This is a genomic window from Rhizorhabdus phycosphaerae, from assembly GCF_011044255.1.
Lineage (GTDB): Bacteria > Pseudomonadota > Alphaproteobacteria > Sphingomonadales > Sphingomonadaceae > Rhizorhabdus > Rhizorhabdus phycosphaerae.
This window is the reverse complement of the sequence record NZ_CP049107.1, coordinates 2,619,361-2,671,516: the sequence shown is the minus strand read 5'-3', so window position 1 is coordinate 2,671,516 and position 52,156 is coordinate 2,619,361. Positions and strand designations below refer to the sequence as shown.

Here is a 52,156-nt window from a genome sequence, read left to right as displayed (position 1 = left end):
GGCCGGCATTTCCTTGCCGCGTTGCGAAATATCGACGCGGCCCACGGATTCGGCGGGTACGCCGCCTTGCGGGGCGTCCTTGGGTTTACTATCGCAGGCGGCCAGCGCCAGAGCGAGGAGACAGGCAATCAACGGCCGCACGAACAACTCCAACAAGATGTGGGGAGGGCGCTTCGCAGAGGGGCCCGCCGCAGTCATGCGTGAGATTAACGCCTCGATCCCGTTCGACAAGCGGCTTTGGCAGCAGGACATCGCCGGCTCCAAGGCGCATGTTGCGATGTTGGCCGCGCAGAAGATCGTGACCGAGGCCGATGCCGCCGAGATCACGCGCGGGCTGGACGCGGTCGCCGCCGAATATGCCGAGAAGGGTGTGCCGGTCGACCTCGCCCTCGAAGACATCCACATGGCGACCGAGGGCCGGCTGGCCGAGCTGATCGGCGCGCCCGCCGGACGGCTGCACACCGCCCGCTCCCGCAACGACCAGGTCGCGACCGACTTCAAGCTGTGGGTCCGCGACGCGATCGATGCGGTCGATGCCGGCCTGCACGCATTGCAGGTCGCGCTGGTCACACGCGCCGACGAACATGCCGCCAGCGTGATGCCCGGCTTCACCCATCTGCAGGTCGCCCAGCCGGTGACGCTCGGCCACCATCTGATGGCCTATTATGAGATGATCGGCCGCGACCGCAGCCGCTTCGCCGATGCGCGCAAGCGGCTGAACCGCTGCCCGCTGGGTGCGGCCGCGCTAGCGGGTACCGGCTTCCCGATCGACCGGCACAGGACCGCCGAGGCGCTGGGCTTCGACGCGCCGACCGACAACAGCCTCGATTCCGTCAGCGACCGCGATTTCGCGCTCGACTATCTGATGGCCGCCACTCAGTTGAGCCTGCATCTGTCGCGGCTGGCCGAGGAGTTCATCATCTGGGCCAGCCAGCCCTATGCCTTCGTCAAGCTGCCCGACAGCTATTCGACCGGCTCGTCGATCATGCCGCAGAAGCGCAATCCCGACGCGGCCGAGCTGGTACGCGGCCATTCGGGGCGCATCGCCGGCTGCATGACCGCGCTGGTGATGACGATGAAGGGCCTGCCGCTCGCCTATTCGAAGGACATGCAGGACGACAAGCCGCCGGTTTTCGAGGCGCACGACCTGCTCGCTCTGTCGATCGCGGCGATGACCGGGATGATCGAGACCGCGACCTTCGTCGCACCGCGCCTGCGCCAGGCCGCCGAGCAGGGCTTCTCTACCGCGACCGACCTGGCCGACTGGCTGGTCCGCGTCGCCGACATCCCCTTCCGCGAGGCGCACCACATCACGGGGACCGCCGTGAAGCTCGCCGAGCGCGAGGGGCTGGCGCTCGACAAGCTGCCGATCGAGGCGCTCAAGTCGATCGACGAGCGGATCGACGAGCGCGTCTATCAGGCGCTGTCGGTCGACGCGTCGGTCGAAAGCCGCGCCAGCCATGGCGGCACCGCGCCGTCGCAGGTTCGCCAGCGCATCGCAGAGGCCAAAAACCGCCTGGGGATCGAAGCATGAACGCCCGCCGCTATGCCGTCGGTGCAGCGGTCGCCGCCCTTCTGCTGCTAGGCGGTTGCGGCAAGCGTGACGCGCTGCGCCCGCCCGAGGGCAAGGCCTTGCCGGCCAAGCCCGCAACCGCGGCGACCCAGCCGACGGTGCAGGATCTGCTGACGCCGCCGGTCGAATCGCGGCCCGTGCGCAGCGACGACGTGCTGCGCCGCTCCGAGGAGCGGCCCGACGACCGCTTCAACCTGCCGCCGCCGGGCTGATAGCAACTCCGGCAGACAATATCCAAACAGCCCGCGCCGGCCGATCGGGGCGTGCGGCACATTGCGGGCTCGGCCTGCCCGCGTGACCATGGGGACGAGATGGACCATTTCGAGCTGAAGAACGGCGTCATGCATGCCGAGGGCGTGCCGCTGCCGGAGATTGCGCAAGCCGTGGGCACGCCGGTCTATGTCTATTCCTCCGCAACGATCGCCCGCCATGTCGAGGTGTTCCGCGAGGCGCTTGCCCAGGTCGAATCGGGTCCCGAGGGGCCCCTGATCGCCTTTGCTGTGAAGGCCAACCCGAACAAGGCCGTGCTGGCGACGCTCGCGGGGCTGGGCCTGGGGGCGGATGTCGTGTCGGGCGGCGAGCTGCTGCGCGCCCGGGCCGCCGGGATCCCCGCCGACAAGATTGTCTTTTCCGGTGTCGGCAAGACCGCCGACGAGATGCGCCTCGCTCTGTCGGAAGGCATCTTCCAGTTTAACGTCGAGTCCGAGCCCGAGGCGGAAATGCTGTCGGAGGTCGCCTCCGCCATGGGCGTCGAGGCGCCGATCGCCTTTCGCATCAACCCGAACGTCATTGCCGGCACCCATGCGAAGATTTCGACCGGCGGGTCCGAGGACAAATTCGGCGTCGCCTATGACCGCGCGCTGGCGGCCTATGCGCGGGCGGCCGAACTGCCCGGCCTTTCGATCCGCGGCGTTGCGGTCCACATCGGCAGCCAGCTGACCGATCTTGCGCCATCGCGCGCCGCCTTCGAGAAGATCGGGGTCCTGATCGCGGAGCTGCGCGCCGCCGGCCATGCGATCGTGACCGCCGATCTCGGCGGCGGCCTGGGCGTGCCCTACGACCCCGCCAAGCCCGTCCCCCCGCTGCCCGCCGCCTACGGCGCGATGGTCCGCGAAGTGACCACAGGCTGGGACGTGCGCCTGCTGTTCGAGCCGGGCCGCGTGATCGTCGGCAATGCCGGCGTGCTGGTCACCCGCGTTATCCGGGTGAAGCAAGGCGTGACGGACCCCTTCGTGATCGTCGACGCCGCGATGAACGACCTGATGCGGCCCAGCCTCTACGACGCCTGGCACGACATCCGCAGTGTCACGCCCAATGGTGCAGACATGACGGCGAACATCGTCGGCCCTATCTGTGAAAGCGGCGACACATTCGCCAAGAAGCGTGCCATGGATGCGGTCGAGCCGGGCGATCTGGTGAGCTTCATGACGGCGGGTGCCTATGGCGCCACGATGGGCAACACCTACAACAGCCGCGCGTTGACCCCGGAGGTTCTGGTCCGGGGCGACGACTGGGCGGTGGTGCGCGAGCGCCAGCCGATCGAGGCGCTGATCGCAGCAGACCAGCTTCCGCCGTGGATGTAAGGGAGAGACGATGAAACCCGTTCGCAAGGCGATCTTCCCGGTCGCGGGCTTCGGCACCCGCTTCCTTCCGGCCACCAAGGCCGTGCCGAAGGAGATGCTGCCGGTGGTCGACCGGCCGCTGATCCAATATGCGGTCGACGAAGCGCGCGCCGCCGGGATCGAGCAGATGATCTTCGTCACCGGCCGCAACAAATATGCGATCGAGGACTATTTCGATTCCGCTTATGAGATCGAAAGCGATCTTGCCGCCAAGAACAAGACCGAGTTTCTCGACCGCCTCGAAGCGACCCGTCTGGCGCCCGGCAACGCCGCCTTCATCCGCCAGCAGCAGATGCTGGGCCTCGGCCATGCCGTCGCCTGCGCACGCGACCTAGTGGGCGACGAACCTTTCGCGGTGCTGCTGCCCGACGAACTGCTCTGGAATCCGGCGTCGCCCTGCCTGCAGCAGATGGTCCAGACCTACGAGGCCAAGGGCGGCAATGTCGTTGCCGTGCTCGAAGTGCCCGAGGAGCATACCCATCGCTATGGCATCGTCGATCCCGGTGCGACCGAGGGCGCGGTGACCGAGGTCAGGCGCATGGTCGAAAAGCCCGCCGCCGGGACTGCTCCGTCGCGCCTGGCGATCGTCGGGCGCTACATCCTCCAGCCCGAAATCTTCGCGCTGCTCGACAAGGGTGAGCGCGGCGCGGGTGGCGAAATCCAGCTGACCGATGCCATGGCGAAGCTGATCGGCAGCCAGGCCTTCCACGCGCTGACCTTCGATGGCGAGCGGCATGATTGCGGCGACAATGCCGGCTTCATCCAGGCGAATATCGCGCTGGCGCTCGAACGGCCTGAACTGCGCGATTCGATCAAGGCCTTCCTCAAGACGCTCGCCTGACGGCAGCGCCCGGCAGAGGCCGCCTCAGGCGAACTCTTCAGTGGTGACCGTGGCCTGCATCGCGGGGCCATAGCGGCTGCCCGCCACAGTCCGTTCGTTGATCAGTGCGTCGAGCTGGGCCATCCGCCCGGCGTCGAGTTGCACGTCGGCAGTGCCCATATTCTCTTCGAGATGGGCGACGCTGCTCGTGCCGGGGATCAGCACCAGCGTCGAATCGCGGTGTAGCAGCCACGCCATCGACAGCTGCGCCGGGGTGCAGCCCAGCTGCGTCGCAATCTCCGCCAACTGGCGCAGAAGCTCCAGATTATGGGCGAGATTCGGCTCCTGGAAGCGCGGCATCGTGCCGCGCAGATCACCTTCGGCCGGCTGCCAGCCCGGCGCCATCGCCCCCGCCAGGAACCCGCGCCCGACCGGCGAGAAGGCGACGAAGGTCGTGCCGAGCTCATGGCAGGCGTCGAGCACCGCGATTTCCGGATTGCGCGTCCACAGCGAATATTCGGTCTGCAGCGCAGCGATGGGGTGGATGCCATGCGCTCGGCGCAGCTGGTCGGCCGAACATTCCGACAGGCCGATCGACCCGATCTTGCCCGCCTCGACCGCCTTCGCAAGCGCGCCCACTGATTCCTCGATCGGGGTCTTGGGATCGGGCCGGTGGAGATAATAGAGGTCGATATGATCGAGGCCCAGCCGCTGCAGACTCTTGTCGAGCGTCTCGGCGATCGAGGCCGGCGATCCGTCGATCGCGCGCGGATTGTCGGGCGTGGCGCGGAAGCCGCATTTGGAGGCGAGGACGAACTCGCTGCGGCGCGCCTTCAGCGTCCGTCCGACGAGCGTCTCATTATGGCCGTTGCCATAGATTGCCGCCGTATCGAGGAAGTCGACGCCCAGATCCAGCGCACGGTGCAGCAGGCGCTCGGATTCGGCCTCGTCGGGCTGCGGTCCATAGGAAGCGCTCAGGCTCATGCAGCCCAGGCCCATGGGGTTTACCAAAAAGGGGCCGACTGCGCGCTTCGCCTGCATCATGATCTCCTCTTGTGCTGCCGCCGGTCTGCCACGGCGGAAGCGGCTTGGCAAAAGGGGCCGTGCGGGCGACAAGCGGATCATGCACAGCTTGCCGCTTTTCCTGTCATTGCAAGGACGTCCCGTGATCCTGATCGGCGAGGGCGGGGCCGCCGATGCCAAGCGACGGCTTATCGAGCGTGCCGGGGCGATTCCGGTCGGCGAAGAGGATAGTGCTGCCCGGATTGCCTTCGTCGCCTGCGAAGAGGCTGCGGAGGGCGAGGCCGTCGCAGCCCGGCTCAAGGCGCGCGGCCTGCTCGTCAACGTCGTCGACCGGCCGGCGCTATGCGACTTCACCACGCCCGCCATCGTCGACCGCGATCCGGTGATCGTCGCGATCGGCACCGGTGGCCGCTCGGCCGGGTTGGGCAAGGTGCTGCGCCAGCGGCTCGAAACGCTGTTGCCCGCCGGGGTGGGGCGGCTGGCCGACGCGCTGTACGAAGCCCGAGAGGCGATCCGCCGCCGCTGGCCCGCACCCGACGACCGACGGCGCGCCATCGACGCCGGGTTGGCGGAAGGTGGGCCGATCGATCCCTTTCGCGACGGTGCCGCGGCCTCGGTGCCACATTGGCTGGCAGGCGAAGCCGACGAGGTCGGTGACCAGCTCGTGCGGATCCGGCTCCGTTCCGATCATCCCGACGATCTGACGCTTCGCGAGGCGCGGCTGCTCGGACAGGCCGACCGCATCTTCCACCGCGCCGATATCGCGCCCGCCATTCTGCACCGCGCCCGCGCCGATGCGGAGCGGTTGGCCTGCGATGCACCGCCACCCGCGCCCGGTCCCGGCCTGTCGCTGGATCTGGAGAGGATGCGATGACGCCGGGCTGGTCGATCGGCGGCGGCGACGCGCACTTTCGCTGGATTCATATCGACGGGCGCGAGAGCGAGGCGACAGCGGCGCTCGACGAGGCCGCTCTGGACCTGCCGCCCACCGCGCGCGTCAACCTGGTGGCGATGGAAACGCGGCCGCGCTGCCAGTCGATGGGGGAGGGCGTGCTCATCAACCTGCGCGGCTTGCGGCTCGATCCGGAAGACGAGGGCGACGCGCTGGTTTCGATCCGCATGTGGGCCGAACGCGGGCGGGTTGTATCCGTGTGTTTTCGCCAGATGGCCGGTCTGGACGAGCTCCGCGCGCGGATGGAGCAGGGGGCCTTTTCCGATCCCGGCGACCTGATCGCCGCCCTGGCGCTGCAGATCAGCCACCGGCTCGATCCGGTGGTGGCAGACCTCGGAGATCAGGTCGACGAATGCGAGCTGTCGCTGTCGGGCGACACGCCGCATCTTCGCCGGCACATCGCCCGGGCCCGATCCGCCGCGATCGGTTATCGACGCTTCATCGTGCCCCAGCGGCAGGCGCTGGAGGCGATGGCACAACTGCCGCAGGATTGGCTGGAGGATGAGGACCGCATCCATCTGCGCGAAGCCGCCGACCGTTTCGCCCGGATGAGCGAAGAACTCGAAGCGGTCCGCGAGCGATCGGCACTGCTGCACGAACAGATTACCGACCTGCGCGCGGAGAAGATCGACCGCCGCTCGCTGATCGTCGCGATTGTGGCGCTGATCTTCCTGCCGCTGACCTTCGTGACCGGGCTTTTCGGAATGAACGTCGACGGCATCCCCTATGCCCATCATCCCGCCTCCTTCTGGGTGGTGACGGGGTTCAGCCTGTTCGTCGGGCTGGCTGTCGGCCTGGCCTTCGTCGCGGCGCGCTGGTTCAGGGTGTAGCGGGCGGGCGATGTGCCCCGCCGATCAAAGGCGGGGAAGCGTGCGCAGATACCCCTCTATGGCGTCCGCCGCCCGTCGCGACCCGCTCTCCCCTCGCGCGTCGAAGGTTTCCTCGAACGCCCTGTCCTGTACTGCGCGATAGGCATCGTGCGATTCGAAGGCATGGTCGACGGCGGCCAGCAGGTTGTCCCCCGCACCGGTCACCGGTCCGAATTGCCAATGGGCGTAATTCTCGTCGTCGCGCCAGTCGACGCCGTGCGCATCGAGGAAGAGGCAGGGGCCCCGTTCGCGCAGATACTCGTAGACCTGGCTGCTGACGTCGCCGACATACAGGTCGGCCAGGCTGGTATAGCTCATGTCGATCGACCGATCGCTGCCAGGATCGACATGAATGCGCGGATTGCCACGACAGCTGTCGAGCAGCGGCTGCCACCGCGCCCGCGCGCGCTGGCTATCGAGTAGCCGGACATGGGGAGCCACGATCAGATTATAGCGGTCCTGTCCGGCAAAGGCGGCGATCAGCTTCGCGCCCATCGCCTCCCAGGAGCCGAGCGCCGAGAAATGCGGATTGTAAAGCACGACCGGCCGGCTATCGCCGGGGAAGGGTGTCCAGGCCGGGTCGCGCGCGGCATCGGCGGCCTCGAACTTCGGATAGCCCACCACCGCGTGCGCGCCTTCGCGGATGAGGCCGTCGCGCAGCATCCGTCGCCGATGCTTGGGCCCGGCCATGAGCACAAAGTCGAACAGGCGGATGCGAGGGTCGAAGCCGGCCGCGCGGTCGCCGGCGCCGTGATCGAGATGAATGAAGCGGGGCCGCCGGACACCCATCCGGCGCAATATGATCGAGGTCCGCTCGGGCAGGGCGATCGCGTCGTAGCAGCGGAGCCGCCGGGACAGGACCAGGAGGGTCAGGATCTTCGGGGGAACCGAACCGCCCGTCAGCTGCCTGGCGCGCTCGAGCAGGCGGGATTCGAGGCCCTCATAACGGATGGGCCCGCCGCCGAGCCGGTCCACCAGCCAGCGCGCATAGTCGAGATGGCTCGCCGAAGGGGAGAGAATCGTCACCTCGACGTCGCGCCGATGGGCCAGCAGAGCGGCCGTCGACAGGCCGTGCAGCATCTGGTGGCGTTGCGCGTTGAAGAGAAAGCAGATCCGGTACGGACGGTCCCGCTCTGCAGCCATGCTGGACGGCATCGATGTCCCTGTCTCCAAGCCTGCGCGCCCCATGGCGTGCAACGCTGCGCGATGCAAGCGGCGCGGGCATCGGCATTCCCTGCCCGATGGCCCGTGCATCGCTGCGTCGGAACAGGCTCGACAGAATCGGCGTTTCGGCTAGGAAAGTGCCATGCTCGAACTCTGGAACCATATCGTCGCGGACTTCGCGAACATCACCAGCCCCGCGGCCCTGTCGGCCTTTCTTCAGGTGCTGATGATCGACATCATGCTGGCCGGCGACAATGCGATCGTGGTCGGAGCGCTGGCCGCCGGTCTGCCGCCGGATCAGCGGCGGAAGGTGATTCTCATCGGCATCATCGCCGCGCTCGTGCTGCGCATCATCTTCGCGGTGTCGGTCAGCATGTTGATGAACATCGTCGGCCTCGTCTTCGCGGGCGGTCTGCTTCTGCTGTGGGTCGCCTGGCGGATGTTCCGCGAAATCCGGCATTCCGGCATGACTGCGGGCGAAGATCCCGTGGAGCATGACGGCATTCCCCAGACCAAGAGTTTCCTGGGCGCCGCATGGGCGGTCGCGCTTGCCGATGTATCGATGAGCCTCGACAATGTCCTGGCAGTGGCCGGCGCGGCGCGCGATCATCCGGGCATCCTGGTGATCGGCCTGCTCCTTTCGGTGGCGCTCATGGGTATCGCCGCCAACGTCATCGCCAAATATATCGAGCGCTATCGTTGGATCGCCTATGTCGGGCTGCTCGTCATCCTCTACGTCGCGCTCAAGATGATCTGGGAAGGCGGGCATCAAGTTCTTCCCCTGATCGGCTGAATCGGGCTACGCCGTTTTTTACAGGCCTCCGCGCTCCTGCGCGGAGGCTATTTTTTTGCGTGTCGACGATGTTGCGATATTTTACGTTCGTTTAAGGTGTTTTCCTATTCTGCACTTAAGCGATACTTCGTCTCATCTGAATATGTTCAATGTGTCGGATTTTTTTACAACTCCTTCGCTCCCGCCCGGTACGATGTGCGTGTATTATTACTGGAATATCGAGCATCTTTAGTATAGAGGCCTCACCATGATGTCGGAGGCCGACTCCGACGAGACGCTTTGGAGTATCGTGATGCGTCCCTTTCGAATCCTTCCGATCCTGGTCGCCGGCGCTCTTGCTGCCGTTGCCGCGATCCCGGCGCAGGCGGCACTGGTTGGTCAGTCGATCTCGACCGGTATCGCCGCGATGAAGGAATGGAACGTTGTCTCGTTCAACAATTTCCAGTCGTACAACCATGTCGACGGCCGCGTCTATGTCGGCGGCAGCTTCACCGCCGGCAGCAACTTCACGATCCAGAACAACAATATCCAGGCCAGCCAATATGGTACCCCGGCGCTGACCGTGGGCGGCAGCGCGCAGCTGTCCGGCAGCGTGAACGCCGGCGGCGGCATCGCCGTGGGCGGATCCGTCAGCGGCAATTTCAACAATAACGGCAACAATGTCGTGACCTATGGCGGGTCGAACAGCGCCTTTGCGAACAACACCAGCTTCCAATATGGCGGCGCCAATTTCGCGAACACGATCAACGCCCAGACCAACGACATCAAGGCTTCGCTGACCAGCCTCAGCCAGAATCTTGCGACCCTTGCCAACACGGCGGGCGTGACCGTCGGCGGCGACAGCAACAACCAGACGATCACGGTGGCCAATAGCGGCCTCAACGTTCTCAACTGGTCGGAAGCGATGTTCGAGGGCAATTCGAACCAGCAGCTGCTGATCACCTTGCCGAGCGACGCCACGCTGGTGATCAACGTCGCCGGCACCGACATCGATTTCAACCGCAATTTCAATCGTTTCAGCGGGGACAATCGCGTCCTGTTCAATTTCTACGAGGCGACGACAGTCGATATCGGCCGACAGTTTAGCGGCTCGATCCTCGGGGTCTTCGCCGACATCACCGGCGGCAACAGCGGCAATATCGACGGCACGGTGATCGGCAACAACGTCCGGCAGAATGCCAATGGCGAGATCCACAACAATTATTTCCAGGGCGATCTTTCGAGCCTGTCGAGCAGCAGCAACCCCGTCGTGGCGCCCGAGCCGTCGACTTGGGCGATGCTGATCCTCGGTTTCGGACTGGTCGGCGCCGTCATGCGGACTCGGCGTTCGCGCCCGCAGCTTCCCCAGGCGGCCTGACCTTCGCGGTGACGGAATAAAAAAGGGGTCCGCCGGCATGGCGGGCCCCTTTTTACGTGGTATCCGCATGGTAAACAGGGATTATCCTGAATTGATTTGATCGGACCGCTGTTAGACCAAGCATGAGGGAGGGCTTCCTGTCATGTCTCAGCGGCTTCATGCGTCCGTCATCGCTCTGGTTGAAACCGTCGCCGACAGCGTCGCCGGCTATGAGCATATCGCATCGCACACCCATGGTTTCGGCTGGTACAGCTATTGCGAGATGCATGCGCTGGAACGGCAGCGTCTGGTCGCCACCTTGCGGCGAGCGATCGAAGCCCATGGAAGTTATGCGGACGCGCAGGGCACCCTTCTCGGCTCCGCGCACAGGCTTTTCCTGGATCTGAAATCAGCCTTGCTCGACAGCGAGCAATCCGTGGTGGACGAGCTGTTGCGGGGCGAGCGGTTCCTTGCGGACCAGATCCGCAAGGCCCACAGGGACGCCGGCCCGCTCCCGTCCGACATCGAAGAGATATTGGTGACGCTGCACCGCAATGTGCAGTCCTCGCTCGGAGAGCTCACAGCGCTGCACAAGCGCATAGAAAGGGGCCAACAGCCGTCTCCAAGCCACCTCTGATGCATTCCCCATGCGGGTGGCATGGTCATATGCGATCGGCTGGGCCATCGCGCTCACGCTTCTTGCCGGCTCGGCGGGGAAAGCGATCATCTTCAGCGACAATCAGGATGAACATGCGATCGCCGCCCGGACCGGTCCCCGAGACGCCTTCGACTCCATAGGGCGGATCGAATGCGTCGACCCGGCCCTCCCGGGGATTACGCATATTGCTTCGGCGTGGCTGATCGGAAGCAACCAGACCGCGATCACCGTTGCTCACGCCTTCTTCAAGATGCCGGGACCACCTTTTCGACAGGTGGCAATGCAGTTGCCCATCAAGGAATGCATCTTCGTCCTGTTCAACCGGGATGAAACCGTCCGCGACATCTTCACGATGGACTATGTTCTGTCGCCCTGGGCCGATCCCCGGCACCGGTTCGACAGCAGCTTCGACATTGCCGTGCTCCGCCTCAATCGACCGGCGGAGGGAGCGGTTCTGCCCCAGGTGCGGCTGACGCGGTTCCAGGCGCGCAAAACGGTAAGCTTGCTCGCGTTCCGCGCCGATATACGCGAATCCCAGATCCTCCACGACAGTCATGGTCTCATGGATCGCTTTCCCCGGGCGCAGTTGCGTGTCTCGCTGCTCGATGCGGAAGGGCCCTCGATAAGCGACGACTCGACCTTGTTCGCGACCTCGGCCAATGCCGAGGCGGGATCATCCGGCGGCATGTATTTCGACGAGCGGCTGGGCGCCGCGATAGGGCTCCATCTTGGCTATCTGTGCGATCAGCCCCGACCGATCTCCAGATACCGCCCCGCGGAATGTTTCAACTATGGGCGCTATTTCACGCCCGACGTCATCGCGATGGTCCAGGGCGTGGTCGAGGAACGCCCGGACATCAGCCTGTTGGTGACGCCTCAGCTGCCGCAGCTCCAACAGGGCCGCCATGCCGACGCCGGCCCCGCGCATACAGGCACGGGGCCGATACGGTGAGATCCCCTCTCAGACCGTGAGAATGACCGAACCGGTCGTCGCTCGACCCTCCAGGGCGCGATGCGCTTCGGCGGCTTCGGACAGCGGCAGGCGCAAGCCTATTTCCACGTCGAGCCGGCCGTCCGCGATCATGCCGAACAGCGCCGCAGCCGAAGCTTCGAGCTCGGAACGCTCGACGATATAATCGTACAGACGCGGTCGCACGACGCTGAGCGAGCCGCGCTTCGCCAGTTCGAGCGGGCTGAACGGGGGTACCGGCCCCGACGCATTGCCGAAGCTGACCATCAGGCCGCGGCGTCCGAGCGAGTCGAGCGAGGCTTCCCAGCTGTCGGCGCCGACCCCGTCGAACACGACATCGACTCCCTTACCGTCGGTCGCCGCGCGAACCGCGGCGGCGAGGTCGGCAAAGGGGCAGTGCAGGGCGGTCGAGGCGCCGAGCGCCCCGGCGATCGCCGCCTTTTCCGCCGAGCCGGCATGCGCGATGACGCGAACGCCGATCGCGCTCAGCCACTGGACAAGAAGCCGCCCGACTCCGCCAGCAGCGGCGAGGACGAGCGCGCTCTGGCCTGGCTGAATCCGCGCGCATCCATTGATCAGGATCTCGACCGTGAGCCCCTTGAGCAGCATCGCCGCCGCTTTGTCGTCGGGGATGGAGTCGGGCAGGGCGAGGAGCCGCCCCGCATCGACATCCTGCCAGCTGGCATAGCTGCCCGGCGTGGCGATCGCATAGGCGACCCGATCCCCGGGCCGCCAGCCACTGACGGCATCGCCGACCGCCTCGACCACACCGGACGCTTCCACACCCAGGGGGGCGGGAAGCGGCTGGGGATAGAGCCCCGTGCGGTGATAGGTATCGATGAAGTTGACGCCGATCGCATGATGCCGGACCCGCACCTTGCCGGGCGCGACCGGAGCAGGCTCCAGCGCGACGGCTTCGATGACCTCGGGCCCGCCGAACTGGGGCGCGACGAGTCGGTAATCCTTCACTTGCTCTCCCTTCAGGCGAGATGTTCGGCAAAGAAGGCCTCGGTCCGGCCATCTGCCAGCCGGGCCGCAGCTTCGACGCGCCGTAGCCCCATCGTCGCGGCGAAGCCGTGATCGACGCCTTCATAATCCCACAAAGTGACCTTGGGATGATCGTCGAGCCCGGCATGCATGCGTGCCTGGGCTTCGGGCGGCACGAACCCGTCATTGGCGGCGATATGCTGCGCATGGGGATGGGCGATCGCATGTGCCTCGCCGAGCAGGCCGTCTATCCCGACGCCATAATAGCCGACGCTGGCGTCGATATCGGTCCGCGCAGCGGTCATGAAGGCGAGCCGTCCGCCGAGACAGTAGCCGACCGCGCCGACCTTCTTACCGCCCACCATGCGGCGGGCCTCCCGGATCGTCGCTTCGATGTCCCTGATGCCCGCTTCCTGGTCGAATTTGCCGAACAGGCCGAGGGCTTCCTGCAGTTCGGGTTCGACGTCGGGATCGAGTTCGATGCCCGGGCGGATCCTCCAGAAAAGATCGGGTGCAACGGCGAGATAGCCAAGCTCGGCCCAGGCATCGCATTTGATGCGGATGCCCTCATTGACCCCGAAAATCTCCTGGATCACGATGATCGCACCCTTGGGCTCCGACGTCGGCTGTGACGTATAGGCGAGAAACTCCTCGTCCCCGGTCAGGGTCTTGATCTCGGTATAGCTTTTCACAGCAGTCCTCCTCGTCTCTCATGCTCGAGCAGCCACCTCTTGGTGGCGACTCCATCGCCGGCAGAATAGTGGCCGATCGCACCGCCAGTCCCTAGCACCCGATGGCAGGGAACGACGATTGGAAAAGGGTTGCGGGCACAGGCCTGGCCGACGGCACGAGGGCTCGACGCGGCGAGCCGCGCCACCTCCCCATAGCTTCGGGTTTCGCCGGCCGGGATGCCGACGATCGCGCGACGAAGCGCTTCCCCCCGTACCGTCGCCGCCGGTGCCAGCGGGAGATCGAAGCGATCACGCCTTCCGTCGAAATAGGCCTGAAGCTGCGCCACCGTCTCGGCGGCAAGAGGCGTCCCGGTGCCGGGGTCGGGGATCGCAGCCATACCGGGCGCTGCGATCGAGATGCGATGTATCTGGCGGGCGTCCGACTCGATCAGGATCATCCCGAGCGGAGACGACAGCAGCGTGGAGATCATGGTCATGGACATGGGCCTGCCGAGACTCTAGCCATGGAGGCCGACGTTTCAATGACCCTTGGAGCCGCGCATGAAGATCACCGTCGATGTCGACTGCACGCCCGAGGAAGCGCGTCGCTTCATGGGCCTGCCCGATCTCTCGGTCGTCCACGACGCTTATGTGGATAAGATGAAGACGATGATCGAGGAGGGCATCACCCCCGACGTGCTCGACCAGATGGTGCGAAACTGGATGCCGATGGGCGAGGCCGGGATGAACATGTGGCGCTCCATGTTCGATCAGATCGGTCGTACGGGCAGTGGCGGTAAATAACCCGCTACCGCCTACCCACGCCTCGACCATCTTCGCACTGTCGAGCGGGGCCCCCCCGGCCGGCGTTGCAGTGGTCCGGCTCAGTGGTCCCGGAGCAGGAGTGGCTCTGGACGCGCTCCTCGCCGGTCGCGCCCGACCCGCTCCCAGACGGGCATCGCTCAGACGGCTGATCAACCCGGTCGATGGCAGACCGCTCGATCAGGCGCTGCTGCTGTGGCTGCCCGGTCCCGCCACGGCCACGGGCGAAGACATGGTCGAGCTGCACCTGCATGGGGGCAGGGCGGTTACCCGTGCGGTGCTGGAAGCGCTGGGGGGCTTGCCGGATTTACGCGCTGCCGATGCCGGCGAGTTTACGCGGCGGGCCTTCGCCAATGGCCGGATCGACCTCACCGAAGCGGAAGCCCTTGGCGATCTTCTGAGTGCGGAGACGGAAACCCAGCGTCGCAACGCGCTGGCGCTCGCGGACGGGGCGTTCAGCCGCAAACTACAGACATGGCTGGAGCAGCTCCTTTCGCTGTCTGCCCGAGTGGAGGCGGTGCTCGATTTCGAGGATGAGGATGACGTGCCCGCTCTGGGCATGCGCTTCGCCGAAGACCTCGCCTCCTTGGCGCGGGACGTGGCCCAGTGGGTCGACCGCCCCCCGGTCGAACGTCTGCGCGACGGCGTCCGCGTCGTCCTTGCCGGGCCGCCCAATGCAGGCAAATCGACCCTCCTCAACGCGCTGGCCGGTCGCGAAGCCGCCATCGTGACCCCGCTCGCGGGAACGACGCGCGACCTGGTCGAAGTGCCGGTGTCGATCGGGGGGATCGCGTTTCTGTTGGTCGACACGGCCGGACTGCACGAGCGGCCCGCCGACGCTGTCGAGACAATCGGGATCGATCGGGCTCGACAGGCCATGGCGACCGCCGATATCCTGCTGTGGCTGGGCGCGCCCGACGAAGCACCTGCCGGCGCTGTCCGCATTGCGGCTCGCTGCGACGTGGAAGACGAGTGCGTTCCGAACGGTGTCGATCTGCGGCTCTCTGCCAAGACGGGGGCGGGGATGCCCGAACTGGTTGAACTGCTGCGGCAGCGCGCACATGCACTTCTGCCGCGGGAGGGCGAAGTGGCGCTGTCGATGCGACAGCGCGAGCAGGTCGGTCGGCTGTCCAGCGCCCTGGGCCTCGCTGCAGCCGAGCGGGATCCACTGCTGGTAGCGGAAGCCTTGCGGCTGTGCCGGGTCGCCATAGACATGCTGACAGGCAGGGCCGGTACCGAGGACATGCTCGACGGCCTGTTCGGGCGCTTCTGCATTGGAAAATAGGCTGTTCCACGTGGAACGCTTTTGACTTGGATGCAGCGCTGGGATAGCGCGCGGACATGCAACATAGTGGTGACGGGGATCGGTTCGACGTTATCGTCGTGGGCGGTGGGCATGCCGGTTGCGAAGCGGCAGCCGCTGCAGCGCGGATGGGCGCGTCGGTCGCGTTGGTCAGCATGCGCCGGGACATGATCGGCGCGATGTCGTGCAATCCGGCCATTGGCGGTCTTGGCAAAGGCCATCTCGTTCGCGAGGTTGATGCGTGCGACGGTATCATCGCGCGCGCTGCCGATCGCGCGGCGATCCATTATCGCATGCTCAACAGCAGCAAAGGCTCGGCGGTCCAGGGCCCTCGTGTCCAGGCCGATCGCCAGTTGTTTCGCGCCGCTGTCCACGATCTCCTCGGTGAATTGGACGGTCTGGCCATCGTCGAGGGGTCGGTAGAGCGGCTGCTCCTCGGCGATGTTCCACGTGAAACACGGGGCGTCCGGCTCAAGGATGGACGTGAGCTGCGCGCAAAGGCGGTTGTCCTCGCAACCGGCACCTTTCTCAACGCCAAGCTTCATTTCGGTATGGCGTCATGCACGGGTGGGCGCGTCGGCGAGGCTGCAGCGGTGGGGCTGGCCGACCAGCTCCGCGAGCTTGCCCTGCCTCTTGGCCGCCTGAAGACCGGTACGCCCCCGCGCCTGGACGGCAGGTCTATCGACTGGGCGGGTCTCGACCGCCAGCCATCGGACGAAGCCGATTGGACCTTCTCGCCTCTCCACGGAGCTCGTTTCGTACCGCAGCTCGCCTGCGCCATCACCCGCACCAATGCGCAGACCCATGACGTCATCCGCCGGAGTCTCGACCGCTCACCGCTGTTTTCGGGCGTGATCGAAGGCACCGGTCCACGCTATTGCCCTTCGATCGAAGACAAGGTCCACCGGTTCGGCGACCGTGACGGCCACCAGATCTTCCTCGAGCCAGAAGGGTTGGGGGATCACCTCATCTACCCCAATGGCGTGTCCACATCGCTCCCCGAAGATGTCCAGCTCGACATGCTGAGAACGGTGCCCGGGCTCGAGAAGGTCCAAATCGTCCAGCCGGGCTATGCTGTCGAATATGACTATATCGACCCACGCAGCCTGACAGCGGGTCTTGCGCTGCGCGCTTTGCCGGGCCTCTTCTGTGCCGGGCAGATCAACGGCACCACGGGCTATGAGGAGGCTGCGGCCCAGGGGCTGGTCGCGGGCCTCAATGCAGCCTCTCATGCTGCAGGGGGCGAGCCCGTCCTGTTCGACCGCGCATCCAGCTATATCGGTGTGATGGTCGACGATCTCACATTGCAGGGCGTGTCGGAACCCTATCGCATGCTGACCGCGCGTGCCGAATATCGGCTACGGCTGCGAGCCGACAATGCCTCCACGCGCTTGACCGGTTGGGCGATCGGATTGGGCGCCGTCGGCGCTAAAAGGCGTCGCTGGTTCTCGGCACGGGAAGCCGAGAAGGGCCAGGGGAGGGGGCTACTTGCCCAGACGTTGGCGACCGCCGAACAGATGATCGAGGCCGGAGCAAATGTGACCGCCGACCATAGCCGCCGGTCTGTTGCCGATTGGCTTCGATACCCCGATGTGCGTGACGAGCATATCGCGTCGGTCCTTCCGCTATGGGCGACGATATCGCACCCGGTGCGCGCGGAGCTGATCGAAGACTGCCGGTACGCGCCCTATCTTGCGCGACAGGATGAGGAGATTGCCCGGCTGCGCGCCGACCAGCGCCTCGGGCTATCGGATATCGATGACTATGCCGCGATAGCGGGACTGTCGAACGAGATGATCGAGCGGCTCAATGCGGCCCGTCCCGACGACCTCGCGGCCGCAGGCCGAATCCGGGGGATAACCCCCGCAGCCCTGGCGGCGATCATGGTCCATGCACGAAAGCTCGCGGCATGACCGAGGACGAGGCACGCGAGAAGGTCATCCACGCCGTTCCACGTGAAACAGTCGAGCGACTCGAGCAGCTCATCGCGATGGTCCGGGCGGAGATGGCCCATCAGAACCTGATCGCAGCGTCGACGGCCGAACATATGTGGACCCGTCATATTCTCGATTCGACGCAGCTGCTCGACCTCGCACCAGAGACAGCCACCCGCTGGCTCGATCTGGGCTCGGGCGCCGGTTTTCCCGGCATGGTCGTGGCGATCATGCGCCCCGGATTGTTCGTGACGCTGGTCGAGTCCCGCCGGAAGCGCATCGACTTCCTCCGTTCGATGATCGAGCGTCTCGCACTGCATGACCGGGTGAGCGTAGCGGGCCAGCGCCTCGAGACGCTCGCGCCAAGCCGCTATGATGTCATCAGCGCGCGCGCCTTCGCACCCCTCGACCGACTGCTTCCCCTCGCCAGGCCGTTTGCCGACGAAAAAACGCTCTGGCTTCTGCCCAAAGGACGCAGCGCCGCATCCGAACTGGAAGCCGTCACAGGAACATGGCAGGGTGTGTTCAGCATCGTTCCGAGCATGACCGATACCGAGGCGGCGATCATCGTGGCATCGGCCGTCGCGCCTATGCCCGGCAGGACGATCAAGGCCAAGGCACCGTCAAAGGGACAGCGATGATCCGGATCGCCATAGCGAACCAGAAGGGCGGGGTGGGCAAGACCACGACCGCGATAAACCTCGCCACCGCCCTCGCGGCGACCGGTTGGCGCGTGCTTCTCGTCGACTTCGATCCGCAGGGCAATGCGTCCACCGGGCTCGGCCTGCAGCAGGGTGCACGCGGCCAGAGCAGCTACGAGCTGCTGCGTCGCGACTGCACGCTCGACGAAGCCGTCGTCCCGACGCAGGTTCCCAGGCTCGACATCGTCCCGGCCACGGTCGACCTGAGCGGCGCCGAAATCGAACTGATCGAAGTCGACAAGCGCACGCACCGGCTCCACGACGCGCTCGCCCAGGACGAGAATCGCTGGGATGTCTGCCTGATCGACTGCCCGCCTTCGCTTGGCCTGCTCACGGTCAACGCGCTGGTCGCGGCGAACATGATGCTCGTACCGCTCCAATGCGAGTTCTTCGCCCTGGAGGGCCTCAGCCAGCTCCTGCAGACGATCGAGCGGGTGCGTGCCCGGTTCAATCCGCAGCTGTCCATCCTCGGCGTTGCTTTGACGATGTACGACCGTCGCAACCGCCTGTCCGAGCAGGTCGCCGCCGACGTTCGCAGCGTCCTCGGCGACGTCGTGTTCGAAACGGTGATTCCCCGCAACGTCCGGCTGTCGGAAGCGCCGAGCCACGGCGTGCCGGCGCTCATCTACGACCATCGCTGTCCCGGTTCGGAGGCCTATATCTCGCTCGCCCGTGAATGCATCGCCCGTCTCACCAAGAAGGCGCAGGCCGCATGAGCGCCGACGCGCCACGCAGGGGCCTTGGGCGCGGCCTGTCCGCGCTGCTGGGCGACGTCGCCACGGAGCAACCGCTCGCGCCGGGCGCGCCGCGCCCGGCGGGCATCCAGATGCTCCAGGTCGCGGCGATCGAGCCCAATCCCGATCAGCCGCGCCGGCATTTCGACGAAGAGGCGCTCGCAGACCTCGCCCGATCGCTGGGCGAGCGTGGCCTGCTGCAACCGATCGTCGTGCGGCCGCATCCGCGCCACGGCGGATATCAGATCATCGCCGGCGAACGCCGGTGGCGCGCCGCCCAGCGCGCGCAGATCCATGAAATTCCCGCGATCGTCCGCGAACTGAACGACAGCGAGACGCTCGAGCTTTCGATCGTCGAGAATGTGCAGCGCCAGGATCTCAATGCGATCGAGGAAGCGGAAGCCTATCAAAGGCTTGTGAACGACTTCGGCCATACCCAGGAAGCCCTGGGCAAGCTGGTGGGCAAGTCGCGGAGCCATGTCGCCAACCTGCTGCGTCTGCTCGACCTGCCCCAGAGCGTCCGCTCGCTGCTGGCCGAAGGGCGGCTGAGCATGGGCCATGCCCGCGCGCTGATCACATCGCCCGATGCCGAGACACTCGCCGAGCAGGTCGTCGCGCAGGATCTCTCGGTGCGCGATACCGAAGCACTTACCAAGAAGGCCAAGCCAGCGGGGAAGGGCAGTGGGCCCAGCCGTGCGACACCCGCCGCACCCCCCGTCGCCGATGCCGATATCCAGGCACTCGAACGGCAAATCGGTGACATATTGGGCCTGAAGGTTCAGATCGAACATACGGAAAAAGGCGGGAAAGTTTCGATCAGCTACTCGACTCTCGATCAGCTTGATCTGATCTGTCAGCGGTTGAGCGGAGAACCCATCTGAAGTCGTGGACGCCCGTGGATTCCGGTCTTCACAGATTTTGCGAAGTTGCCAAATTTGCGGCAAAGCTGCGAAACTCAGTTAGAGAAAAGTTGCGAAGTAGTTTTTGCAAAATCTCGGCCTGCGCCTACAAACCACTGAACCACAGCACTTAATTCAGCGACGCACCGCCGCAGCGCGCGCGACCGTCAACAGTTCCTCCGTGACGAGCACCATGCCGGCAGAACCGGATCGCTTATAGGCGCGCTCCAGCGCGGCGAGGCGTTCCGTCGCGGCCGCGATGCGCTCCGGCGACCAGCGCTGCAAAAGCCCCGCCACGATCTTCTGTTCCTTCCAGAAGATCGCCTTGCCGCTGCCAGCCATGACCGCGTCGATCGTCCGCCCCTGCGCCACCTCGGCGCGCAAGGGCGCGATCAGAGCCAGTTTCCTGAGGACCGCACGCACCACTCCGATCGCTTCGGTCGCGCCGATCAGCGACAGCTCGGCCGCCGCCACGTCCGGCCGTCCGCCCATGACCGCATCGACGATCGCCGCCACGTCGCTTTCGTCATTCTCCGCGCCGATCGCTGCCAGCGCTGCAGCATCGAGCTCCTTCGGTGCTTCCGGGCTCGCATCGAGATAGAGCGCGATCTTCTCCACCTCCCGCAAAATCAGGCCGCGATCGGCATTGGTCGCCGCAACCAGCAATTGTGCCGTCCGGGGATCGAGACGAAGACCCAGCTCGCGCGCCATCTCCATGGCCACCTGATCGGCCTGACGGCCTTCGGGAAGATAAGAGGCAAAGGCGAGCGCCGCCGGCGATGCCAGCGCGGTCTTGACCAGCTTGGCGTCCTTGCGCAGGTTTCCCGCGACGACGACGACCGGGTTTCCCGCCGACGGAGCCTCCAGCAGCGCCTCAACCGCATCGATGATCTCGTCACCGGCCGGATCGACCCGGATATGCCGGGCACCGCCAAACAGCGAGATCGACGCGGCTTCGTCGGCGAGCCGCGCCGGATCCTCCTTGATCTGGCTCCCGCTCAGATCGATCCGTTCGGCATCGGCCCCCATCGCCTTGTCCAGCCGGGCGGCGAGAGCGCGTGAGCCCGATTCATCGGGACCGTAGAGAAGGTAGAGCCGGACGGACGCGTCCGGCTTATCGAGGGCGCGCGCGATCTGGCCGGCGTCGGCTTTCACCGGGCCGTGCTGCGACCAGCATAGGTGGCGACGCGCGCCACGATCTGATCGGCGAGCCGCTCGGCCATGCGTTCGAGCGCGGTCTGCTCCGCCGCCAGCGTCGCATAATCGGATTGGGTCACGTCGATACCGGCATCGGCCGCAGCGGTCTGATCGAGGAGGACAGAGCCGGTCGCCGCGTCCACCAGTCGATAGCGCGCCCGCAGGGTCCGCCGCTCGCGGCTGATCGTGTTGTCGAGACGTGTACCGAAACCGGTTATGTCGTCGTCCAGCTCGACTTCGAGCTTGTAGCGCGCTGCGGCCTGGCCCTGCCTGTGCAGGCGGTCGTCGAGCGCGTTCCGCACCAGCCAGCCGCTCTGCCCGCCAATGGCCGACACCTCGACCGAGGACAGGGTTGCAGCGGTAGCGCCCGCACCACCATCGACATAAAGCGGGCGAAGGCTGCACGCCGAAAGACCGGCGATCAGGGCCAGCGGCAGGGCGAGGCGGAGACCCCGGCTCATGCGACGATGTTCACCAGCCGGTCGGGAACGACGATCACCTTCTTGGGCGATGCGCCTTCCAGAAGCTTCACGATCTTCTCCGATCCGAGCGCCAGGCTCTGCAGATCGTCCTTGGGCAAGCCCTTGGGGGCCGTCAGCGTGTCGCGCAGCTTGCCGTTGACTTGGACGGCAATGGTCACCTCGTCATCGACCAGCAGCGCCGGATCATGGTCGGGCCATGCGGCATCGGCAACGAGACCCGGTTCGCCGAGCCGCGCCCAGGCTTCCTCGGCGAGATGCGGCACCATCGGCGCGATCAGGCGGACCAGCGTGCGCGCTGCAGCCGTCCGGCTCGCCGATGGCGGCGCCTTCTCGATCGCATTGGCCAGCTCGTGGACCTTCGCAACCGCCCGGTTGAAGCCAAGCGCCTCGATGTCGGTCGCTATTCCCGCAATCGCGCGGTGCAGCTTGCGATCGAGATCCTTGTCTTCGCCTTCTGCGGGTTCGGCCGCGTCCGTCATCCGCCACAGCCGGTTGACGAAGCGCCAGCAGCCCTCGATGCCGCTCTCGGTCCATTCGAGATCGCGTTCCGGCGGGCTGTCCGACAGCATGAACCAGCGGACGGCGTCCGCGCCATATTGTTCGACAATGGGACCCGGATCGACGACGTTCTTCTTGGACTTCGACATCTTCTCGATGCGGCCCACCGTCGCCGGCTCGCCGGTGGCGATCACGACACCGTTCGAGACTTCCTCAGGGCTCAGCCATTGGCCATCGGGGCCCTTATAGGTCTCATGGGTGACCATGCCCTGGGTGAACAACCCCGTGAAGGGCTCCTTGACCGAAAGCCTGCCGATCCGCTCGAGCGCGCGTGTCCAGAAGCGGGCGTAGAGCAGGTGCAGGATCGCATGCTCGACCCCGCCGATATACTGACCGACCGGCAGCCATTGCTCGGCAACCGAACGATCGAATGGCCGATCGGCCGGCGCGCTGGCGAAGCGGATGAAATACCAGCTGGAATCGACGAAGGTGTCGAGCGTGTCGGTCTCGCGGCGCGCGGGCTTTCCGCAGGACGGGCAGTCGACATGCTTCCAGCTCGGATGGCGGTCGAGCGGATTGCCGGGAATGTCGAAGCTGACATCCTCGGGGAGAACCACGGGCAGCTGCTCGCGCGGGACCGGGACGGGCCCGCAATCCTCGCAATGGATGATCGGGATCGGCGTGCCCCAGTAACGTTGCCGGGACACGCCCCAGTCGCGCAGGCGCCACACTGTGGTGCCCTGACCCCAGCCTTCGCTCTCGCCCCGCGCGATCACGGCAGCCTTGGCCTCTTCCACCGACAGGCCGTCGAGGAAGTCGGAATTGACGATGCGACCGGGGCCCACATAGGCCTCGTTGCCGATCGGCGCATCAGCTTCCTCGGGCGTCGGCGCCACGACGCGCTTGACCGGCAACGCGTATTTGCGGGCGAAGTCGAGGTCGCGCTGGTCGTGCGCCGGACAGGCGTAAATTGCCCCCGTGCCATATTCCATCAGCACGAAATTCGCGACGAACACCGGCAGCTTCCACGTCGGATCGAGCGGATGCGCCACGGTCAGGCCGGTGTCATAGCCCTTCTTCTCGGCAGTCTCGATCTCGGCGGCCGCAGTGCCGGTGCGCTTGCAGTCGGCGATGAACGCCTGCAGCGCCTCGTCGTCGGCAGCCAGCGCCTGGGCGATCGGATGATCGGGCGCCACCGCTGCAAAGCTCGCCCCGAACAGCGTGTCGGGCCGCGTCGTGAAGACGTCGAAGCCATCGATGTCGCCGACGGCACGATCGAGCGTGAAGCGGAAGCGCATGCCCTGCGACTTTCCGATCCAGTTCTCCTGCATCGTCCGGACTTTCTCGGGCCACTGGTCGAGCGTCTTCAGACCGTCGAGCAGCTCGTCGGCGAAGTCGGTGATCTTGAGGAACCACTGGCTCAGCTTGCGCCGCTCGACGAGCGCGCCCGAACGCCACCCACGACCGTCGATGACCTGCTCGTTGGCGAGCACGGTCATGTCGACCGGATCCCAGTTGACCGCCGACTCCTTGCGATAGACGAGGCCTGCTGCGAACAGGTCGAGGAACAGCGCCTGTTCCTGCCCGTAATAATCGGGCTCGCAGGTCGCGAGCTCACGGCTCCAGTCGAGTGCGAAACCGATCCGCTTCAACTGTTCGCGCATCGCCGCGATGTTGGCGCGGGTCCAGTCGCCCGGATGGACCTTCTTCTCCATCGCGGCATTTTCCGCGGGCATGCCGAAGGCGTCCCACCCCATCGGATGAAGCACTTCATAACCCTTCATCCGCCGGAAGCGGGCAAGGACGTCGCCCATCGTATAATTGCGGACATGGCCCATGTGGATGCGCCCCGACGGATAGGGGAACATCTCCAGAACATAGCTCTTCGGCCGCTCGCTGTCGTCGCGGGCCTGAAAGGTCTGCTTGTCTTCCCAGACGCGCTGCCAGTGCGCGTCGGCCTTCAAATGGTTGAAACGCGCGTTCACGTGATAATTCGCTTCTCGTTCAGCCGGCGACGGTCGCGCGGCGCAGGTCCCTGGCCTTGGTCAGGATGATATCCTCGAGCTTCTGTGCGGTCGCCGCCTGGACCGACGTGTCGACCCAATTGCCGTTCGACAGCACCTGGCGTTGCGGCGCGACCCGGACGGCATCGGCGCGAAGATCCGCGTCGAGGATGGTCACGGTGACCTTCATGCGCTCGGCCGGCTGGTTCGGATTCACATACCAGTCGGTGACGATCACGCCGCCGTTGGAATCCGCCTGCAGCAACGGCATGAAGCTGAGCGCCTCGAGCGACGCCTTCCACAAATAGGTGTTGATGCCGATCGTCGTCGTCTTCGCCGCAGCGACATCCGACGCGAGCTGCGCCTTGTTGCGCCCGCCTCCGCAGGCTGCCAGCGAGGCGACGAGGGCAAGGGCGATCGCGGTACGGCAGGGACGACGGATCATGTCAGGCAGGTCCTTGAAGCTCGAAAAAGGCGTTGCGCGCCGTTATAGACGTAAGCCCCACCCGGGCAACATGTCTTTGCCCGCGCGCAGCCGCTCGTTGCTCGCCGTGCACGATCAGATTCATGGATATGAAACACATATCGGCATAGAGGCGTTTGGCGGTTGTGGAGTCTGTGCAACAGGGATGGACTTTCGCCGCAGCCGGCTGGCATCGACGCAGTTCGAGTGCTAACCGGTTGACATAGAAAAAGTCCGAGTTTGGCAGAATGATGGTCAAGGGGGTCAAGACAGCTATGGTCGGAACGGCGCTGCTCGCGTCGCTGGCCCTGTCTGTGCCTGTCGAATCCGCCAAGCCGACCGCAACGCCGAAGGTCAAAGTCGATCGGAAGAAAGCCCGCGGAATCGGGTTCTTCACGCCGGCAGCTTCCGATCCGCGCCAGGCCGCGCTGATCGACCGCGTAGGCGGCAACTTCGCCGAACCCAGCTTCCGCTTCACGCCTTCGGGCGGTAATGGCAAGCGTGCGGTGACGGTCGCCATCCGCGCCCGCTCCAACCGGAACAGCTCGTCGACCAGCACGAGCTTCGCGGGTTCGACGATCACCATTCCGAACACGACCGCGCTCAATATGGGCCTGGCACCGACCGCCTACAGTCTCGGCGCGTCGGTGGGCTGGAAGCACTTCACCCTGTCGGGCGACTTTGCGCGCATCGACGGCGGCACGATCCCCGACAACCGCCAGCTGACGGATATCGGGGTGAGCTATTCGCGCTCCAAATGGAGCACCCGACTGCTGTTCGGCACCGAAAAGGCGACCGGCGCGACCAATCTGGGCGGGCCGGAGGAGGCACTTTCGGTCGATCTCGGTGGCTCCTTCTCGCTCACCAAGAATCTCGAGCTGTCGGGTGGCGTCCGCTACAAGAGCCAGCGCGATCATAGCGATCTGACCAGCGATCAGCGCCGCGACAGCCAGTCGGTCTACGTCGGAACTGCCTTCCGCTTCTGATCCCGAATGCTCCTCCGGGGCTCAGCCCGGAATGCGCCTGACTCCCCCACCGCTCCATGCATCGATCGCGGCCCAGCCATGGGCACCCAGCAGCCTTGCCTGTTTGCCCCGACGCGCCGTCATCCCGCCCAGAGCGATGACCGGAAGACGCGTCGCACGGCAAAGTGCGGCAAAGCGCATCCGTCCAAGCCCCGGGGCACCCGGATGCGAGCGCGTCGGATGAAGCGGAGAGAGCAGGAGCGCCGCAGCCCCGGACCGTTCCGCCGCCCGAATTTCTTTCCGGTCATGCACCGGTGACGTACCGAAGCGTGGCGCATGCGGATTCCGGTGATGCGCGCCGTCCGCGCGCCAGCGACGGGCCATGGTCTCATCCCCTGCGAGCAGGAGGATGAGACCGCGCCGCTTTGCATGACATAGCAGCATGTCGAACAGCCGCCGCCGCTCGCCCACGGGCAGGCTGTAATGGCGGAAGATCACACCCGATCCGCGCGGCAACCGTCGAAGCGCCGCAAACAGGCTAGCCCCGAGGCGTTCATCGGTCATCAACCACAGTTGCGGCAGCACGGGCTGGCGGGGCTTCATCCGCGCTTCTATAGCGAAGTCTATGGCCGATATCGACACCAGCCCCTCCGACGCAAACCAGGCAGCCCAGCGGATCGAAGCGATCCGGGAGAGAATTGCCCATGCAGCGACTCTTGCCGACCGGGATCCCGCAACGATCGAGCTGATCGCGGTCTCCAAGACCAGGCCTGCGCAGGCAATCAGCCCGTTGATCGCCGCCGGGCACAGGTCCTTTGGCGAGAACCGCGTTCAGGAAGCGGCGGACAAATGGCCCGACCTGCGGGGCGCCGATAAACTCAAGCTCCACCTTATCGGCCAGCTCCAGTCCAACAAGGCCGGCCAGGCGGTCGCCCTGTTCGACGCGATCCACTCGGTCGACCGGCCATCGCTGATCGATGCGCTTGCAAGGGCAATGGACGAGCAGGGCCGCCGTCCGGACTGCTTCGTCCAGGTCAATATCGGCGAAGAACCGCAAAAGGGCGGATGCGCCATCGCCGACCTGCCGGCGGTGCTGGATCGGACACGCGATGCCGGCCTGCCGGTCGTCGGGTTGATGGCGGTGCCCCCGCTGGAGGTCGAACCCGCGCCCTATTTCGCCTTGCTGGCGAAGCTGGCAGCGCGCCACGGACTCGCGGGCCTGAGCATGGGCATGTCCTCGGATTTCGAGACCGCTATCCTGCTTGGCGCCACCCATGTGCGCATCGGCACAGCCCTGTTCGGCGAGCGCGCATAGCGGGTTTTTGTCTTTGTCTTCCTGCCATGCAAAAGGCGTGATATCCTAATCTTGCCGCACGACTGGCGACGAGGATGGATCACCATCGGGAAGTGCGGCCTGAGCCTGCCGCTCGCCTGGGCATCATGATCGAAGGAGTGATGCCCCATGACGTCTTTCTCGCGCCCTGGCGATCCCGTCTCGATCCGCGCATGGCGGCGCCTCGACGACCGGATCACGACCTCGGGCCAACCGACCGAAGACCAGCTAGCGCTGCTCGCAGCCATCGGGGTGCAGCATATCGTCAATCTCGCCCTCCACAGCCATGAGGACGCCCTCGAGGACGAGGCCGGAAGCGTGGCGGCCCTCGGCATGCACTATACCCATATCCCGGTCGATTTCTCCGCCCCGACAGAGGCCGATTTCGAGCGTTTCACGGCGCTGCTCGATGCGATCGACGGCAGCACCGTCCATGTCCACTGCATAGTGAACGCCCGGGTTTCGGCCTTCTTCTACAGGAGAGCGCGTCTGAAGGGCCTGAACCTGACAGAAGCAGACGCTTGCCTGGACAGCCTGTGGCGCCCCGGCGGCGTCTGGGCTGTGTTCATCGGCAAGCCCCAGGACGAAGCCCTCCCGCATCGCTTCGCCGGGCAGGATTACAATATTGGGCCTGGCTGACCCGGAGCAGCGAGCGAGGCTATTTGATCGCCTGCGGGTTGACCGGCGAGCCGAAACCACCGGTGACGGGCAGGGGTGGTGCCGATAGCAGGAAGTCATATTGGCCATCTGCAGCACAATCGGCCGCCAGTGCCTCGAGGTTGAAGATCTCGCCCAGCGGCATGCCCATGTCGCGCAGAGCCAGCATATGGACGGGCAGGGGGACATTGTAGCGCGGATCGGGTTCGATCCCCAGCGCCTCTACCGCCATATTGTCGGCCGCGACGGCCGCGACATTATGGTCATGCAGCCATTCGACGACGTCGGCACCCAGACCGGCCTGCGCTCCGTGGAAGGCATGGGCGTCGCCTGCGTCGGTGAACAGCCGGATCATACCCGTGCGGACGAGGATGATGTCGCCCTTTTCAACCGAGACCCCGGCCGCAGCGCAGGCCGCGTTCATGTCATCGGGTGTGATGACATAATTGCGCGGGAGCATGTCCATGCGCTTGAGCCGGGCGATGTCGAGCAGGATGCCACGAGAGCTGATTCCAGGCAGCGCCAGATGCTCGATGCCGCAGCGATGCGCGCCGTGCCGCGCGTCGACATGGCTGCGTGCGTCGAGGCCATTATAGAGCTGCCCGCCATAATGCATATGGGCGAAGGCATCCCATTGGGTCGATGCCTGCAGGCACATATGGATCACATCGTCGCAATATTGGACGTCGCTGCCTTCGGCGATCGGCGTGAAGAGGTCGGTGACATATTTGACGGGGTTCGACCGGAACGTTCCGATCTGCGGGCCATTCGAGTCATAATTCAGACCGAGCGCGAACAATTTGCCCTGTCGGACTGCGCCGGCACCGCGACGAAGCGCTTCCGGGCCGATATAGTTGAGCGTTCCGCGCTCATCCTCTGGGCCCCAGCGCCCCCAGTTGCGCAACCTTTCGGCCAGCCTGTCCCAAGCCTCGGTCGCCACGATCAGCTCTCCTCTCCCGGTCCCGCTCCATCGGAACTTCGACCGCGATCTTCACGCGCAGCCACCTCGGAAGCAAGCGCGATATATCTCCAACGGCCAGGACGGGAGGGCAGGTTATTCCTGCGAAGCGCCTCAGGAGTTCATCGAGTCGAAGAAATCCTCGTTGGTCTTCGAATCCTTCATCTTGTCGAGAAGGAACTCCATCGCATCGATCGTGCCCATCTGCATGAGGATGCGGCGGAGCACCCACATCTTCGACAACTTGCCCTTGTCGACGAGCAGCTCTTCCTTGCGGGTGCCCGACTTGCCGACGTCCATCGCCGGGAAGATGCGCTTGTCGGCGACCTTGCGGTCAAGGACGATTTCCGAGTTGCCGGTGCCCTTGAACTCTTCGAAGATCACCTCGTCCATGCGGCTGCCGGTATCGATCAGCGCCGTGGCGATGATCGAGAGCGAACCGCCTTCCTCGATGTTGCGCGCGGCGCCGAAGAAGCGCTTCGGCCGCTGGAGCGCATTCGCATCGACACCGCCCGTGAGCACCTTACCCGACGAGGGAACGACGGTGTTGTAAGCGCGGCCGAGACGCGTGATCGAGTCCAGCAGGATCACGACGTCCTTCTTGTGCTCGACGAGACGCTTCGCCTTTTCGATCACCATCTCGGCGACCTGGACGTGGCGCTGCGCGGGCTCGTCGAAGGTCGAGGAAATGACCTCGCCCTTCACCGAGCGCTGCATGTCGGTCACTTCCTCGGGGCGCTCGTCGATCAGCAGAACGATCAGGAACACTTCCGGATGGTTGTCGGTGATCGCCTTGGCGATGTTCTGGAGCAACACGGTCTTACCGACCCGCGGCGGCGCCACGATCAGCGCGCGCTGGCCCTTGCCCTGCGGCGCGATGATGTCGATCACCCGCGAGGACTTGTCCTTGACGGTGGGGTCGAGCGTGTCGAGCGTGAGCTTCTGCTCGGGATAGAGCGGCGTCAGATTGTCGAAATTGACGCGGTGACGGACCACATCGGGATCGTCGAAGTTGATCGAGATCAGCCGGGTCAGCGCGAAATAGCGCTCGCCATCCTTCGGCGCGCGAATCTCGCCCTCCACCGTGTCACCGGTGCGCAGACCGAATTTCCGGACCTGGTTCGGCGAGACGTAGATGTCGTCGGGCCCGGCAAGATAATTGGCCTCGGGGCTGCGCAGAAAGCCGAAACCGTCGGGCAGCACCTCGATCGTGCCCTCGCCCATGATCTGCTCGCCATTCTCTGCCTCGACCTTGAGAATGCCGAACATCAGGTCCTGCTTGCGCATCGTCGACGCGCCCTCGACGCCCAGCTCTTCCGCCATGGTGACGAGATCGGCGGGGCTCTTCTTCTTGAGGTCCTTCAGGTGCATCGACGGAAATCCTGGGTCTTTGGGCGTAAGGCGGGAGAATCGGCGGCGGCGATGAAAAGGGCCGCTTCGGCTCTGGACAGGAGAAAGGCTTTCCGCTCGGACGGCGGCGCTGTTCTACCGGCGGAGGTAAGCGCGGCGGCGCGGCAAGTCAAGCGCTCGCGCCGCTCGCTATTTGTCGGGGTCGAAGCGGCCTCAGAAGGGGCGGACGATCACCAGGATCACGATGATCGCGGTCGCGATTCCCGGAATCTCGTTCATGAGGCGCAGCGCCTTGTCGGACGGCGCACGATAGCCGGCCGCCATCTTCTTGCCATAGCCGATCGCCCAGCCATGGAATCCCGACAGCAGGAATACCGTCGCGAACTTCGCGTGAAACCAGGCCGTGCCCCACAGACCCTGGTCGAAGGCGAGCATCAGGCCGAACAGCCAGACGAGGATCATCGCCGGGTTGAGGATGATCGACCGCAGCCGCCGCTCGCGCTCGATCCAGGCGCGATCCTCAGCCGAACCGGGGGCCGCGGCATGGTGATAGATGAAGAAGCGCGGAAGCATGAAGAGTCCCGCCATCCAGAAGATCACAAAGATCAGATGGGCGGATTTGACCCAGAGATAGGCGTTGCCGAGAAAGCCGAGCAGCATGGGCGTGTCCATCATCCTCTGATCCGTGCGAGCAGCCGCTCGACATGCGCGATCGGCGTGTCGAGCTGGATGCCATGGCCAAGATTGAACACATGCGGCCGATCGGGGAAAGATGCCCGAATGGCATCCACTGCCGCATCCTGTGCCTCGCCACCTGCGATGAGCACCAGCGGATCGAGATTGCCCTGAACCGGCAGGCCCTGCGGCAGCACCTGGTTCGCCCAGATGGGGTCGACCGTCTCATCCAGCCCGATCGCGTCGACTCCCGTTTCCCGAGCATAAGCGGGCAGCTTGCCGCCCGCACCCTTCGGAAAGCCGATAATGGGTGTGCCCGGATGCCGTTCGTGAAGCCGGCGGACGATCTCGGCGGTGGGCGCAATCACCCAGCGTTCGAACTCGCGGGGGGCAAGGCTGCCCGACCAGCTGTCGAACAACTGCACGGCATCGACGCCGGCTTCGATCTGGCGCGACAGATAGTCGGTCGTTGCCTCGACGAGCCTCTCTATGATCGCGGCAAAGGCGGACGGATCGCGATAGGCGAAACGCCGTGCCTCGGCCTGCTCCTTGCTGCCCTGGCCCGCCACCATATAGGTCGCGACAGTCCAGGGGCTGCCGGCGAAGCCGAGGAAGGTGGTTTCAGCGGGCAATGCCTTCCGCACGCGCTCGATCGTGCCATAGATCGGCAGCAGACGCTCCGGGGCGGCGGTGAGTCCGTCCAGCGTCGTGTCGAGCAGCGTCGGCGACAGGCGGGGCCCTTCGCCGGCCTCGAAGCGCAGATCCTGTCCCAGCGCGTGGGGAATCACGAGAATGTCGGAGAACAGGATCGCGCCGTCGAACCCGAAGCGACGGATCGGCTGCAGCGTGATCTCGGCGGCTGCGTCGCTGTCATAGGCCATCGCCAGGAAGCCGCCCTTGGTCGCGCGAAGCTCGCGATATTCGGGCAGATAGCGTCCGGCCTGCCGCATCAGCCAGACCGGCGGCGGGTCACGGCGTTCGCCGCGCAATACGGCGAGCAGGGGGCGCGTTTCGGCAGGCGAGGCGGCCATCATATTACTTTCTGATTCTTTTTAAGAGAAATTGAAGCTGTTGTAGGAGCGTGTGAGCCGGGGTTTATTCACAACCGGCGCAATTGCCAACAACTTGACTCAGCGGGACTCGTGGGGAGTCCGCGAGTCATTCGCGTCATACCCGTTATCCACAGACCTGCTCCCATCATGACCCGCTGTGGATGAATCGCGGGACGAACGACGGCTCAGCGGGGACGAAAGCATCGCTTGAAAGCGTCCCCAGCATTCCGCTAGCCCCATCCTCATGCTTTTCCACAGACTCTTCCCCGGCGACATCGCCATCGGTTGCACGGGCATGACATCATGATCCGTCTGCACCTTCATCTCCTGTCCGATTCCACGGGCGAGACGCTCGAGAACATCGCCAAGGCCGGGCTCGCCCAGTTCGAAGGGGTGGAAACGATCAAGCATTTCTGGCCGATGGTGCGCAGCCAGGGGCATCTCGACCGGATCCTGCTCGAAATCGCGCAGCGGCCCGGGCTGGTGATCTTCACGCTGGTCAACAACGACATCCGCAAGCGGCTCGAATCGCGCTGCCACGCGCTCGGATTGCCGAGCGTCTCGGCGCTAGATCCGGTCATCGAGGCCCTGTCGCAGCTGCTCGGGCAGGAAGCTCTGGCGCGGCCGGGACGGCAGCATATGCTCGATGCCGCCTATTTCGCGCGGGTCGAGGCAATCCAGTACACCATCGCCCATGATGATGGCCTGATCCCGGAAGATTGGGAGGAAGCCGACATCATCCTGACCGGTGTGTCGCGCTCGTCGAAGACACCGACCTCGATCTATCTCGCCAATCGCGGATATAAGGTCGCCAATGTTCCGCTCGTCGTCGAGTCACCGCCGCCGCCCTCGCTCTATTCGCTGGTCCATCCGCTGATCGTCGGGCTCACGACAAGTCCCGAGCGGCTGATCCAGATCAGACGCAACCGCCTGCTCTCGCTCAATCAGTCGCCGGAAACGGCCTATGTCGACCATGAGAAGGTCGTCGCTGAACTCGCCTTCGCGCGCCGCATCTTCTCGGACCGAAGCTGGCCGGTGATCGATGTGACCCGCCGCTCGATCGAGGAAACCGCCGCAGCGATCATCAACCTTGCCAATGATCGCGCGGCAAAGCGCGAACAGGGGAGCGACGCATGACAGGCGCACCCCGCCTGATCCTCGCCTCGCAATCGAGTTCGCGCCGCGCGATATTGTCGGCGGCCGGTGTCGATTTCGAGCCGATGGCTGCCGGCGTAGACGAGGAGGCGATGAAGGAAGGATTGCGTGCAGAAGCGATCTCGCCCCGCAACCTTGCCGACGCACTGGCGGAGTTCAAGGCGACGCGCCTGTCGCAGCGTATTCCCGACGCGCTCGTGCTCGGATGTGACTCGACCGTCGCCTTCGACGACGACAGGATGATCGACAAGGCCTCGAGCCGCGAGGAGCAGCGCGACCTGCTGCTGCGTCTGGCCGGCCGACGGCACCGCCTCTGGAGCGCGGCGGTGCTGTGCGAGGGCGGACGGCCGGTGTGGCGCCATGTCGACGTCGCCGCGCTGCACATGCGGCCGTTGAGCGAGGCCTTCGTCGATGCCTATCTGGACGCCGAATGGCCGGAGATCGGCCATTGCGTCGGCGGTTATCGGCTGGAGGGGCGCGGGGTGCAGCTCTTTACGCGGATCGATGGGAGCCAGTTCACCATATTGGGTCTGCCTCTGCTGCCGCTGCTCGACTATCTGCGGACACGGGGACTCCTGCCGTCATGACCGAGGATGTGTCGAACCTGCCCTATGCCGAGGTGATCGGCGATCCGATTGCGCATTCCAAATCGCCAATGATTCACAGGCATTGGCTGCAACAGGCGGGAATCTCTGCGGATTATCGCGCGTCTCACATAAGGCACGAAGATCTTCAGACTTTCTTCGAACAGCGACGCGGCGATCCGCTGTGGCGTGGCTGCAACGTCACCATACCGCACAAGCAGGCGGTGATGCCCTATCTGGACGAGATAGACCCGGCCGCCAGCCGTATCGGTGCGGTGAACACCATCGTCCCGCGCGATGGTCGGCTGATCGGCCATAATAGCGACTATGCAGGGTTCCTCGAGCCGCTCCGCCCGCTGCTCGCGCAGCAGCACCTGTTTCGCATGGCGCGAATCTTCGGGACGGGCGGCGCCGCCAAGGCAGTGGCGATCGCGCTGCACGACCAGGGCTTCACCAGCGTCGTCATCGCGCGCGACCTCGACAAGGCGCGCGAGCTGCGCGAGTCCTTCGAGCCTGACGACCGCCTGATCGCGCCGATCGACATCTTCGCCAAAGAGACCGATTTTCCGTTCGACGACAGGCAGGGCATTCTCGACGTCGTCGTCAACACCACCTCGCTCGGCATGAAGGGGCAGCCGCCGCTGCAGCTAGACTTCAGCCATGTGCCCCCCAATGCGGTCATCTACGACATCGTCTATGCCCCGCTGGAGACCCCGCTGCTCGCCGAAGCACGGGCCCGTGGTCTGCGCACGGTCGACGGCCTGCGCATGCTCGTCGGGCAGGCGGCGGTCGCTTTCGAACATTTTTTCGGCGTTCCTGCGCCGCGCGGCGCTGACGAGGATCTGCGCCGACAATTGCTCGCCTGAGGCTGCGTGCGATGATCGTGATCGGGCTGACCGGCTCCATCGGCATGGGCAAGTCGACCGTCTCTGCCATGTTCGCGCGTCTGGGCGTTCCCGTCTATGACGCCGACGCGGAGGTTCATCGGCTCCAGGGGCGCGGAGGCCGTCTGGTCGCCGCGATCGAGGCGGCCTTCCCAGGCACGGCAGGCCCGCATGGGATCGACCGGGCGGTGCTCTCGAAAGCGGTGCTGGGCGACAAGGCGGCGCTGCACCGACTCGAAAGGATCGTCCATCCGGCGCTTGTCGAGTCGCGCCGACTCTTCCTTCGCCGGCACCGGTCGCGCCCCCTGGTGGTCCTCGACATACCTTTGTTGTTCGAAAAGCGGGGATGGCGCGCCGTCGATACCGTCGTGGTGGTTTCCGCACCGGCGTGGAAACAGGCCAGGCGGGTGCTGGCGCGACCGGGCATGACCGCCGGAAAACTCGAGCATATCCGCTCGCTTCAGCTTCCCGATCATGAAAAGCGGGCCCGCGCGGACTTCGTCATAGACAATGGTGGTACGATCGATCGGACCAGGAGGGCCGTCCGTCATCTCGTCACTTGCTTACGGGCGAGCGGAGTCCGATATTGTCGTTCATGCGAGAGATCGTCTTCGACACCGAAACCACCGGCCTGAACCCTGCAACAGGAGACCGGCTGGTCGAGATAGGCTGCGTCGAGATGGTCAACCGGGTCGAGACCGGGCGCACCTACCACGCCTATTTCAATCCGCAGCGGGCTATGCCGATCGAGGCGGAACAGATCCACGGCCTTTCCGACCGCTTCCTGAGCGATAAGCCGCTGTTTGCGTCGCTCGCCGGCGAGCTTCTCGAATTCCTCGGCGATTCGCCGCTCGTTGCGCACAATGCCGGTTTCGACTTCGGCTTCCTCAATGCCGAGCTTGCGATGTGCGGCCTGCCGCCGATCGCCATGAGCCGGATGATCGATACCGTGCCGATGGCGCGCAAGCTTCACCCGGGTGCCAAGCACACGCTCGATGCCTTGTGCAGCCGCTACGGGATCGATCGCAGTCACCGCGTCAAGCATGGCGCGCTGCTCGACGCCCAGCTGCTCGCCCAGGTCTATGTGGAGCTGACCGGAGGACGCCAGATCGGCCTCTCGATCACCGAGGTCGTGGTCGAGGAGACGATCGTCGTCGCCGCGCCCATGATCGTTGCGGCCCGCCCCATCCGGCCCATGCGGCCACATTTTGCCAGCGAGGAGGAAAACGAAAGACACAAGGCCTTCATACAGAAGCTCGACGCGCCGCTCTGGCTGGAGGGCGTAGCGGGCTGATTCTATCCGGAAATGTGCGGATGGTGCCCGGCCGGAGAGCGCCGCACCATCAGCGTAACACAGTTGGAGAATTGCCATGGAAATTCGTGTTTCGGGACATCAGGTGGACACGGGCGAAGCGCTCCGGACCCATGTCGAGACCCGGCTCCAAGCGATTGCCGACAAGTATTTTTCACGCAGTCTGTCCGCCCATGTGACCTTCGGCCGCGGGCAGCATGGCAACGGATTCTCCTGCGATATCGTCGCTCATGTCATGCAGGGCGTCATCCTCAAGGGCGCCGGTCATGCGATGGAAGCGCATCCGGCCTTCGATCAGGCCGCCGACCGTATCGAAACCCAGCTGCGCCGGTATATGCGCCGCCTGAAGTCGCGCACGGCCCCCGTGGCGGCACCGATCGACGCGATCGACGACAATGCCGGCTATACGGTGTTCGAAGCCCCGCGCGACGAGGAGCTGGATGAAATCGGCGACAGCCCGGTGATCATCGCCGAGACCCGCGTCGACGTTCCCGACGCCTCCGTTTCCGACGCCGTCATGATGCTCGATCTGCGAAATACGACGGCGCTTCTTTTCCGAAATTCTGGTACCGGCGCCTTCAATATGGTGTATCGGCGCAACGACGGCACGATCGGCTGGGTCGAGCCGAGCCGGGTAGCCGGATAAGGAATAGCGAATCCCGTCGAATGAGTGACAGCAAATCGATGGACGACCTGAGCGACCTGCTGTCGCTTCAGGCGGTGCAGGCCGCTCTCGTCGTCCCCAATAAAAAAGCGCTGTTCCAGCAGCTTGCTGGGGTTGCTTCGAAGCTGGTCGATGTCGATGCCAAGCTCGTCGTCGACCGCCTCGTCGAGCGCGAGCGGCTCGGTTCGACGGGCTTCGGTGCGGGCATCGCGATACCGCATGGCAAGATCGACGGCCTCGACCGGGTCGTCGGTCTGTTCGCGCGACTCGGCACGCCGATCGACTTCGCTGCGATCGACGACCTTCCGGTCGATCTCGTCTTCCTGCTGCTGTCCCCGGTCGATGCGGGAGTCGAGCATCTCAAGGCGCTCGCACGGGTAAGCCGGCGGATGCGCGACAAGGCGTTCGTGGCAAAGCTGCGGGGTGCCGGTTCGGACGATGCGCTGTACGCGCTGTTCGCGACCGGCGAAACCCGCCACGCCGCCTGAACCGCCGGGCGCCGGCATGAGCGGCGAAACCGGCGCCGAGGCGCATTATCGCGCGCTTGAATCGCTCTATGCGGCAGCACCGATCAATCAGCTTTTCGCCTCGCGGCTCGAAATCCCCGAAGAAGGCGTAGCCCGTATCCATTTCGAAGTGGATCCGCGCCATTATCACGCCGCGGGCGCAGCCCACGGCACCACCTATTTCAAGATGCTCGACGATGCCGCCTTCTACGCGGCGAACAGCCTGGTCAATGACTTCTTCCTGCTGACCACGGCCTTCAACCTGCTCCTTACGCGCCCCATGAAAAAGGGGCCGATCGTCGCCGAGGGACGGTGGGTAAACGGCCGCCGGCGGGTGCTGGTCGCCGACGCGCGCCTCGTCGACGGAGAGGGTGAGGAGGTGGCGCGGGGTACGGGTACCTTCATGCGCTCGCGCATCCCGCTCGCCACCCTGCCTGGCTACGCCCGCCCGACTGCGGACCGATGACCGAAGCCCGGCCCGCCACCGGGCTGTCGGTGTCGGCGCTGATCCGCCGGACCGAGGCTGAGGGCGGCTCTGCGATGGTGCTCGCCAAGGGCGATGCTACGGCCGGTGCGATCCTTCTCCTGCTCGCCGATCGCGGGCGTCCCGTCGGCTTGTGCGAGCGTGTCTGGCGGTTCGAGGGCGGGTTCGGACTGGACCCGGTTGGTCCGGCCGATCTGGAGCAGCCCGGCGCGGCGTCGGACTATATCGCCAGGCGCCGGCGATCGGACCCCGACCTCTGGGCGGTCGAAGTCGATCATCGGGAGGCCTTGCGGCTTGCCCGGGAATGCCTGTGCTGAAAATTGTCGGTGGAGCGGTGGCACCCTGATTCGGGTCAGCCGGTGGCCGGCCCTGCGCTGAACCGGCTTTGCTTCGTTCCCGTCCTGTTCTAGGCTGTGGCATGTCCGACGCCTGCCTGCACAGTGAATCGAGCTTCCCGCCCATGGTCGCAGGGGACGTCGCCCGCGGCGTCGCGCGGTTGTTCCTCAATGCCGGGATGGCTCCCCTGGTCGAGGTGCCGCTGGGCAATGGCCGTCGCGCCGACCTGATGGCGATCGACGCGCGCGGCTGTATCACCATCGTCGAGATCAAGGTGTCCCGGGCCGATCTGCTGGGCGATGGAAAATGGCCCGATTATCTGGACTATTGCGACCGCTTCTTCTGGGCGGTGCCCGGCGGATTCGATCTTTCGCCCTTCGATGGCGAAGGCTTTCGCCCGCACTGTTGCGGGCTGATCGTCGCTGATCGCTACGAGGCCGCGATCCTGCGGGAGGCTCCGCACCGGCCGCTCTCCGGCGCGCGGAGGAAGGCAGAGACGCTGCGCTTCGCCCGCCGGGCGGCCGGGCGATTGTGGACCGATCTGGATGGCGTTCCCGAAAGCTGCGTCTAGCCTTAATCCGGCCGCGCGAACGGCCTTACAGCCCCGGCCCCATCTTCGGCTTGGCGGGTGCGGTCGACTTGGTTTCCTCGATTACCTTCAGGACAGCCGCACCGCGCGGATCCTCGCTCGCATAATCGATCGCATTCTTGCCGGCGATCCGGTCGGCGATCTTGGGATCGGCGCCGTTGGTGAGCAGAAGGCGGACCATCGGGATGTTGCGCTGCTGCACAGCGATCACCAGCGGCGTCTCACCGCTGCCATTGGTCGCGTTGATCTGCGCCTTCTGGCGCAACAGCAGTTCTGCGCCCTCCTGGAAACCGAGCAGGGCGGCTGCGTGAAGCGGGGTATTACCCTGGCCATCCTTGATGTTCGGATTGGCGCCCTTGCCGAGCAGGAAGCTCGACCAGGTCAGGTCGCGCCGCTTGATCGTGATCGCGAGCGCGGTTTCGCCGGTCGAATAGTCCTTGGTGTTGACCAGCGTTGCGCCCGATCCTTGCAGCGCTTTCGTCGCCTTCTCTCCGTCGGATTGGCGGACGGCATTGAGGAAGGTGTAGCTGTCGGAAAATTGCGCGACGGCAGGTGCCGAGGCCAGCGCCATCGCAGCGGCGGCACAACCGATCAGGATGTGGCGATGGATCATCTTGTGTGGCATGTCCCTGTTATGAAACCCGCTTGCACGGGGGCCAATAGCAAAGCATGGCTGGCCTTACCATGAACAATGCGAATTTCCCCATCTGGCGCACCGCGTCGGCCGCCCTGGCGCTGGCCCTTTTCGCGCCGCTGGCCGGCTGCGGCTCTGCGCCGGAAAAGCCGCCTCTGGCCGATGCCGGCATCGGCGGTCCATTCACCCTGACCGATCAGGATGGCCGAAAGGTCTCGGACAGCGACTTCGCCGGAAAATACCGGCTGATCTATTTCGGATATACTTTCTGCCCGGACGTGTGCCCTGTCGACGTCCAGGTGCTGATGAAGGGCTATCGCGCACTCGAAAAGAGCGATCCTGCGCTCGCCGCGAAAATCCAGCCGATCTTCATCACCGTCGATCCCGAGCGGGACACGCCCGCCGTGCTCAAGCAGTTCGTCGGCGCCTTCCACCCGAAGCTGATCGGGCTGACCGGCACGCCAGCCGAGATTGCGGCGGTCGCCAAGCAGTTCGCGATCTACTATCGCAAGCAACCTGCGGCGGCGGGATCGAACGCCTATCTGGTCGATCACAGCCGGCAGGCGATGCTGTTCGGGCCGAAGGGCGAGCCGCTTGCCCTGATCACCCAGGACAAGGATGCCGCAGCGGTCGTGACGGACCTTGAGCGCTGGGCGAAATGACGGCCGGCCCCAGGCCGTTCTGGGAGACCAAGCGGCTGGACCAGATGACCCGCGCGGAGTGGGAATCGCTGTGCGACGGCTGCGGCAAATGCTGCCTGCACAAGCTCGAGGACGAGGACACGGGCGAGCTGCTGCCCACCAACGTCGCCTGCCGGATGCTCGATCGCCGCACCGGTCTGTGCAAGGATTATAAGAACCGGCGGGTTCATGTGCCGGAATGCGTCCGCCTGACGCCGCGCTTGGTCGACGAGGTCGACTGGCTCCCGTCGACCTGCGCCTATCGGCTGCTGGGCGAGGGGCAGGGCCTTCCCGACTGGCACCCGCTCGTCACCGGCGATCCCGAATCGGTCCATCGGGCCGGCATATCGGTGCGCGGCTGGACGGTTTCGGAGGACGAGGCAGGCGACCTCGAACATCATCTGGTCGAACGCGAGCTATAGGGCGTCGCGATGCCGCCCGCCGACAGGATCTGGGACAAGGCTGCGCTCGTGTTCCGACGCCGCGCCGTCGCGCCGCTCTCGTTCGAAGCGGGTGGGCGATCGCGTCCGCTTGAGGTTCGCCGCATGGCCCAGGCCCGCCGGATGCGCCTGAGCGTCGACCCGCGCGACGGCGGCGTGCGCCTGATCCTGCCGCCGCGGGCCTCGCTGAAGGCTGCGCTGGCCTGGGTGGAAAGCAAGCGCGGCTGGATCGAGGCCGCGCTCGACGCCCTGCCACAGGCCCGGCCGATCCACCCCGGCATGGTCATCGCGGTGGCGGGCGAGGAACTGCGCATCGACATCGCGGCGAAGGGCCGCATCATCCGGCGCGAAGGCGGGCTGTTGCTGGTGCCCGGACCCGAGGAGATGATCGGGCCGCGCGTGCTGCGCTGGCTTCGCGCCCAGGCGCTGGAGCGGCTCGAGGCGGAGACACGCCTTTTCGCCGAGCGGGCCGGGGTAACCGTGAACCGGGTGGCGGTTGGCGACCCGCGGGCGCGCTGGGGAAGCTGCTCTTCGAGCGGCGACATACGCTATAGCTGGCGGCTGATCCTCGCGCCGCCGGCTGTGCTCGAGGCGACGGTGGCGCATGAGGTCGCGCACCGCCTGCACATGGATCACAGCGCACGCTTCCACGCCGCCGTGGAACGCCTGCTGGGACGGTCGCCCGATGCGGAGCGCGAATGGCTCCGTCGGTACGGCCGCGACCTTTACTGGCTGGGCCGGGCGCCCTGACGCGCTTTGGGCGCGTCGAGCCCGTTGAGGAAATCCGATCCGAGCGTGGTCCTCTGCTGCTGCGGGGCGGCCGCGCCACGGGCCGGCGGTGCCGCCGCCGGTGCGGTGCGCGCCGGTGCGGCGGCTGGCTGGGGTGCCGGCCGGGTGGTCGGCGGGATGATCGAGGTCGGCCCGGCCTGCGGTTCGAAGCCGTCCTCGGGATCGGCCTGCGGCTCGACTCCGGGCTCTGCCGGCTCGCCATCGGGCGCGAAGAGGCTTTCATCAGGCGTTCCGAAAAAGGCCTCGTCGTCGGGCTCGATCTGGAATTCGGGCAGGGTGACCTGGGTCTCGAACGGTTCGACCGGGCGCTTGGAAACGGCGACGCGCATGAAATCGGCAAAGGCACGGGCTGGAGCGCGACCGCCCTGGAGGCCCGAAACCGCTTTTGCGTCGTCGCGGCCCATCCACACGCCGGTGGTCAGGCCCGAGGAGAAGCCGAGGAACCAGCCATCCTTGTTCGAGGAGGTCGTGCCGGTCTTGCCGGCGACGGGGCGGCCGATCTGCGCGGCGCGGGCGGTCCCGGTGTTGACGGCGGTCTGCAGCAGGTCGGTCATCTCGGCGGCAACCCAGGGCGCGACCAGCACCCTATTGTCGTCGGCACGATGCTCGTAGAGGACATTGCCCTTGGCGGTCGTGACCTTGACGATGCCGTAGGGGACCACCGCCACACCCTTGCGCGCGACGGCGGCGAAGGCGCGGGTCATGTCGATCAGCCGGACGTCGGAGGTGCCGAGCACCATGGAGGGATGGGTGTTGAGCTTCGAGCCGATGCCGAAGCGGCGCGCCATGTCGGCGACGGTGTCGAAGCCGACCTCCTGGCCCAGCTTGGCAGCGACGGTGTTGACCGAGAAGGCGAAGGCGGTGCGGATGTCGATCGCGCCGGCGAACTCGCGATTGCTGTTGCGCGGGCTCCAGCCGTCGATGTCGACCGGTTCGTCGACCACGGGGGTGTCGGGCTTCATCCCCGCCTCGAGCGCGGCGAGATAGACGAACAGCTTGAAGGCGGAACCCGGCTGGCGTTCGGCCTGGGTCGCCCGGTTGTAGATCGAGCTTACATAGTCGCGGCCGCCGACCATCGCGCGCACAGCACCGTCGCGGTCGAGCGAGACGAGCGCGCCCTGCGTCCCGGACGGTGCATTGGCCCGGATCGCGGCGTCGGCCGCCTTCTGCATCTCGGGATCGATCGTGGTCCAGACGTCGATCGGTTCGACCTGCTCGTCGACGAGCTCGTCGAGCTGGGCGAGGGCCCAGTCGGTGAAGTAGCGTACCGCATTCTGGTCGCGCTCGGGGGCAAGGCGGACCTTGGACAGGTCGATCTGCTCGGCCTGCGACGGGGTGATCGCGCCCGCATCCTGCATCACCTCGAGGACGACTTTGGCGCGGCCGATGGCGGCCTCGCGGTCGGCCGTGGGCGAATAATGCGAGGGCGCCTTGACCAGTCCCGCGATGATCGCGCTCTCGCCGAGGCTCAGCGTCGTCGCGCTATGGTCGAAGAATTTGCGCGAGGCCGCGTCGATGCCATAGGCGCCGCCGCCGAAATAGACGCGGTTCAGATAGAGTTCGAGGATCTGCGCCTTGGAGAATTTCCGCTCCATCGCCAGCGACAGGATGATCTCGCGAAATTTGCGGCCGAAGCTGTAGGCATTTGTCAGGAAGATATTGCGGGCGAGCTGCTGGGTGATGGTCGAGGCGCCCTGCAGGCGCCGGCCCTCGCCCTGTCGCTGGAAAGCGAGCCAGGCCGCGCGCGCCATGCCGATCGGGTCGATGCCCGGATGCATATAATAGCGGCGATCCTCGACGGCGACCATCGCCTTCTTCATGTCTTCCGGGATCTGCGCGATCGGCAGCCAGTCGCCATAGCTGGGCCCGAGCGACACGATCACCGATCCGTCGGCGGCGCGGACGCGGACCATCTGGCCGTTGGGGCTGGACTTGAGTTCCTCGAAGCCCGGCAGCGACGCCATGGCGATGAGCACGGCAACGACCAGCGCCCCCATGCCTGCCAGGGCGGCGAAGAGGCTGATCCTGAGCAATTTGCGAAGCCAGCCCATGCGGCGGTTCGGATCCTTGGTTGTCTTGGCGCTGCTGGACATTGGCTGATGCCCGATTAGCGCCTATCCCGACCGCTGCCAAGCGGATCGCCGGTGCTTTTCCACCGGGCGACGATAGGATCCGACGAGCGACAGAGGCCGGTCGCCCGTCCGGATCGCTGAGATCAGTCGGTTTCGAGGTCGATCGACGCCGAATTGATGCAGTAGCGCAGCCCTGCAGGGCCTGGTCCGTCGGGGAAGACATGACCCAGATGTCCGTCGCAGCGCGCGCAGCGGACCTCGGTACGGACCATCCCGTGGCTGGTGTCGACATATTCGCTGATCGAGCGTTCGTCGGCGGGTGCCGTGAAGCTGGGCCAGCCACAGCCCGAATCATATTTGCTGTCGCTGCTGAACAGCAGCTCGCCGCAGCCCGCGCAGCGATATTCGCCAGCGTCCTTGGCGTTCCAATATTTGCCGGTGAAGGCGCGTTCTGTGCCGGCCTGACGGAGCACATGATATTGCTCCGGGCTGAGCCGCGCCCGCCATTCCTCGTCGCTAAGTTCGAACTTTTCCATGACGCCAATGTGGTGTCGGGCCGGGGCGGGGTCAAGCATCGGCATTGCGGCGCGGAGCCGGGCCAACCGGCTGTGATGCGCATCACTCCATAACGGGGCGGCGAGGTCTATCGAACGACATGGCGTTGCATGGCGTCCGGGTTGTTGCGTTGGCGTTGGGGGCGCAGGGGAATCGCCCCCATTCGCCTGGAGTGGCGTGAGAGTTTCCGGCCCGGCGGTCCAAGGCCCTTGATCGCCGGGCCGGCTCCAGTGCACGGGTGTGGCGTCCGCTTTTGACAGGCGGTTCCTATTGGGCAGCAGCGTCAGGTCGGACGGGCGTTCAGGCTATGCCGCCGGTGTCCGCCTGCCACGCACCGATCTGATAGCGCATCATGCGACGCACCCGTTTCAACCGTGCGATCTCGCTGTCGGGTCTCTGCCGGCGGCGATGATCCGCAATCATCGCATTGAGCCGGGCATGCTCACTTTCCATATAACGGACAAATCGATCCGACATGGTCGTCTCTCCTTTCAGGCATGAGACAGGTAAGAGCGTTTAGCACCTCATCCTCGCGCCGTTCCGGCCATTCGCCTCTGTCGAGCGAACAGCCTACCGGAAGTCGTCCCGCTTCCGATTAACCATGATCCCGGACTTTGCCATGCGGAGTCAATGGTCGCGGCTAAGCCTTTGATCCGGATCGTTTTGAAATTGCGACGACTGGATATCTGCGCTTGGCGTCCGGAAATCTTCGCGACCAATGGAGTCCAGCTCGCGGCCGGTCGATGGATAAGTTCCGTGTCGAACTGGTTGAAAGGCTGTGTTTTTCTCTACCATCGATCCCGCAATCCGCCCGCGCGACTCGGACAATGCGCGTCCGCTGCCCCCCGATTGGCTGATCGCGCCCCATTTCCGCCGGGCCGATGTCGCAGCAGCGGAGGCGCCACACCCGCACATGGTCCCTCAGGACGCCTTGCCTAGCCAGCTTGTCCGATCGTGATCTGCATCGCGAATTCATGCCGCTTACCGGGCTCGATGAGGATGGTGCCGGGCTTTTCTTCTATACTGCCGTCGAACCCGGCGGGATCGCTATGGCCGTGCCACGGCTCGACGCAGAGAAAGCGGGCGCCTGGCTTCGTCCAGAACGCCAGATGCGGCATGTCCGGAAAGTCGACGCGAACGGCGCTATGACGTCCCCGGAAAGTGACCCTGCGGCTCGCGGGCCTGTCCAATATGAGGGCGTCGTCGAGGAACAGCCCGTCGTCGAGCGGCAGTCGCCGGCCGAGGATAGGGGTCGGACGGGTTGCCGGATCGACGAGGCCATCCCTGTCGAGACGACGGACCGACGCCGGTTCGTCCTGATCGAACGCGATCTCGTGCGACGACCGGTCCGCTTCGCCGGGCAGCGGCCAGCGGAAGGCGGGGTGGAAGCCGAAGCTGACGGGAAGGCGGTCAGAACCGCTGTTCGTCACTTCGGCCACCACGGACAGGGTCGGGCCCGCAATCGAAAAGCGCATATCGAGGCGGAAGTCGAACGGCCAATTTTCCCGGATGGCTGCGTCGGGCACCAGGCTCAGCGTCAGCCGATCGCCAGCCGCCTCTGTGCAGACGAACCGGCTGTGCCGCGCAAAGCCGTGGCGTGGCAGCGTGTAGGCCCGGCCGCCGCTATGAAAACGCCCGCCGGCCAGCGTGCCGACGATCGGAAAGAGCAGCGGTGCGCGGCCCGACCAGAAAGCGGGGTCGCCATTCCACAGCCAGTCGGCACCGGCATGGTCGACAAGGCGGACGAGTTCGGCGCCCGCCTCCGATATCTCGGCCGCCAGCCCCTCGGATTCGATCCGGTGGAGGGCGGGAGCGGCCATGGCCTTCAGCCTTCCTGCGCTGTGCCGGCTTCGGGCTCGTCCTTCAGATAAGGCTCGACCGGACCCTGCAGCTTGATCGTCAGCGGATTGCCCTTGCGATCGCGGGTGTTGCCGACCGACACGCGGATCCAGCCCTCGCTGACGCAATATTCCTCGACATTGGTCTTCTCGACACCCTTGAACCTGATACCCACGCCGCGCTCGAGCAGGCCGGCGTCGTAATGAGGGCTGTTGGGATTGATCGAGAGACGGTCGGGCATGGTGTCGGTCATGGAAATATCCGTAGCTTGATACAGGCAGCCGCCTTAGCCTCGCCGACCCGTCATCTCAACGCTTCTTCTGATCGTCGCCAGCGTCAAAGGGCCCCGTGACGACGGCATATCAGGGACTGACCGCCCACGGCGGCTTGAGGAAGGCGGCGGCGAGGAAGTCGATCAGTGCCTTGACCCGGGCCGGGCGCAGCGCGGTCGGCGGGGTGACGAGGTGCAGCGCGGCGTCGGTGCCGGTGGACCAGTCGTGCAATATCTCGACCAGGCGTCCGTCGGCCAGTTCGCGCCAGACCATGAAATCGGGCGCGCGGGCAATGCCCATGCCCGCGACCAGCGCATCGATCAGCACGTCGCCATTATTGGCCCGAACCGGCCCCTTGATCTCAACCACATAGTCGCCCTCGACCGCGTGGCGGCAGTGCCAGCGGCCCGGGTTGCGGACGTGGGTGTAGCCGAACACCGGGAAACGGACGAGGTCGCGGGGATGTTCGGGACGGCCGAGCCTGTCGAGCAGAGACGGAGCGGCGACCACGGGCAGACGCACGGGAAAGAGCCGCCGCGCCTTGAGCGCCGAATCTTCCAGCTGCCCGATGCGCAGGGCGATGTCGAAGCCCTGTTCGATCAGGTCGATTCGTTCGTCCGAGAGATGCAGGTCGATCACCACCTCGGGATAGGCCTGGTGAAACAGCGGCAGGATCGGTCCGAGATGGGCGACGCCGAACGACATCGGAGCGGCCAGCCGGACGAGCCCGCGTGGCACCGCACCGCGTTCGGAGATCGCCTCCTCGATCGCCTCGCCCTCGGCCAGCAGCATCGATGCGCGTTCCTGTGCGAGCTGGCCGCTCTCGGTCAGCGACAATTTGCGCGAGCTGCGGTGGAAGAGCGGCGCTGCGAGGCGCTGTTCGAGGCGCGACACCGCCTTGGATATGGTCGCTTTCGACAGGCGCAGTTCATCCGCCGCGGCCGAAAAGCTCCCCAGTTCGGCGACCTTGGCGAAAATGGCCCAGGCTTCGAAGTCGGGAAGTCGCGCCATGTCGCCTCGGTCAATATTGGAAACGATAGGTTTCGATCATCTCCATTTAATCGCCGACACGCAAGCCTAGATTGGGTTGCAACAGGCCGCTTCGGCGGCAGACGGGAGCAAGACCCATGATCGAAGTTCGTCCCTTTTCCACGCTTGGCGGCGCCAACCATGGCTGGCTCGACGCCAAGCATCATTTCTCCTTCGCCGACTACCATGATCCGAGCCGCGTCCATTGGGGTGCGCTGCGGGTCTGGAACGACGATCGCATCGCCCCGCACACCGGCTTCGCGCCGCATCCGCACAACGACATGGAGATCATCACCTATGTCCGCACCGGTGCGATTTCGCACCGCGACAGCCTGGGCAATGCCGGCCGGACCGAGGCGGGCGACGTGCAGGTGATGTCGGCCGGTACCGGCATCGTCCATTCCGAGCGCAATGAGGAGGACGTCGAGACGACGCTGTTCCAGATCTGGATCATTCCCGATCGGCGCGGCGAGACCCCCGGCTGGGGCGCGCGTCCCTTTCCGCGCGGCGACCGAGCCGGTCGTTTCGTGACGCTTGCCAGCGGCCATGCCGAGGATGGCGACGCCCTGCCGATCCGCGCCGATGCGCGGGTGCTCGGCGCCACCCTCAAGGCCGGCGAGACGGCGACGCACAGGCTCGGCGACCGCAAGGCCTATCTGGTCGCGACCGCAGGCCGGATCGAGGTCAACGGCGTCGCGGCCGAACCGCGCGACGGTGTCGCCATCGCCGAGGTCGACTCGATCGAAGTGCGTGCGCTCGACGATGCGGAGATCGTCCTCGTCGACGTCGCCTGATCCCTCCCCCAGCCGCCGCGCCATTCCCCCTCCAGGGCGCGGCGGCACCCCCTTTCAAGGCAGATCGCTGCCAAGTCCGTCTACATTTCCAGGAGCAAGACCATGTCCAAGCCCAAAATCCTCGTTCTCTATTATTCGAGCTACGGCCATATCGAGACGATGGCGGAAGCCGTCGCCGAAGGCGCGCGTTCCGCCGGCGCCGAGGTTGACGTCAAGCGCGTGCCCGAGACGGTGCCGCTCGAAATCGCGCAAGGCGCGCATTTCAAGCTCGACCAGAAAGCGCCGGTCGCGACCGTTGCCGAGCTCGAAAATTACGATGCCATCATCCTCGGCACCGGCACCCGCTTCGGGCGTCTGTCGAGCCAGATGGCGGCGTTCCTCGACGGCGCCGGTGGCCTGTGGGCGCGTGGCGCGCTCAACGGGAAGGTCGGTTCGGCCTTCGTGTCGACCGCGAGCCAGCATGGCGGGCAGGAAACCACGCTCTTCTCGCTCATCACCAACCTGCTGCACTTCGGCATGACCATCGTGGGTCTGCCCTATTCCTTCCAGGGGCAGCTGGGTGTCGACGAGGTCAAGGGCGGCTCGCCCTATGGCGCCACCACGATCGCCGACGGTGACGGTTCGCGTCAGCCCAGCGGCGTCGAACTCGACGGTGCGCGATTCCAGGGCCGCCATGTGGCGGAGATCACAGCCAAGCTGATCGGCTGAACGTAAACAACCAGTACATCAGGAGGAGACCATGACGACGAACGCCCGCATCACCGAAGGGACCGAGACGGAATTTCCGCCGCTGTCTTCGCTCGAGTGGAAGGTCGTCAGTCTGGCCATGCGCGAAGCCAATGGGGTCGAATGCGATACCGGTAGCAGCGGCTGGCTTGGGCGCCTCTTCCGCAAGGCATCGGGCCTGCGTCCGACGCTTCCGCTCGCAGATCCCCGGCTGGAGGCGCTGCGCCGCTTCACCTGCCGGGTCCGCGACCATGGCGACGCGTCGGACCTCGGGCCTCAACTGCTCGAACTGGGCTTTCACCCAAGGCAGATCAAGGCCGTAACGATGCTCGCCCGCTGAGTTTCAGCCGCCACGGGCATCAGCCCCCCGCCCGTGGCACCGCGCCGCCCGTTTCCCGTTCGCGGGGAGCGGGCGGTTTGCTATTGAGCTTGCGAACATCATTTCGGGGGAAGCATGTGACCGCCACCACGCTATATTCGGCCTCGATCCCGGTGATCCGCCGCAGTCTCGCGAACCTGTCGACCGTGCTCGCCAAGGGGGCCGAATATTTCGCCGAAAAGGGCGTGGCCGAGGCCGAATGGCTCAATGCGCGGCTGGCCGAAGACATGCATCCCCTTCTCCGCCAGATCCAGATTGCCAGCGACGGTGCCAAGGGCGCGGCCGCACGCCTGTCCGACCAGACGGTGCCGAGCTTCCCCGACGACGAGACGGGCGTCGCCGACCTGCAGGCGCGGATTGCCAAAACGATCGCCTATCTCGACAGCGTCCCCGCCAGCGCGATCGACGGGCGCGAGGATGCGCCCATTCTGCTGGAGATCGGCGATTTTGCGATCCATTTCACTGGCGCTACCTATGTTCGCGACTTCGTGGTGCCGAATGTGCTGTTCCACACGACGACGACCTACGCGATCCTGCGCAACCTCGGCGTGCCGCTCGGCAAGCGCGATTTTCTCGGAGAGATGGACATCCGCCCGCGCGTGGCGGGATGATCGCTTGATAAGCGCGTCGCGCCGGCGGAAGCCGGGGCCGCAACGGGAATCATGACCGGCTTGTCCCGAGTCCTCCGGTAGCTCCGGTTTCGGCTTCTGCCGAACGACGAGAGCTCATCCCGGATAATGCCGCTTGAGTTTCACCAGCGCGGCATCGAGCGCCGACAGGAAACGCGAGCGGTCGGCCTTCGAGAAGGGGGCTGGGCCGCCTATCCCCTTGTCGGTCATTCCGGCGCGCAGGTCGGCCATGATCGCGCGGGTGGCGACTGCCGACCCGATCGAGTTGGCAGTGAAGGGCTTGCCGCTGGGCGAGATCGCGGTTGCGCCGACTTTCAGGCAGCGGTCGGCCAGCAATATGTCGGCGGTGATCACCACGGTTGCAGGGCCACTCGCCTCGGCGATCCAGTCGTCGGCAGCGTCGAAGCCCGCCCCCACCACGACCTTGTCTATCAGTGGGTGCGGGGGAATGCGCAAATGGGCATTGCTGACCAGTGTGACCGGGATCTCCAATCGCCATGCGACCTTGTAGATTTCCTCTTTCACCGGACAGGCGTCGGCGTCGACGAGGATGCGGACAGTGCTCATCTCCGCGTTCTTAGCAGGCCGCCTGAAAAAGGCGATCCAGCTTTCTGCGGCGGGGCAAGGCCTGCCTGACGCGGCGGATCAGGCCGCGACGATGCCGTCCGATATCCACTGGCGCAGCAGCAGCCCCGCGCTGCGTACTCCGGCCTCGAAGCCCTGCTCGGTGACCAGCATCTCGCATAAGGCACCGAAGCTCCGGGTCGCTAAGATGCTCGCCAGCGCCTTCGCTTCGCCCGATCCCGGCGATCGGAAGCGGCTTTCTCCGTCGCGCCGCCAGACGAGGAGACTTGCCTCAGGCCCAGAATCGCGCACCACGGGCAGCGCTTCGCTCCCCTCGACCAGCGACGACCAGATGTCTGCCACATTGGTCGCGACCGGCAGCAACAGGGTCGACGGTGTGAAGACAAGCGGGTGAGCGTCCCAGTCGATCGACGAAACCGCGTCGAGTGTCATCGATTGACCGTCGGCTGCGACGAACGCCTGTTCGAGCGCCCGCTCGAGCGTGGCGAGGTCATGGACTTCGGGGTCGTCTGGAAACAGCGCATCGAGCGTTTCGGTAAAGTCGTGGCCATAGGCGTCGAGTGTCCAGCTGCGTGGATGCACCCGGTCGATATGGGCGACCGCGGCGTGGAGGAACGCGTCTTCGCCGATCCATTGCCGCGTGCGTGGATAGCTCGCCTCCAGGCAGGCGATCAGCTGCGACCGATAATTGTTCAGATAGATCTGCAGGCCAGCCGAGCCGAAAGGCGGCGCGTCTGCCTCTTCGCCCGACCGCAAAAAGGCGGCGAAGGCGCTCTGCATTTCGGCGAGGGTCATGCCGCTGCGGCCAATGGTCGCGCCGCGATCGCTCGGGCGATGTCGAGTTCGTCGAGCAAATCCGCGAGCGCCGGGATATCGTCGTCGCGTTCGATCATCGTGGCGACGCCCGCGACGCGCGGCAGCACATGGGCGTAGAGCGACCAGACCGAATGCGGCACCGGCTGGTCGTGGCTGTCGATCAGCATCTCGCGGCCCTGGCTGTGGCCGGCGAGATGGATCTGCCGGACATGTTCCACCGCCAGACCGTCGAGATAGGCGACCGGGTCGAAACCATGGTTGGCGGCGCTGACGAAGACATTGTTGACGTCGAGCAGAAGGCCGCAGCCGGTGCGAGCGGCGAGGGCGTTGAGGAACTCCCACTCGCGCATCTCCGCACCGGGCAGGACGAGATAGGAGGACGGATTCTCGATCAGCATCGGCCGTCCAAGCATGGCCTGGGCCCGGTCGACATTGTCGCAGACCAGATTCAGCGTCGCGCGGTCATAGGGCAGCGGCAGCAGGTCGTGCGAGTTGAAGGCGCCGATGCGGCTCCAGCTCAGATGGTCGGAGACGAAGAGCGGTTCGATCTCGTCGACCAGCGCCCGCAGGCGGTGCAGATAGGCCCGATCGAGACCGTCGGCCGATCCCAGCGACATCGATACGCCGTGCAACGCCACCGGATAGCCTTCGCGCACCTGGCGAAGCACTGCCCGGGGCCGGCCGCCGGCGACCATGAAATTCTCCGAGATCACCTCGACGAAATCGACCGCGGCCTTGTGGTCGAGGAAGTCCGGATAATGGGGTCGCCGCATACCCAGGCCGAAGCGGGGCAGTCGTGGTGTCTGCATCGGTCGCCTTTCCGAGGCTCGACCGGCGCCGTAGCGCCGGCCGTGGGGATCGATCACTTCGCTTCGGTCAGGCTGCCGCCCTTGGCCTTGCACTGCTTCACGGTCATGACCTGAAAGCCCTGACCCTTGCAGTCGTTGAGACCCTTGCAGTCGTTCTTGGCCGTCTTGCAGTCCGACGTGCCCTTGCAGCTGTTGATGCCGTAGCAGTGGACCTTCGTCTCGTCGGCCTGCGCGAAGGCGGGCGCGACCGGAGCAGCGGCTGAAATGGCGACGAGGGCTGCGGTGGCGGTAAGGCTCATCGCCTGGTGAAGTGAGGACATGGGGAGGCTCCTGAAGCGAGTGTGGATGCCATATGGCCTCCTCTATTCGCCGGCGCGGCTCTGGCGGTTACAGCGTGGCCGAATATTGTTCACCAGCGGAGCAGGCGCGGACCGAGCAAGGCCCCGATTGCCGTCGCAAGCAGGATGCCCAGCGAGTACCAGGTGAGCACGAAGACCGCCGACGCCTCGGGGCAGTGGATGCAGTAGATCATCGCTGCGAACGCGCCCGATGCGAGGCCGGCTGCCGCGCCGGCCGCGCGCAAACGGGTCGGCGCGAACCGCCGGAAGGCCCAGAGCAGCCCTGCGAAGATCGGCGCGGACAGGCTAAGGACATTCCAGGGGCAGGATGTCCAGCTCTCGCCCAGCCACATGGCCTTCCAGTCGGCGCGCGGCGTGGACGCCAGTTCGACGGCGCCATAGCAGGCCAAGGCGATCACAGGGGTCGCCAGCAGCCACAGCCACCCGAAGCGACCCGAGTCCGGGCGCGCCAGTCTCGCCGTCGCGGCAAAGGCGAGCAGCGCGAGGGAGATGGTGTAGCTCCATTTCATCCAGAGCGTGGAGCTTTGCAGCGCTAAGTCGAGATCCGACCGGACGCCGAGCATCGTCGCGACCAGCGCCACCGATCCAATGCCGCCGATCGCGATGCCGCCGGCAAGCCGCAGCCCGATGCCATGCCGTGCGACCGGTTTCACATCCCGCGCCAGCGCGTCGATCAGGTCCTCGGTCCTCATGGCCGGTCCCGCTGGACGCGCGCGACCAATGCCTTAAGACCGCGATGGACCGAAACCTTGATGTCGGATTCTCCGAGAC

At 65.5% G+C, this 52,156-nt stretch carries 64 protein-coding genes and 1 riboswitch (2 of these 65 running past the window's edge); of the genes, 36 read left to right on the top strand and 28 right to left on the bottom strand.

Annotated features, from left to right (window positions below):
• Nucleotides 1-141, bottom strand: partial view of a TlpA family protein disulfide reductase gene (locus G6P88_RS12430; protein WP_226946544.1) — the 5' portion only. 408 nt of this gene lie to the left of the window's left edge; only the first 141 of its 549 coding nucleotides appear in the window; the start codon lies at nucleotides 139-141; the stop codon falls past the left edge of the window.
• 16 nt (nucleotides 142-157) lie between these two features.
• Between G6P88_RS12430 and argH the strand changes: the two genes are divergently transcribed.
• From argH to galU, 4 genes are all read left to right on the top strand, one after another.
• Nucleotides 158-1,534, top strand: a complete 1,377-nt coding sequence (gene argH, locus G6P88_RS12425) for an argininosuccinate lyase (RefSeq protein ID WP_165323446.1) — start codon at nucleotides 158-160, stop codon at nucleotides 1,532-1,534.
• Nucleotides 1,531-1,785: a hypothetical protein gene (locus tag G6P88_RS12420; RefSeq protein WP_165323445.1), complete on the top strand. Its 255-nt coding sequence runs from the start codon at nucleotides 1,531-1,533 to the stop codon at nucleotides 1,783-1,785. Before argH ends, G6P88_RS12420 begins: the two co-directional genes overlap by 4 nt.
• A gap of 99 nt (nucleotides 1,786-1,884) precedes the next feature.
• Nucleotides 1,885-3,156 (top strand): diaminopimelate decarboxylase, encoded by a 1,272-nt coding sequence (lysA, locus tag G6P88_RS12415; protein ID WP_165323444.1) that lies wholly within the window; start codon nucleotides 1,885-1,887, stop codon nucleotides 3,154-3,156.
• A 10-nt stretch (nucleotides 3,157-3,166) separates the two neighbouring features.
• On the top strand, nucleotides 3,167-4,036 hold the full coding sequence (gene galU / locus G6P88_RS12410) for a UTP--glucose-1-phosphate uridylyltransferase GalU (protein ID WP_165323443.1): 870 nt from the start codon (nucleotides 3,167-3,169) through the stop codon (nucleotides 4,034-4,036).
• 24 nt (nucleotides 4,037-4,060) lie between these two features.
• On the opposite strand, the gene G6P88_RS12405 is transcribed toward galU, so the two are convergent.
• Nucleotides 4,061-5,056, bottom strand: a complete 996-nt coding sequence (locus G6P88_RS12405) for an aldo/keto reductase (protein ID WP_165325161.1) — start codon at nucleotides 5,054-5,056, stop codon at nucleotides 4,061-4,063.
• An 82-nt stretch (nucleotides 5,057-5,138) separates the two neighbouring features.
• Between G6P88_RS12405 and G6P88_RS12400 the strand changes: the two genes are divergently transcribed.
• Both G6P88_RS12400 and G6P88_RS12395 read left to right on the top strand, forming a co-directional pair.
• Complete coding sequence (locus G6P88_RS12400) at nucleotides 5,139-5,912, top strand: precorrin-2 dehydrogenase/sirohydrochlorin ferrochelatase family protein (RefSeq protein WP_165323442.1); 774 nt, start codon at nucleotides 5,139-5,141, stop codon at nucleotides 5,910-5,912.
• Nucleotides 5,909-6,820: a zinc transporter ZntB gene (locus G6P88_RS12395; RefSeq protein WP_165323441.1), complete on the top strand. Its 912-nt coding sequence runs from the start codon at nucleotides 5,909-5,911 to the stop codon at nucleotides 6,818-6,820. The genes G6P88_RS12400 and G6P88_RS12395 overlap by 4 nt, the downstream gene beginning before the upstream one ends.
• A 24-nt stretch (nucleotides 6,821-6,844) precedes the next feature.
• Here G6P88_RS12395 and G6P88_RS12390 read toward each other — a convergent pair whose 3' ends face one another.
• The gene (locus tag G6P88_RS12390) at nucleotides 6,845-8,002 is read right to left on the bottom strand and encodes a hypothetical protein (RefSeq protein ID WP_165323440.1); all 1,158 of its coding nucleotides are present in this window, start codon (nucleotides 8,000-8,002) and stop codon (nucleotides 6,845-6,847) included.
• A gap of 163 nt (nucleotides 8,003-8,165) precedes the next feature.
• Here G6P88_RS12390 and G6P88_RS12385 point away from each other — a divergent pair, with 163 nt between their 5' ends.
• The 4 genes from G6P88_RS12385 (at nucleotide 8,166) to G6P88_RS12370 (ending at nucleotide 11,762) form a co-directional block, all read left to right on the top strand.
• Nucleotides 8,166-8,816 (top strand): TerC family protein, encoded by a 651-nt coding sequence (locus tag G6P88_RS12385; protein ID WP_165323439.1) that lies wholly within the window; start codon nucleotides 8,166-8,168, stop codon nucleotides 8,814-8,816.
• Between the two features lie 292 nt (nucleotides 8,817-9,108).
• Complete coding sequence (locus G6P88_RS12380) at nucleotides 9,109-10,173, top strand: choice-of-anchor A family protein (protein ID WP_165323438.1); 1,065 nt, start codon at nucleotides 9,109-9,111, stop codon at nucleotides 10,171-10,173.
• A 142-nt stretch (nucleotides 10,174-10,315) separates the two neighbouring features.
• Nucleotides 10,316-10,789 (top strand): DUF2383 domain-containing protein, encoded by a 474-nt coding sequence (locus G6P88_RS12375; RefSeq protein ID WP_165323437.1) that lies wholly within the window; start codon nucleotides 10,316-10,318, stop codon nucleotides 10,787-10,789.
• A 16-nt stretch (nucleotides 10,790-10,805) separates the two neighbouring features.
• Nucleotides 10,806-11,762, top strand: coding sequence for a hypothetical protein (locus G6P88_RS12370; RefSeq protein WP_165323436.1), 957 nt, complete (start codon nucleotides 10,806-10,808; stop codon nucleotides 11,760-11,762).
• 9 nt (nucleotides 11,763-11,771) lie between these two features.
• Here G6P88_RS12370 and G6P88_RS12365 read toward each other — a convergent pair whose 3' ends face one another.
• Genes G6P88_RS12365 through G6P88_RS12355 form a run of 3 tightly spaced genes read right to left on the bottom strand, consistent with a single transcriptional unit; the run spans nucleotide 11,772 to nucleotide 13,935 of the window.
• Entirely contained in the window at nucleotides 11,772-12,749 is a 978-nt protein-coding gene (locus G6P88_RS12365; RefSeq protein WP_165323435.1) for a quinone oxidoreductase family protein, read from the bottom strand.
• Nucleotides 12,750-12,760: 11 nt separating this feature from the next.
• Nucleotides 12,761-13,459: a dienelactone hydrolase family protein gene (locus tag G6P88_RS12360; RefSeq protein ID WP_165323434.1), complete on the bottom strand. Its 699-nt coding sequence runs from the start codon at nucleotides 13,457-13,459 to the stop codon at nucleotides 12,761-12,763.
• Nucleotides 13,456-13,935, bottom strand: a complete 480-nt coding sequence (locus tag G6P88_RS12355) for a methylated-DNA--[protein]-cysteine S-methyltransferase (RefSeq protein ID WP_425594451.1) — start codon at nucleotides 13,933-13,935, stop codon at nucleotides 13,456-13,458. Before G6P88_RS12355 ends, G6P88_RS12360 begins: the two co-directional genes overlap by 4 nt.
• Nucleotides 13,936-13,999: 64 nt before the next feature.
• On the opposite strand from G6P88_RS12355, the gene G6P88_RS12350 reads away from it, so the two are divergent.
• The 6 genes from G6P88_RS12350 to G6P88_RS12325 are packed head-to-tail and all read left to right on the top strand — an operon-like array spanning nucleotide 14,000 to nucleotide 19,813.
• Nucleotides 14,000-14,242: a DUF6489 family protein gene (locus G6P88_RS12350; protein WP_165323433.1), complete on the top strand. Its 243-nt coding sequence runs from the start codon at nucleotides 14,000-14,002 to the stop codon at nucleotides 14,240-14,242.
• A complete protein-coding gene (mnmE, locus tag G6P88_RS12345) occupies nucleotides 14,229-15,545 on the top strand; it encodes a tRNA uridine-5-carboxymethylaminomethyl(34) synthesis GTPase MnmE (RefSeq protein ID WP_165323432.1) in 1,317 nt (438 codons plus the stop codon). The genes G6P88_RS12350 and mnmE overlap by 14 nt, the downstream gene beginning before the upstream one ends.
• A 56-nt stretch (nucleotides 15,546-15,601) precedes the next feature.
• A complete protein-coding gene (gene mnmG / locus G6P88_RS12340) occupies nucleotides 15,602-17,476 on the top strand; it encodes a tRNA uridine-5-carboxymethylaminomethyl(34) synthesis enzyme MnmG (protein ID WP_165323431.1) in 1,875 nt (624 codons plus the stop codon).
• Nucleotides 17,473-18,138, top strand: a complete 666-nt coding sequence (gene rsmG / locus G6P88_RS12335; RefSeq protein ID WP_165323430.1) for a 16S rRNA (guanine(527)-N(7))-methyltransferase RsmG — start codon at nucleotides 17,473-17,475, stop codon at nucleotides 18,136-18,138. Before mnmG ends, rsmG begins: the two co-directional genes overlap by 4 nt.
• The gene (locus tag G6P88_RS12330) at nucleotides 18,135-18,914 is read left to right on the top strand and encodes a ParA family protein (RefSeq protein WP_165323429.1); all 780 of its coding nucleotides are present in this window, start codon (nucleotides 18,135-18,137) and stop codon (nucleotides 18,912-18,914) included. Before rsmG ends, G6P88_RS12330 begins: the two co-directional genes overlap by 4 nt.
• On the top strand, nucleotides 18,911-19,813 hold the full coding sequence (locus G6P88_RS12325; protein ID WP_165323428.1) for a ParB/RepB/Spo0J family partition protein: 903 nt from the start codon (nucleotides 18,911-18,913) through the stop codon (nucleotides 19,811-19,813). The genes G6P88_RS12330 and G6P88_RS12325 overlap by 4 nt, the downstream gene beginning before the upstream one ends.
• Before the next feature lie 153 nt (nucleotides 19,814-19,966).
• Here the strand turns inward: G6P88_RS12325 and holA are convergent, their stop codons facing one another.
• The 4 genes from holA to G6P88_RS12305 are packed head-to-tail and all read right to left on the bottom strand — an operon-like array spanning nucleotide 19,967 to nucleotide 24,456.
• Nucleotides 19,967-20,986, bottom strand: a complete 1,020-nt coding sequence (gene holA / locus G6P88_RS12320) for a DNA polymerase III subunit delta (protein ID WP_165323427.1) — start codon at nucleotides 20,984-20,986, stop codon at nucleotides 19,967-19,969.
• Nucleotides 20,983-21,489 (bottom strand): LPS assembly lipoprotein LptE, encoded by a 507-nt coding sequence (gene lptE, locus G6P88_RS12315; RefSeq protein WP_165323426.1) that lies wholly within the window; start codon nucleotides 21,487-21,489, stop codon nucleotides 20,983-20,985. The genes holA and lptE overlap by 4 nt, the downstream gene beginning before the upstream one ends.
• Entirely contained in the window at nucleotides 21,486-23,993 is a 2,508-nt protein-coding gene (leuS, locus tag G6P88_RS12310) for a leucine--tRNA ligase (protein WP_165323425.1), read from the bottom strand. The genes lptE and leuS overlap by 4 nt, the downstream gene beginning before the upstream one ends.
• 19 nt (nucleotides 23,994-24,012) lie before the next feature.
• Nucleotides 24,013-24,456, bottom strand: coding sequence for a DUF3576 domain-containing protein (locus tag G6P88_RS12305; RefSeq protein WP_165323424.1), 444 nt, complete (start codon nucleotides 24,454-24,456; stop codon nucleotides 24,013-24,015).
• 266 nt (nucleotides 24,457-24,722) lie between these two features.
• Here G6P88_RS12305 and G6P88_RS12300 point away from each other — a divergent pair, with 266 nt between their 5' ends.
• Nucleotides 24,723-25,460, top strand: coding sequence for a porin (locus G6P88_RS12300; RefSeq protein ID WP_226946543.1), 738 nt, complete (start codon nucleotides 24,723-24,725; stop codon nucleotides 25,458-25,460).
• Between the two features lie 21 nt (nucleotides 25,461-25,481).
• Here the strand turns inward: G6P88_RS12300 and G6P88_RS12295 are convergent, their stop codons facing one another.
• Nucleotides 25,482-26,042 (bottom strand): thiamine phosphate synthase, encoded by a 561-nt coding sequence (locus tag G6P88_RS12295; protein ID WP_165323423.1) that lies wholly within the window; start codon nucleotides 26,040-26,042, stop codon nucleotides 25,482-25,484.
• Between the two features lie 22 nt (nucleotides 26,043-26,064).
• On the opposite strand from G6P88_RS12295, the gene G6P88_RS12290 reads away from it, so the two are divergent.
• Together G6P88_RS12290 and G6P88_RS12285 are read left to right on the top strand one after the other, a co-directional pair.
• On the top strand, nucleotides 26,065-26,754 hold the full coding sequence (locus G6P88_RS12290) for a YggS family pyridoxal phosphate-dependent enzyme (RefSeq protein WP_165323422.1): 690 nt from the start codon (nucleotides 26,065-26,067) through the stop codon (nucleotides 26,752-26,754).
• A gap of 48 nt (nucleotides 26,755-26,802) precedes the next feature.
• A riboswitch (ZMP/ZTP riboswitch) is annotated at nucleotides 26,803-26,883 on the top strand.
• Between the two features lie 18 nt (nucleotides 26,884-26,901).
• A complete protein-coding gene (locus tag G6P88_RS12285) occupies nucleotides 26,902-27,411 on the top strand; it encodes a protein tyrosine phosphatase family protein (protein WP_165323421.1) in 510 nt (169 codons plus the stop codon).
• A 19-nt stretch (nucleotides 27,412-27,430) separates the two neighbouring features.
• Here G6P88_RS12285 and G6P88_RS12280 read toward each other — a convergent pair whose 3' ends face one another.
• The 4 genes from G6P88_RS12280 to hemE all read right to left on the bottom strand — a co-directional run bounded on the left by G6P88_RS12280 (nucleotide 27,431) and on the right by hemE (nucleotide 31,443).
• Complete coding sequence (locus G6P88_RS12280; protein ID WP_206335754.1) at nucleotides 27,431-28,369, bottom strand: cyclase family protein; 939 nt, start codon at nucleotides 28,367-28,369, stop codon at nucleotides 27,431-27,433.
• Between the two features lie 132 nt (nucleotides 28,370-28,501).
• Nucleotides 28,502-29,758, bottom strand: coding sequence for a transcription termination factor Rho (gene rho / locus G6P88_RS12275; protein WP_165323420.1), 1,257 nt, complete (start codon nucleotides 29,756-29,758; stop codon nucleotides 28,502-28,504).
• 192 nt (nucleotides 29,759-29,950) lie between these two features.
• The gene (locus G6P88_RS12270) at nucleotides 29,951-30,409 is read right to left on the bottom strand and encodes a CopD family protein (RefSeq protein WP_206335945.1); all 459 of its coding nucleotides are present in this window, start codon (nucleotides 30,407-30,409) and stop codon (nucleotides 29,951-29,953) included.
• Complete coding sequence (gene hemE, locus G6P88_RS12265; protein ID WP_165325156.1) at nucleotides 30,409-31,443, bottom strand: uroporphyrinogen decarboxylase; 1,035 nt, start codon at nucleotides 31,441-31,443, stop codon at nucleotides 30,409-30,411. Before hemE ends, G6P88_RS12270 begins: the two co-directional genes overlap by 1 nt.
• 324 nt (nucleotides 31,444-31,767) lie before the next feature.
• Here hemE and G6P88_RS12260 point away from each other — a divergent pair, with 324 nt between their 5' ends.
• The 10 genes from G6P88_RS12260 (at nucleotide 31,768) to G6P88_RS12215 (ending at nucleotide 37,960) form a co-directional block, all read left to right on the top strand.
• On the top strand, nucleotides 31,768-32,601 hold the full coding sequence (locus G6P88_RS12260) for a pyruvate, water dikinase regulatory protein (protein ID WP_165323419.1): 834 nt from the start codon (nucleotides 31,768-31,770) through the stop codon (nucleotides 32,599-32,601).
• Nucleotides 32,598-33,206: a Maf family protein gene (locus G6P88_RS12255; protein WP_165323418.1), complete on the top strand. Its 609-nt coding sequence runs from the start codon at nucleotides 32,598-32,600 to the stop codon at nucleotides 33,204-33,206. Before G6P88_RS12260 ends, G6P88_RS12255 begins: the two co-directional genes overlap by 4 nt.
• Nucleotides 33,203-34,069: a shikimate dehydrogenase gene (gene aroE, locus G6P88_RS12250; RefSeq protein ID WP_165323417.1), complete on the top strand. Its 867-nt coding sequence runs from the start codon at nucleotides 33,203-33,205 to the stop codon at nucleotides 34,067-34,069. The genes G6P88_RS12255 and aroE overlap by 4 nt, the downstream gene beginning before the upstream one ends.
• Nucleotides 34,070-34,080: 11 nt before the next feature.
• Nucleotides 34,081-34,722, top strand: a complete 642-nt coding sequence (gene coaE, locus G6P88_RS12245) for a dephospho-CoA kinase (RefSeq protein ID WP_165323416.1) — start codon at nucleotides 34,081-34,083, stop codon at nucleotides 34,720-34,722.
• Entirely contained in the window at nucleotides 34,683-35,381 is a 699-nt protein-coding gene (dnaQ, locus tag G6P88_RS12240; RefSeq protein WP_165323415.1) for a DNA polymerase III subunit epsilon, read from the top strand. The genes coaE and dnaQ overlap by 40 nt, the downstream gene beginning before the upstream one ends.
• A 76-nt stretch (nucleotides 35,382-35,457) precedes the next feature.
• A complete protein-coding gene (gene hpf, locus G6P88_RS12235) occupies nucleotides 35,458-36,045 on the top strand; it encodes a ribosome hibernation-promoting factor, HPF/YfiA family (protein WP_165323414.1) in 588 nt (195 codons plus the stop codon).
• A gap of 20 nt (nucleotides 36,046-36,065) precedes the next feature.
• Nucleotides 36,066-36,551 (top strand): PTS sugar transporter subunit IIA, encoded by a 486-nt coding sequence (locus G6P88_RS12230; RefSeq protein WP_226946542.1) that lies wholly within the window; start codon nucleotides 36,066-36,068, stop codon nucleotides 36,549-36,551.
• Between the two features lie 16 nt (nucleotides 36,552-36,567).
• Complete coding sequence (locus G6P88_RS12225; RefSeq protein ID WP_165323413.1) at nucleotides 36,568-37,035, top strand: PaaI family thioesterase; 468 nt, start codon at nucleotides 36,568-36,570, stop codon at nucleotides 37,033-37,035.
• Complete coding sequence (locus tag G6P88_RS12220) at nucleotides 37,032-37,370, top strand: DUF1491 family protein (protein ID WP_165323412.1); 339 nt, start codon at nucleotides 37,032-37,034, stop codon at nucleotides 37,368-37,370. Before G6P88_RS12225 ends, G6P88_RS12220 begins: the two co-directional genes overlap by 4 nt.
• Before the next feature lie 101 nt (nucleotides 37,371-37,471).
• Nucleotides 37,472-37,960 carry an MmcB family DNA repair protein gene (locus G6P88_RS12215; RefSeq protein ID WP_165323411.1) on the top strand — a complete coding sequence of 163 codons (489 nt, stop codon included), beginning with the start codon at nucleotides 37,472-37,474 and terminating at the stop codon, nucleotides 37,958-37,960.
• 25 nt (nucleotides 37,961-37,985) lie between these two features.
• Here the strand turns inward: G6P88_RS12215 and G6P88_RS12210 are convergent, their stop codons facing one another.
• Nucleotides 37,986-38,603, bottom strand: a complete 618-nt coding sequence (locus G6P88_RS12210) for an ankyrin repeat domain-containing protein (protein ID WP_226946541.1) — start codon at nucleotides 38,601-38,603, stop codon at nucleotides 37,986-37,988.
• A gap of 44 nt (nucleotides 38,604-38,647) precedes the next feature.
• Between G6P88_RS12210 and G6P88_RS12205 the strand changes: the two genes are divergently transcribed.
• The 3 genes from G6P88_RS12205 to G6P88_RS12195 all read left to right on the top strand — a co-directional run bounded on the left by G6P88_RS12205 (nucleotide 38,648) and on the right by G6P88_RS12195 (nucleotide 40,482).
• Nucleotides 38,648-39,274 carry an SCO family protein gene (locus tag G6P88_RS12205; RefSeq protein WP_165323410.1) on the top strand — a complete coding sequence of 209 codons (627 nt, stop codon included), beginning with the start codon at nucleotides 38,648-38,650 and terminating at the stop codon, nucleotides 39,272-39,274.
• On the top strand, nucleotides 39,271-39,714 hold the full coding sequence (locus tag G6P88_RS12200) for a YcgN family cysteine cluster protein (protein WP_165323409.1): 444 nt from the start codon (nucleotides 39,271-39,273) through the stop codon (nucleotides 39,712-39,714). Before G6P88_RS12205 ends, G6P88_RS12200 begins: the two co-directional genes overlap by 4 nt.
• Nucleotides 39,715-39,837: 123 nt before the next feature.
• Nucleotides 39,838-40,482: a M48 family metallopeptidase gene (locus G6P88_RS12195; protein ID WP_165325153.1), complete on the top strand. Its 645-nt coding sequence runs from the start codon at nucleotides 39,838-39,840 to the stop codon at nucleotides 40,480-40,482.
• Here the strand turns inward: G6P88_RS12195 and G6P88_RS12190 are convergent.
• The 6 genes from G6P88_RS12190 to G6P88_RS12165 all read right to left on the bottom strand — a co-directional run bounded on the left by G6P88_RS12190 (nucleotide 40,458) and on the right by G6P88_RS12165 (nucleotide 46,270).
• Complete coding sequence (locus G6P88_RS12190) at nucleotides 40,458-42,614, bottom strand: transglycosylase domain-containing protein (RefSeq protein ID WP_165323408.1); 2,157 nt, start codon at nucleotides 42,612-42,614, stop codon at nucleotides 40,458-40,460. The genes G6P88_RS12195 and G6P88_RS12190 overlap by 25 nt on opposite strands.
• A 122-nt stretch (nucleotides 42,615-42,736) precedes the next feature.
• A complete protein-coding gene (gene msrB / locus G6P88_RS12185) occupies nucleotides 42,737-43,129 on the bottom strand; it encodes a peptide-methionine (R)-S-oxide reductase MsrB (RefSeq protein ID WP_165323407.1) in 393 nt (130 codons plus the stop codon).
• A gap of 319 nt (nucleotides 43,130-43,448) precedes the next feature.
• Entirely contained in the window at nucleotides 43,449-43,625 is a 177-nt protein-coding gene (locus G6P88_RS12180) for a hypothetical protein (protein WP_165323406.1), read from the bottom strand.
• 458 nt (nucleotides 43,626-44,083) lie between these two features.
• Nucleotides 44,084-44,968, bottom strand: a complete 885-nt coding sequence (locus tag G6P88_RS12175; RefSeq protein WP_165323405.1) for an aldose 1-epimerase family protein — start codon at nucleotides 44,966-44,968, stop codon at nucleotides 44,084-44,086.
• 5 nt (nucleotides 44,969-44,973) lie between these two features.
• The gene (locus G6P88_RS12170) at nucleotides 44,974-45,240 is read right to left on the bottom strand and encodes a DUF3297 family protein (protein WP_165323404.1); all 267 of its coding nucleotides are present in this window, start codon (nucleotides 45,238-45,240) and stop codon (nucleotides 44,974-44,976) included.
• A 109-nt stretch (nucleotides 45,241-45,349) separates the two neighbouring features.
• Nucleotides 45,350-46,270, bottom strand: a complete 921-nt coding sequence (locus G6P88_RS12165; protein ID WP_165323403.1) for a LysR family transcriptional regulator — start codon at nucleotides 46,268-46,270, stop codon at nucleotides 45,350-45,352.
• A gap of 116 nt (nucleotides 46,271-46,386) precedes the next feature.
• On the opposite strand from G6P88_RS12165, the gene G6P88_RS12160 reads away from it, so the two are divergent.
• From G6P88_RS12160 to G6P88_RS12145, 4 genes are all read left to right on the top strand, one after another.
• Complete coding sequence (locus G6P88_RS12160; protein WP_165323402.1) at nucleotides 46,387-47,082, top strand: pirin family protein; 696 nt, start codon at nucleotides 46,387-46,389, stop codon at nucleotides 47,080-47,082.
• Nucleotides 47,083-47,184: 102 nt separating this feature from the next.
• Nucleotides 47,185-47,790 carry an NAD(P)H:quinone oxidoreductase gene (gene wrbA / locus G6P88_RS12155; RefSeq protein WP_165323401.1) on the top strand — a complete coding sequence of 202 codons (606 nt, stop codon included), beginning with the start codon at nucleotides 47,185-47,187 and terminating at the stop codon, nucleotides 47,788-47,790.
• Nucleotides 47,791-47,821: 31 nt separating this feature from the next.
• The gene (locus tag G6P88_RS12150) at nucleotides 47,822-48,148 is read left to right on the top strand and encodes a hypothetical protein (protein ID WP_165323400.1); all 327 of its coding nucleotides are present in this window, start codon (nucleotides 47,822-47,824) and stop codon (nucleotides 48,146-48,148) included.
• Nucleotides 48,149-48,264: 116 nt separating this feature from the next.
• Entirely contained in the window at nucleotides 48,265-48,798 is a 534-nt protein-coding gene (locus G6P88_RS12145) for a DUF1993 domain-containing protein (RefSeq protein ID WP_206335752.1), read from the top strand.
• A 114-nt stretch (nucleotides 48,799-48,912) separates the two neighbouring features.
• On the opposite strand, the gene G6P88_RS12140 is transcribed toward G6P88_RS12145, so the two are convergent.
• The 6 genes from G6P88_RS12140 to G6P88_RS12115 form a co-directional block, all read right to left on the bottom strand.
• Nucleotides 48,913-49,383 carry a YaiI/YqxD family protein gene (locus G6P88_RS12140; RefSeq protein WP_165323398.1) on the bottom strand — a complete coding sequence of 157 codons (471 nt, stop codon included), beginning with the start codon at nucleotides 49,381-49,383 and terminating at the stop codon, nucleotides 48,913-48,915.
• A 78-nt stretch (nucleotides 49,384-49,461) separates the two neighbouring features.
• On the bottom strand, nucleotides 49,462-50,196 hold the full coding sequence (locus tag G6P88_RS12135; RefSeq protein WP_165323397.1) for an HvfC/BufC family peptide modification chaperone: 735 nt from the start codon (nucleotides 50,194-50,196) through the stop codon (nucleotides 49,462-49,464).
• Entirely contained in the window at nucleotides 50,193-51,026 is an 834-nt protein-coding gene (bufB, locus tag G6P88_RS12130; RefSeq protein ID WP_165323396.1) for an MNIO family bufferin maturase, read from the bottom strand. The genes G6P88_RS12135 and bufB overlap by 4 nt, the downstream gene beginning before the upstream one ends.
• 53 nt (nucleotides 51,027-51,079) lie before the next feature.
• Nucleotides 51,080-51,346, bottom strand: a complete 267-nt coding sequence (bufA2, locus tag G6P88_RS12125) for a BufA2 family periplasmic bufferin-type metallophore (RefSeq protein ID WP_165323395.1) — start codon at nucleotides 51,344-51,346, stop codon at nucleotides 51,080-51,082.
• Nucleotides 51,347-51,435: 89 nt separating this feature from the next.
• On the bottom strand, nucleotides 51,436-52,077 hold the full coding sequence (locus G6P88_RS12120) for an NrsF family protein (RefSeq protein WP_165323394.1): 642 nt from the start codon (nucleotides 52,075-52,077) through the stop codon (nucleotides 51,436-51,438).
• Nucleotides 52,074-52,156: the final stretch of a sigma-70 family RNA polymerase sigma factor gene (locus tag G6P88_RS12115; protein ID WP_165325152.1), read on the bottom strand. Its footprint extends 424 nt past the window's final position; only the last 83 of its 507 coding nucleotides appear in the window; its start codon lies off the right edge, out of view; the stop codon is at nucleotides 52,074-52,076. The genes G6P88_RS12120 and G6P88_RS12115 overlap by 4 nt, the downstream gene beginning before the upstream one ends.

Bases quoted from the DNA above. Each gene is read 5' to 3' on its own strand.
- argH (WP_165323446.1), top strand. From the start codon at position 158: ATGTGGGGAGGGCGCTTCGCAGAGGGGCCCGCCGCAGTCATGCGTGAG.
- G6P88_RS12420 (WP_165323445.1), top strand. From the start codon at position 1,531: ATGAACGCCCGCCGCTATGCCGTCGGTGCAGCGGTCGCCGCCCTTCTG.
- lysA (WP_165323444.1), top strand. From the start codon at position 1,885: ATGGACCATTTCGAGCTGAAGAACGGCGTCATGCATGCCGAGGGCGTG.
- galU (WP_165323443.1), top strand. From the start codon at position 3,167: ATGAAACCCGTTCGCAAGGCGATCTTCCCGGTCGCGGGCTTCGGCACC.
- G6P88_RS12405 (WP_165325161.1), bottom strand. From the start codon at position 5,056: ATGCAGGCGAAGCGCGCAGTCGGCCCCTTTTTGGTAAACCCCATGGGC.
- G6P88_RS12400 (WP_165323442.1), top strand. From the start codon at position 5,139: ATGCACAGCTTGCCGCTTTTCCTGTCATTGCAAGGACGTCCCGTGATC.
- G6P88_RS12395 (WP_165323441.1), top strand. From the start codon at position 5,909: ATGACGCCGGGCTGGTCGATCGGCGGCGGCGACGCGCACTTTCGCTGG.
- G6P88_RS12390 (WP_165323440.1), bottom strand. From the start codon at position 8,002: ATGGCTGCAGAGCGGGACCGTCCGTACCGGATCTGCTTTCTCTTCAAC.
- G6P88_RS12385 (WP_165323439.1), top strand. From the start codon at position 8,166: ATGCTCGAACTCTGGAACCATATCGTCGCGGACTTCGCGAACATCACC.
- G6P88_RS12380 (WP_165323438.1), top strand. From the start codon at position 9,109: ATGCGTCCCTTTCGAATCCTTCCGATCCTGGTCGCCGGCGCTCTTGCT.
- G6P88_RS12375 (WP_165323437.1), top strand. From the start codon at position 10,316: ATGTCTCAGCGGCTTCATGCGTCCGTCATCGCTCTGGTTGAAACCGTC.
- G6P88_RS12355 (WP_425594451.1), bottom strand. From the start codon at position 13,935: ATGACCATGATCTCCACGCTGCTGTCGTCTCCGCTCGGGATGATCCTG.
- G6P88_RS12350 (WP_165323433.1), top strand. From the start codon at position 14,000: ATGAAGATCACCGTCGATGTCGACTGCACGCCCGAGGAAGCGCGTCGC.
- mnmG (WP_165323431.1), top strand. From the start codon at position 15,602: ATGCAACATAGTGGTGACGGGGATCGGTTCGACGTTATCGTCGTGGGC.
- rsmG (WP_165323430.1), top strand. From the start codon at position 17,473: ATGACCGAGGACGAGGCACGCGAGAAGGTCATCCACGCCGTTCCACGT.
- G6P88_RS12330 (WP_165323429.1), top strand. From the start codon at position 18,135: ATGATCCGGATCGCCATAGCGAACCAGAAGGGCGGGGTGGGCAAGACC.
- G6P88_RS12325 (WP_165323428.1), top strand. From the start codon at position 18,911: ATGAGCGCCGACGCGCCACGCAGGGGCCTTGGGCGCGGCCTGTCCGCG.
- lptE (WP_165323426.1), bottom strand. From the start codon at position 21,489: ATGAGCCGGGGTCTCCGCCTCGCCCTGCCGCTGGCCCTGATCGCCGGT.
- G6P88_RS12305 (WP_165323424.1), bottom strand. From the start codon at position 24,456: ATGATCCGTCGTCCCTGCCGTACCGCGATCGCCCTTGCCCTCGTCGCC.
- G6P88_RS12300 (WP_226946543.1), top strand. From the start codon at position 24,723: ATGATGGTCAAGGGGGTCAAGACAGCTATGGTCGGAACGGCGCTGCTC.
- G6P88_RS12295 (WP_165323423.1), bottom strand. From the start codon at position 26,042: ATGAAGCCCCGCCAGCCCGTGCTGCCGCAACTGTGGTTGATGACCGAT.
- G6P88_RS12290 (WP_165323422.1), top strand. From the start codon at position 26,065: ATGGCCGATATCGACACCAGCCCCTCCGACGCAAACCAGGCAGCCCAG.
- G6P88_RS12285 (WP_165323421.1), top strand. From the start codon at position 26,902: ATGACGTCTTTCTCGCGCCCTGGCGATCCCGTCTCGATCCGCGCATGG.
- rho (WP_165323420.1), bottom strand. From the start codon at position 29,758: ATGCACCTGAAGGACCTCAAGAAGAAGAGCCCCGCCGATCTCGTCACC.
- G6P88_RS12270 (WP_206335945.1), bottom strand. From the start codon at position 30,409: ATGGACACGCCCATGCTGCTCGGCTTTCTCGGCAACGCCTATCTCTGG.
- hemE (WP_165325156.1), bottom strand. From the start codon at position 31,443: ATGGCCGCCTCGCCTGCCGAAACGCGCCCCCTGCTCGCCGTATTGCGC.
- G6P88_RS12260 (WP_165323419.1), top strand. From the start codon at position 31,768: ATGATCCGTCTGCACCTTCATCTCCTGTCCGATTCCACGGGCGAGACG.
- G6P88_RS12255 (WP_165323418.1), top strand. From the start codon at position 32,598: ATGACAGGCGCACCCCGCCTGATCCTCGCCTCGCAATCGAGTTCGCGC.
- aroE (WP_165323417.1), top strand. From the start codon at position 33,203: ATGACCGAGGATGTGTCGAACCTGCCCTATGCCGAGGTGATCGGCGAT.
- coaE (WP_165323416.1), top strand. From the start codon at position 34,081: ATGATCGTGATCGGGCTGACCGGCTCCATCGGCATGGGCAAGTCGACC.
- dnaQ (WP_165323415.1), top strand. From the start codon at position 34,683: ATGCGAGAGATCGTCTTCGACACCGAAACCACCGGCCTGAACCCTGCA.
- hpf (WP_165323414.1), top strand. From the start codon at position 35,458: ATGGAAATTCGTGTTTCGGGACATCAGGTGGACACGGGCGAAGCGCTC.
- G6P88_RS12230 (WP_226946542.1), top strand. From the start codon at position 36,066: ATGAGTGACAGCAAATCGATGGACGACCTGAGCGACCTGCTGTCGCTT.
- G6P88_RS12225 (WP_165323413.1), top strand. From the start codon at position 36,568: ATGAGCGGCGAAACCGGCGCCGAGGCGCATTATCGCGCGCTTGAATCG.
- G6P88_RS12220 (WP_165323412.1), top strand. From the start codon at position 37,032: ATGACCGAAGCCCGGCCCGCCACCGGGCTGTCGGTGTCGGCGCTGATC.
- G6P88_RS12215 (WP_165323411.1), top strand. From the start codon at position 37,472: ATGTCCGACGCCTGCCTGCACAGTGAATCGAGCTTCCCGCCCATGGTC.
- G6P88_RS12210 (WP_226946541.1), bottom strand. From the start codon at position 38,603: ATGCCACACAAGATGATCCATCGCCACATCCTGATCGGTTGTGCCGCC.
- G6P88_RS12205 (WP_165323410.1), top strand. From the start codon at position 38,648: ATGGCTGGCCTTACCATGAACAATGCGAATTTCCCCATCTGGCGCACC.
- G6P88_RS12200 (WP_165323409.1), top strand. From the start codon at position 39,271: ATGACGGCCGGCCCCAGGCCGTTCTGGGAGACCAAGCGGCTGGACCAG.
- G6P88_RS12195 (WP_165325153.1), top strand. From the start codon at position 39,838: ATGGCCCAGGCCCGCCGGATGCGCCTGAGCGTCGACCCGCGCGACGGC.
- G6P88_RS12190 (WP_165323408.1), bottom strand. From the start codon at position 42,614: ATGTCCAGCAGCGCCAAGACAACCAAGGATCCGAACCGCCGCATGGGC.
- msrB (WP_165323407.1), bottom strand. From the start codon at position 43,129: ATGGAAAAGTTCGAACTTAGCGACGAGGAATGGCGGGCGCGGCTCAGC.
- G6P88_RS12180 (WP_165323406.1), bottom strand. From the start codon at position 43,625: ATGTCGGATCGATTTGTCCGTTATATGGAAAGTGAGCATGCCCGGCTC.
- G6P88_RS12175 (WP_165323405.1), bottom strand. From the start codon at position 44,968: ATGGCCGCTCCCGCCCTCCACCGGATCGAATCCGAGGGGCTGGCGGCC.
- G6P88_RS12170 (WP_165323404.1), bottom strand. From the start codon at position 45,240: ATGACCGACACCATGCCCGACCGTCTCTCGATCAATCCCAACAGCCCT.
- G6P88_RS12165 (WP_165323403.1), bottom strand. From the start codon at position 46,270: ATGGCGCGACTTCCCGACTTCGAAGCCTGGGCCATTTTCGCCAAGGTC.
- G6P88_RS12160 (WP_165323402.1), top strand. From the start codon at position 46,387: ATGATCGAAGTTCGTCCCTTTTCCACGCTTGGCGGCGCCAACCATGGC.
- wrbA (WP_165323401.1), top strand. From the start codon at position 47,185: ATGTCCAAGCCCAAAATCCTCGTTCTCTATTATTCGAGCTACGGCCAT.
- G6P88_RS12150 (WP_165323400.1), top strand. From the start codon at position 47,822: ATGACGACGAACGCCCGCATCACCGAAGGGACCGAGACGGAATTTCCG.
- G6P88_RS12140 (WP_165323398.1), bottom strand. From the start codon at position 49,383: ATGAGCACTGTCCGCATCCTCGTCGACGCCGACGCCTGTCCGGTGAAA.
- G6P88_RS12135 (WP_165323397.1), bottom strand. From the start codon at position 50,196: ATGACCCTCGCCGAAATGCAGAGCGCCTTCGCCGCCTTTTTGCGGTCG.
- bufB (WP_165323396.1), bottom strand. From the start codon at position 51,026: ATGCAGACACCACGACTGCCCCGCTTCGGCCTGGGTATGCGGCGACCC.
- bufA2 (WP_165323395.1), bottom strand. From the start codon at position 51,346: ATGTCCTCACTTCACCAGGCGATGAGCCTTACCGCCACCGCAGCCCTC.
- G6P88_RS12120 (WP_165323394.1), bottom strand. From the start codon at position 52,077: ATGAGGACCGAGGACCTGATCGACGCGCTGGCGCGGGATGTGAAACCG.